The sequence below is a fragment of the Shewanella profunda genome (genome assembly GCF_023283765.1).
In the GTDB taxonomy this organism is placed as follows: Bacteria; Pseudomonadota; Gammaproteobacteria; order Enterobacterales; family Shewanellaceae; genus Shewanella; species Shewanella profunda.
Map to the genome: position 1 here is coordinate 170,472 of NZ_JAKILG010000001.1, position 51,264 is coordinate 221,735.

Below are 51,264 nucleotides of genomic sequence, written 5' to 3' on the forward strand. Positions count from 1 at the left end.
TAAAGTGGACGATTAATCTGCTGATCCTATCCGCATTGATTGCGGCCTGTGGTGTGATTTACCTGCAATCAGTCTCGAATAAAGCGGTGATCTTTAACTGCAGTTCAGAACTGTATGATCGCAACGATAATGCCCAAGATGATGGAAAGTTTTATTTATTAGTCGATGTGCTCATTTCTGCGAGTAATGCGCAAATTAACTACCGTTACTTTCATCTTGATGGCACTAGCGCAGGTATGCTTTTAATGCAGGGTGAAGTACAGAGTATGAAACCCAACAGCATGACCTATAATGTGTCGGTCAAAACCAAAACAGAATCCGAGGATGTGGCAAAAAAAGATTGGCCAGAACACATGAAATATCTTTCATACATCAGCAGCTTACATTTTAGTGAATCCGGCACGCATAATCTCAGTATTCAGATACTCGACAGCGATGCTAGCCAAGACTACGCTGTGGTGTTGTTTCAACCTAGCAATACTGTTTGTGGCTGCCGAATCGTCAATAGCCGAATTTAATCAGTGTATTTGGTTGGGTTTCAGTTTAGATTATGTTTTATCCCCATTGGTTTACAACTGCTTAGCCCCACACAGTGAGGGCATTAAAGGTCTTTGTGTCTAAGATTCGTGTCAAACAAGAAGAATCCCTCTCCATTAAGTTCAGCCACCAGATGGAAAAAGGGGATAGCCGTCAGCTCGATCTCTATTTCTTTCTACCAAAGGAGATGGGTATAGGTTCGCGCACGTTAGATGAAGAAGAGTACTATTACAGTTCGATAGTTGGCCGTCGCTCCTATTACTCTGAAGGCCTGCATTTACCTTTAGTACAAGGTCGTTTTGCCAGTTTAAATCGGCGAACTGTGGAAGAGTTCAGGTTGTATCTCAACCTGTTTGCCTATCAATTTGCTGTCGCAGTTGAAAATGATGTGAAAGAACTTCATCAGATTACCGATGTGGCGCATTTTTACCTCGCCCTCGAAGAGCTATGTGAGCAAATTGGTTTGTTATTGAAGAAGTTTCGCCGTAATGAGCCAGGGGATCCTAAGTGGAAATCCTACTTTGAAAATGCCGATAACTACCTTTCTTGGTTCTGTGAGCAGCAACTGCTTAAAGTGCTTGCCCATGCGACTCGAACGAGCGATTTTTCCGATATCCAAGAACGAGTCTTAACACTTTGCCGCAATGAGTGTGCATACCGTGATGCGAATAATTACAACTCGGCGCAAACTAAACAGGATCCTAATCGTATTTCAAACAAGATGTTGTTATTGCGTCGTTTGATCCAACAAGGGGTTGTGCTTAAGGAAGAGCTAAAGCCACTAGGCATTGGCCTTAAAAAGTTTACCACCGGTTTAGCAACTGCCTTAGTGATGTTAGTGGTATCGGCATTAATCATTAAAGCCCAGGGGGCTTTTAGTGGTTTTACTATTGCGTTAGTACTGACGTTAGCGGTGATTTATGGCTTTAGGGAAATCTTTAAGGATGATGTGCGTAATGCCATGTGGCGATTTATTCAACGTGGACGACCCCGTTGGAGCAGGATTTTGCGGGACACCACAAGTCAGGCCGTCATCGCGAAACAGTTAGTATGGCTAGAATTTATGCGTCAGCAGGATTTACCTGAGAAGGTGAGTGAAATCCTAAAACATAGGCGTAGCCAAAATAAAATCGATGCCGAAATCCTGCATTATAAAATTGCCACTAAGGTTAACCAGAGTGAATTTCAGGCCGGTTATTCGACCATTCAGGAACAGGTCAATTTCAGTTTTGTACCCTTTGCCCGTTACTTAGAACGGGGCAAGGCAAAAATTTACAAGGAAGTCGAAGGTAAGGTTAGCCATGGATCTGTCGAACGCCGCTATCAAGTTAACTTAATTTTAGTGTTGCGTGAGGGCCGCGAGGAGCCACAATATACCCGTTATAAGATCACCATGAATCGCTCTGCCATTATTGAAATTACGCAGAGCCAACTTTCTGATGCTATTAACTCACCAGCAATCAAGGCTGATGACGAGTAAAGGCTTGGCCAATGTTTTGATCATTATTTTGCTTTGCGCGTTTGAGTGCGATTTCAGCATTGCTGAGATATTGTTCTAAAGTTTGGCCTTCCTTATAACCTGCAATGCCGATAGTGATCCCTTCACCTAGTCCGTTACTATTTAACTTTTCCATAGTGTTAAGCGCAAAATGATGGGCTTGGGTCGCATCGGTATTGGGTAAGATGACAATAATCTTACCGAGTTGCCAGTGTAGAATTTGGTAACTTGCTGGTATTTCAAGTAATAGCTGTACTTCTACTTCCTGTTGGCGGGTTTCGAGCTGATCGATATCGCTCATATGGCTCAGCATTCCCTCTGGATTGATATCCATCAGCAACAGGCTGGAAAGATTACGGCTCTGTGGTGCTAAAGAAGTAAAATAGCGTTCTAAATCAGATAGATTGAGTAAAATAGTACTGCGGTGAGGCACATAGTTTCGTGGCTCAGCACCGTGAATACGATCCGCAGCTTGCTCTAACGTGCAGATAATAAAGTTAATTTCGCCATCGGCGGCGACATGACCCTTAAGTGTTGCTTGCAAGCAATTTGAGTGACGCAGATTAGGTGAGCAAAGAATTTGACCTTGCCACTGGCCTTGCATGCTGATTTGTGCCGTGATCCGTTGCCACTGATTACCTATATCATTGGCAAGCAGTGTCGCTAGATCATGGTTGAGTTCACCATTAAGCTGCATAAGACTATCGAATACAGGATTGACCTTAATGAGTTTTCCATTGGCATCCGTCAGCGCAGTTGCAACCGTATTATCACAGAGCAAATCACTTAAGAAGGCTTGTTGCTTAGTGGTAATAAGCTCACTAATGTCAGTGAGCGTCACCAATAAATGGGGTAAACCTCTGCCAACACGCGGCGCTTGGCGTATTTGAGCTCGTAGCGTTGGGCCTCCAATGCTTTCGAGTGAGAGCTCACCCGACCATTCTCCTTGTCTATACACTTGGTCCATCATTTGGGCGTGGGTGACATCATCTAGGCAAAGGGTTCTTTGTAAGCTACGGTCAGTCATCTCATCGAGGGGCACTAAGGTCCATTCAGATGCTCTGGCATTGGCGCTAATGATCCTCGCTTGGTCGTTGGCGAGTATAAAACCTATATCACTGTTAAATAAACCATTAGCAACATCGATACTGTACTGGCGTGACCGTTGTTGAAGGCGATACATATGACTCAGTAATATAACCCACGCGGCCAGTAAGGTGAGTATTAATGCAGCGACTATCACAATGTTTTGCCATTGCGCAAAGCGTGCCGCGATATCAGCATGACGAATATAGGAAAGTAAAAAGTATTGACGGCGAGTCTCCTGCTGCGCCGTTAATTCAACTTTAAGATAGACAAAGGTTGCCTCATCACCATGGAATTGACCAAAGTTATTCATGGACATTTCCCGCCACAGAGCAGGATTACTCTGGCGTAGGCTAGCGCCTAGGGTTTCTGGCATATTAGCAAGTGGAGCGAGATTGCTCATACCCGCATAAAGTAACCCTTGGGTATCAAGCACTAACATCGGAGATTTGTCACTCGAAAATGCAGGTTTTATTGTCTCAAGCATTTGCACCATTGAATCATAGGCAATGAGGTATCCCATCGAACCCTGATCGGGTTTTTCGAGCCAAGCCATTTGATACATATAAGGTTCTAACATTCCGTCCAGGGGAACAAATTCGAGCGGTGAAGTATAAACCGCTCTTCCCCCCATGCTACGGCTAGTTTCAAGTAGTGAGGGGGGTAATGCATCTCTACTGAAGTTCGATTGTGTTGAAAATTTATAATTGCCTTGGGGATCAAACAAGCTAATGCCGAGTAACTCCGGAATATGCTGTACGAGTTCTTGCCAGCTTTCCTGTAATTTTTTTTGCTGCGCTGTAGTGGGATTTTTTAGGTACTGTTTAAGTAACTCATCTTTGGCAAACAATTGGGTTCTAAATTGTTGAAAGGCGACTTTATCTGTAATTAAGGTGCCAATGGTTTGCAGCTCACTATATCGCTGGGTTGCCCATTCTTCTTGGAGGCGACGCTCACCTAAAGTAATAATAAGGTTAGTTATTATAAGCATGCAAATCAATAACATGGATAATTGGCTTGCAACGGCCAATAGGCGTTGATGGGACCAATGCTGTCCTTGAGTCAATGTGAGTCGCGGTGCTAGGTTGTGTATGCTTGGGGTTTGCTTCAGCATGGGCCGATTATGTGTTTATGAGCCATTAATTCGGCTATGTTAACACGAAAGAGTTAACACGAAAGAATTGTTCCGCCGTGTAAATGGATGGAGAGTCATGCCTAAAACAGTCGGATTTCTACAACCGACTCACTTGCGAGCCTTGGCACAGTATTGTCTTCTATTGATTTAACCAAGTTTAGTTAAATTAACCAAGCGCACCTAAGATCCTGTGTTTAAAATCGCAACCATTTGCAAGCACTTGTTCACGGCAGAGATCAATATCGACGCCTTCTAACCCCTCAATAGCAGATACTTGTACTGTTTCAATATAATGTGGCGCTAGGGCGATAAAGGCATTTACGGCGGTATAGGAATCGGCCAATTTGGGGCGGCAATGTTGGTTATAGGCAGCCTCATTATCCGCATTGAGCGAAATCGATAGGCTGTCTACACACTCGGCTAATTCGGGCAAAATATTACGGCGATGGACAAGATTACCTAGGCCGTCGGTATTGACTCGTACTCGACCACCCCTTTGTTTGATCTCTTTGGCTACGGCTATTAGGGTCGGTAGATTTAATGTAGGTTCACCGTAACCACAGAAGACATATTCCTCAAAATCATGGACATTGCCTAGCAATGGGATAATTTCTTCTGGTTTTGGCTGGTGGCTTAAGGCCAGTTGATATTCATGGATCTGCTTACTGCCATTATGTTTTGGGCAGAAAACACAGCGTAGGGTGCAGCGTCCCGTGATATTGAGATAGCGGCTTTTACGGATATCGTAGACTAAGGTTTCAGTCGCACAGGTTTCATTTGTGCACACTTCTTGGGTGACATTACCATTGGGTAATGTTTCAGTGGCTTTTATATGAGCCTCGTTCCTGATCTTGGGAGGGATTGAATTCGGCATAATATAAATTCTATTTGCTTGCTACGATGACTTGCAGCGAGTTTAACTAAAGCCCTTAAGGATAACTGCCACTTAGATCGCAACTTTGGTTTTCATAAAACACAGTCAATACGATTGGTATAAGTTGAATAGAATCAAGCGTAAAAAAAGAGAGCTTAGGCTCTCTTTTATCGAGGTTCGTCCAGTTTATAGCTTTTCGCTTATGGACTTAAACTCCATGGCGTGGGTGTCTGCCGTATCTAAATGCATATCTTCGGCTTTTTTAGGGCGCCACCACCAGTGGAAAAACCGACTACCGGTGCGTTTAGCATCATCCAGAATGATGTAGAGCAGCGGCACTAATATCAGTGTTACCACAGTTGAAAACAGGATACCAAAGGCGAGGGAGGTCGCCATCGGGATCACTATTTGTGCCTGTAAACTGCGTTCGAGAATAATAGGCACAAGTCCAACAAAGGTGGTGAGTGAGGTAAGGATAATTGCCCTAAAGCGATAGCAACCTGAGTCAATTGCCGCCTGTCTGACAGAAAGTCCTTGTTGGCGCGCTCTGTTAACAAAGTCGACCAAAATCAATGAGTCGTTTACCACTACCCCCGCTAATGCCACTATGCCGCAAAGACTTAAGACGCTCATCGCGAGTCCTTGGACTAAGTGACCAAACAGGGCTCCGATAATTCCAAAAGGGATAACAGACATGATGATCAGCGGTTGGCTATAGGATTTGAGCGGCACCGCCATCAGGGCATAAATGGTGAACAGGGCAAAGAAGAAGCCTTGTACTAAACCGACCATAGCATTCTGCTCATCCAAACTGCCACCATCTAATGCGGTTTGAATTTTAGGATACTTAGCCTGTAATTGGGGTAGATAATCTTTTTGTATTTCCTGTACCACCTTTGAAGGTTCAACTATGTTTTTATTGGCATTTGCTGTGATAGTAATGGCTCGTTTACCATCGACACGAGTGATAGAAGCGTAGGAATCACCTTTTTCAATTTGTGCCACCGTCGAGAAGGGGACTGACGTTCCCTGCGGGGTGCGGATCAACATATTTTCAAGATAACCCACTGTTCGACGCTGTTCTAATGGATAGCGCACCATGACTTTAATTTCTTCTTTATTACGCAAAATACGCTGGGCTTCATAGCCATAGAAACCATAACGCACCTGACGGGCTAAATCGGAAAGTGTCAAGCCAAGGGCTTCGGCTTCAGGACGGATTTTCAAGCGAATTTCGTGGCTGCCAGAGGAGAAATTGTCAGCAATATCGTATACGCCCTCATAGGTTGCCAGCTTTTGTTTTAGCTCCAGCGATGCTGCAGATAACTCTTGGAGATCCGCTGAGGTTAATCTAAAGGAGATATCGCCCCCTCCGCCACCGTTGGTACTGGCATCAAAACTAAGTTTTTTAACGGATAGCAGTTCAGGGAGTTGTTCACGCCAAGCGCTAGCAATGGTGACCCCGTCAACTTCCCTATCTTCACCCTTGGTGAGTTCGGCAAAAATAAATGCTGAAGTGCGAGAGCTCATATTGATAAAGCTATGTTTGACAACTGGATAGCCATTCTCTTTCTCCATATTTGCATTCATTTGGTATAGCGCTTCTTCAATGCTCTGCACCGCTTTGAGGGTATTTTGCTCCGAGCTGCCTTCATCCATCTCAAGCTGAACCTGAATAAAATCAGATGGAATATCAGGGAAAAATACCCAACGCACTTTACCACTCGCCACTAGGGCAATGGATACAATCAACACTCCAATAAAGGCGGCGACGACGTTGTAGCGGTGTTGGATACAACGCTCGAGGAAATTGCGGTAATGGTGGTGAATAAAGTGTTGCACACCATTGTTCAATCTTGCCTTGAAACGACCAAAGAACCCCGAAGGTTTACCCGGTTTTTTGAACTTCATATGCGCTAAATGCGCGGGAAGAATGAACTTAGATTCGACCAAGGAGAATGCGAGGCACATGATCACCACCATGCCGATAGATTTCCAAATGATCCCCATTGGGCCGGAAACCATCAGCATAGGAATAAAGGCGGCAATCGTTGTTAATACCCCGAAGGTGGCGGGCATAGCAACCTTTTGCGCGCCGCGGATCACATGATCGATTGAGTGGCCGTGGCGTTCCACTTCACTGTATGCGCTCTCTCCAATAACAATGGCATCATCCACCACAATCCCGAGTACAAGGATAAAGGCGAACAGGGTCAGCATATTGATCGTCATAGAGAAAGGTTCTAATGGCATGATCAACATAGTGCCAAGGAAGCATACAGGCAGACCCATCATTACCCAGAATGCCAATTTTAAATCGAGGAACAAGGCCAAGATAAGAAATACCAGCAAAGCACCGTAGAACATGTTGGACATCATCATATTTAAACGGCCTTGGAGGTAATGGGTCATATCCCCCCAAGTATCGAGTTGTGCATTCGCGGGTAGTGTGGCGCGTCGTTTCTCGACGTATTCTTTGACTTGGGCGGCAATATCTAAGGCGTTTTGGTCATCAATACTGATGACTTCAATGATCGCTGCGGGTTTACCATTAAAGCGAGTGTATTCTAGGCGTTCTTCAAAATCGTCTTTGATCGTCGCGACTTGGGGCAACATTACTCTACTGCCATCGGCGCGTGTGGTCAGCACTATATTGGCAAAGTCATCGCCCGTGTAGGCTTGGCCTTTGGTACGTAGCAGGATATCGCCATCTTGGGCACGAATTGAACCGCCGGGTAAATCGATGGAGGAGTTTTGCACTGCTAATGCGACCTGCGAGAAGGTTAGGCCGTATTCACGTAACTTATCCTCAGAAACTTCGATGCTGATTTCATAATCTCGCACCCCAGTGACCTTCGCGCGGGTCACTGCAGGCAGTTGGGTTAAATCATCACGAACAGTTTTAGCTAACTCCTTCATATCATGCAGTGTCATATCGCCATAAACTGACACCCAAATAACATTGTTCTCGGGTTTTATCTGATAGATATTGGGTTTTTCGATATTCACAGGGAAGGTGGCGATAGCATCTAACCTGATCTTGGCTTCGTCTAATACGTTTTGTACATCGTAGCCATCTTCTACTTCAATGGTAATTGAACCAACACCTTCACTGGCGACTGAAGTGACCTTCTTGATACCGTTGATATCTTGGATAGCCTCTTCAATCTTAATGTTGATGCCTTCTTCGATCTCCTGCGGCGCCGCGCCCGGATAGGCAACGGAAATATTTAGCAAATTGAGTTCGAAAGAAGGAAATACCTCTTTATTGATCAAGACAGTGCTGAATAAGCCGCCGACGAGCAATGCCCACATTAACAGGTTCGCTGCCACACTGTTACGGGCGAACCAAGCTATGATCCCTTTTTGAGTATCCATTATTTCACTCCAGATGCCGCAAGACTGGACTCTGGAGTCTCTCCTTTAGGCACATTAACGGGTAATGCCGCCTCGCCTAGCACCTTCACCAATTGGCCATTAGCCATATTGTTGGAGTGGTTTGTTGCAACTCGTTCGCCTGTTTTTAAACTGTCCTTGATATAGACATTCTCTAAATCGCTGCGGACTACATTCACGTGGCGCATTTCAACGATATTCTTATCATCAATAATGACTACTTGCTCGTTGCGAACCACATGGCGGGGCAGTTTGACTATGCCATCGACGGTGCGACCTTTAATAACAGCATTGACAAAACTGCCGTATTTTAACGGTAAACTGCCGGCGATTTTCTGTTCACGTAGGTAAGGATCTTTAATCTCGGCAACCAAGTAAACCATACGATTTTCTTCATCAATCACGCCTTCACTACGGATAATATTACCTGACCAAGTGTTTTCTTTACCCGCGAGCGATGCACTTAAGGTGACTTCAGTATCGGGATTATCTACCGACTCTAGATAGGCAAGATCGTCATTGGAAATCGGTAAGCGGATTTCGGCAATGCGAGTGTCATAGAGTTCACCTAGGTTAGTGCCTAGGCTAACGTATTGACCTAAATCGACATTTCTTGCTTTGATTATGCCGTCAAAGGGGGCCCGAATGACTGTGCGTTCAAGATTACGTTGTGCGCGAGCCAATGCGGCCTGCGTATATTTAACATTGGCTTGTTCTTTTTTGAGTTGGGGAATACGCAAACCTAACTCGGGTGGCAAACCTTTGTCATAGCCTTTGAATTCGATTTTAGCGACTTCACCACGGGCAATTTCTTCGTTAAGTGCGGCTATGGATTGTGCCAGAGTCGCTTCTGCTTGCATTAAGTCGGCCTCATAATCTGAGGGTTCGATTTGTGCTAATTGTTCCCCTTTTTTGACTATACCGCCTGCGACAAACTGAGGCGAAATCGTCAACATTCTACCTTGAACCTCAGTGACCAGTTGCGTCTTATATTTAGGGGTCACAACCCCATAGGAGGGCAGGTTTAGTGATACTGTTTGTTGCTCAACCTTTATAACATCGACGATAGGAATAGGCATTTCTTCCGGTTTTTGTTCTGGTGCCTCCTTCGTTTTCATTAACAAGGCCGCACCTAAAACAAATAGCAGCAGAATAAAAAGAGGAGATAATCTCCTCAGTATAGTTTTTATCATATTGTGGCTACATCCATGCTAATCGCGTAATGGGCATAAAGTATCAGAGTCTGACGTACCAATAAATTTATTTTTGTAAATAAAATGTGTCTAAAGATGATGTTAAAAACGGTATTACCTTTTTCTGTAGACACTTTGGTGAAAATTAGAGCAAAGCATTGAGCGAGAGTTCCATTATTGGCTTAAAATAGATTAAGTTAGGTCAACTATATGAAATTTAATCGTGTTTTATTTAGGCAGTATTTCATACTCTTAATAAATATAAGCAGACACTAAGTTAAATTTGAGTAATAAAAAAGCCGCAATTGCGGCTTGTTATATTTAGCGGTAAAGAATGAATTACTTTTTCTTTCTGGCTATTTTACTGGCTTTTTTTGCCGCTTCTTTCTTGCTCGTTTTCTTCGCCGCTTCTTTCGCCTTCACTTTGGCTTTTTTCTTACCCGGTGTGCGCGCTTCTTTATTCTTTGGACGTAGCTCTTCAATCACCCGACGTTTTAACGGTTGTTCGATATAACGTTCAATCTTACCGACGATACGCATATCGTGGGCCTCGGCCAACGAAATCGCGGTACCTTTTGCGCCAGCGCGGCCAGTACGACCAATCCGGTGAATATACGTATCGGCAGAGCGAGGCATATCGAAGTTGATCACATGGGTGATATCGTCGATATCAATACCGCGGGCGGCAACATCGGTTGCCAGCAATACGTTGACTTCACCCTTAGTAAAGCGGCTTAAGGCTTGGAAGCGTTTCTTCTGTTCCATATCGCCACGCATAAAGGCGCAGGGAATGCCAACTTTGAGTAACTGGCCCTCTAGGCTAGAAACTATGTCGCGGGTTTTCACAAATACGATAGTACGTTTGACATCTTCTTGGCGCAGCAAATGGCAGAGTAGGGCAAGTTTATGATCTTTATCGTCGGCTAAATGGATCCATTGGTGGATCTTTGCCTTTTCGCTACGGGGTGCATCGACATCGATTTCGATAGGATCTTTTAGCACTTCACGGGCAAATCGCTGCACACCGCCGCCTTCTAAGGTAGCTGAGAACAGCATGTTTTGTTTACGACCTTGGGCTTCGAGCGCTATGGCTTGGACGACTGATGAAAAGCCCATATCGAGCATACGATCGGCTTCATCGATGATCAGTATGTCGACTTCTTCAGCGCTGAATTTGCCTTTATCTAGGTATTCCATCAAGCGACCTGGCGTTGCAACCAGAATATCCACGTTGCCAGCAAGCGCCTCTTCCTGCGGAGCATAGGGAACACCGCCAGTAATGATGACGATATCTAACCCTTGGTCCGTGGCTAAATGGCAAGCATAGCGATGAATTTGGCTCGCTAACTCACGGGTGGGGGTGAGAATTAAAATACGTGCTTGGCCCGAGAATCGACGGGGAAAGTCGATTAAATGTTGTAGTGCGGGCAGCAAAAAGCTTGCGGTTTTACCTGTGCCTGTCGGGGCGCGTGCCAGAATATCCCTTTGCTCTAGCGCGTAGGGGATGGTTTCTTGCTGAATTGTGGTGGGCGAATGATGCCCCATGGCTTTAAGTGACTCGAGTAAACTTGGGTCAAGGTGGAAATCTTCAAATTGCATGCACGGCGTCTCGACGGATAATAGCCGAGCATTATAAAGGTTATGTTGGTTAACTTAAATAACTTATCTATCTCTCCGGTGTTTATCTTCTGTACAAACACAGTTCTATGATAGCGCTAACAATGCAATACATTATTGATCAATATGTTAGCGTTTTTGTTAGACATTGGCCTTTCATTGGCTTAGTGAAACGGAGCAGCGTTTATCTTAGCTGTTAGTGTGGGTTGCAATATCAGAGCTTAAGGTAAAAATCTTGGGTCAATTGCACCATAGCTTGGCTGTATTGCCCTGAAATTTCGCGAAGGGTGAGTTCGCTCACCTTAGGTTCAACTGCACAGTTAGTTTGTGCAGTCAGTAGGCATAACACCCGATTAGCACTTTTGCCTTCAACACTTTTGATATCGACTCTCTCTATCCATCTCAGCGCAGATTGTGCAAGTAAACGATTAAAATTATTTAGGCTTTGTATCGGCAGGATCAGGCTGGCGAATCCTTTTGGCGCGAGGCATTGCTCAATTGCTGCGAGTAACTCGCTAAAGCTTAATTGATCTGTGTGGCGTGCCATCGCCCTTTGGGATAATTGCGCCTGAGGACCATGCTCAAAATAGGGGGGATTACAGATAATATGATCAAAATAGCCTTGATTTTCTTCTGCTTGGCTAAGTTGTTGAATATTCCCCTGTACTAAGCGTATCCGAGATTCCCAAGGACTTTGAGCGATATTGTGTTGGCAAGCGAGGGCGGCACTATCGTCTAATTCGATACAAGTGATCTCTGCTTGGCTGCGCTGAGCCGCCATTAAACTCAATATTCCGCTGCCGGCACCTATATCTAAGATCCGCTTAGCACTTGTCAGCGGTGCCCAAGCCCCCAAGATTACCGCATCGGTACTGACGGCCATACCGCAGTTAAGGTCATCGATATGAAATTGTTTGAAAGTAAATGCCATGGGTGATCAGTGTTATGTAGGACTTGGGATTAAAGTGTAATTGATTGGCGCGTATTCTAAATCTGACTTCGAGTTTTTGGCTAACGCTTTTAAACAGTGTTTATTATGCTTTTTGTATGAATCTCCGCGAAACTTCATCGGTTATTTACCGCTTTTTAGTTCAGATTTCACTTAATTGGCCGTTAAATTTATTAGCTTTGTAACCCTCAATTAGCAGTTAATTAGCATTATTTTACTTTTTTAAGCGAATCTACCTTGTAAACTTGCATTGATTTTTCAAGTCTGGTATTAGTTTCGCCCCCATTTTTAATCACTTTTATGGTTAACGGATAGGTAAACGGGTTTTTTGAGGTAAAAATAGCCATTGATGCTATTTTTTATCCCATCTTTGTTTATAAACTCGGCTGATATCAGCCATATTTACCACGGAATTGTGTAAACATAGATTTGCACTCCGGATGGGCTTTGTTTTAGCTATAGCTAATCGACACATAATCACTTAAGTTTGTAAAAAAACAATAAGACAAGATGGGGCTTCCAGTGCAAGACAATCAGATGAGTATCGGGGATACATTAGGCTTAGGTTTCATGACCTTCGCGTTTTTTTTAGGGGCGGGCAATTTAATCTTTCCTCCTTTTGCGGGTATGTTAGCTGGCGATAATATGCCCCTTGCTATGCTGGGTTTTTTGATTACCGCCGTAGGTTTACCTTTAGTTGGACTGATTGCTGTCGCTAAGGCTCAAGGTAAGGTTATGGCTATGCTGCCAGTATTTGCAGCAACGGCATTGGCTATCGCGATTTATATGATTATTGGTCCTGCATTTGCAGCACCACGTACAGGTTTAGTGGCCTACGAGATTGGCGCTAAACCTTTTATCGATAACACTAGCACGACGATGTTACTCGGTAGTTTAGAACTAAACCTATCGCAACTTATCTACACTCTGTGTTTCTTTACTATCACTATGTTACTTGCGTTGTTTCCGGGTAAGTTGCTCGATAGCGTAGGTAAAGTTTTGACCCCCATTCTACTGTTATTACTGGTTGGTCTTGCAGCATCTGTACTCTTTTTGCCTGCATCAGACGTGGGGCAAGCCGTGGGTGATTACCAACAACATCCGCTGACAAAAGGTATTCTGGAAGGCTACAACACCATGGATACTTTGGCCTCACTAATGTTTGGTATGTTGATTATTGATATCTTGCGTAAAAAGGGCATTGAACAGCCGAGTGCGCAGACTAAGTATCTTATTCGCGCCGCCTTTATCGCTGCAGCAGGATTAGCTTTTGTTTACGTTTCACTGTTCTTTTTAGGTGCTACCGCAGGCGATATCGCCGCTGGCGCTAAAAATGGGGGTGAGATATTAACTAATTACGTGACTCACGAATTTGGCAGCTTAGGTTCTGTCTTATTATCAAGCGTAGTGACCTTAGCCTGTTTAACGACAGCGGTGGGATTGGTGAGCGCATGCTCTGAGTTTTTCAATGAATTGTTGCCCAAGCTATCTTATCGTTTCTTGGTGGTATTACTCAGCGTGATCTGCGCGGTAGTGGCAAACGTTGGTTTAACACAGCTTATCGCGATTAGTATCCCAGTATTAATGACCATTTATCCTGTTGCCATTGCCTTAGTTGCCGTGACCTTTTTGACCGATTACTTTGCTAATCCGCAGTTTGCCCACCGTGTGACCCTGTCGGTGGCACTATTTTTCGGGATCTTTGATGGTTTGAAGGTTGCTGCGAGTAGTTTAATCGGTGCCGATGGGCAAGGGATTAATGCCCTTGCGCAGGGATTTATTGATTTAGTGAATGGTATGGCTCCCGCTTTATCTATGTTGCCTCTTTACGACGAGGGCATGGCATGGTTGCTGCCTACACTCATTGCCATTGTTTTATGTTTAGTGTTTGGCCGTGGCCGCTCTAAAACATTAACCGCAGCCTGACAGCGGCTGCGATAGTCTGCCTGTGGCGGGCCAATTAGGTTAATATCAACGGCGTATCATTCGATTACGCCGTTTTTTATGGAGTATGTGTGCCTAAGACATATCAGAGCGATCCGCTTATCGATGCTTTTCTTGATGATCTTTGGTCTAGTAAAGGACTGAGTGACAATACCCTGTCTGCTTACCGTACTGATTTGCGCCATTTTGATCGCCATCAACGTCGCCATGGTGTCACCTTGATTGAGGCTAGTGTGGCAGATGTTCGGTCCTACTTAGCATTTAGATTGGAGCAAAATTTTGCTCGTAGCAGCAGCGCAAGATTACTCAGTAGTTTACGGCGTTTCTATACCTATTTAGTGCTGACTAAACAGATTACTGCCGATCCTATGGCTTTGATAGAGTCGCCCAAGTTAACGCGTCATTTACCCCATTCTTTAAGCGAATCTCAGGTAGATAGATTGCTCACCGAGCCCAATGTTGATGATCCCGTAGAATGTCGCGATAAGGCTATGCTCGAACTGTTATATGCGACGGGGCTGAGGGTGAGTGAACTCGTTGGCCTAACTATGGATCAAATGAGCCTTAGACAAGGTTTAGTGCGAATCGTGGGAAAGGGGGGGAAAGAGCGTTTAGTGCCGCTGGGTGAACTGGCGATTACCGAGGTGGAAGCCTATTTAAAATTTGCGCGGCAGGAATTACTCGGTCATAAACAATCCGATGTAGTGTTTCCTTCTAAGCGCGGGCAGATGATGACGCGGCAGACCTTTTGGCACCGCATTAAACTCTATGCGCTGCGGGCGGGGATTGAAACTGCGCTTTCACCCCACACATTACGCCATGCTTTTGCCACACATTTATTAAACCATGGCGCGGATCTGCGGGTGGTGCAATTACTTCTGGGCCACAGTGATTTATCAACCACCCAGATTTATACCCATGTGGCACGGGCAAGATTACAGGAGTTGCACCAACAGCATCACCCGAGAGGTTGAATTTAGTTACAGTATAAATTTGCATTCTGCATGGCTTGTCTGTAACTTTTTGCCACCATACAGGGTCTATTGAGTATATCGAGTTAGAATGGCCCCAATATCTCGTTGTCGCGACACAATTTATAGGATGTCCCATGAAGTTGACCCCAGCATTATCCTTAGTTTTTGCCCTCCTAGTTGCACCACTTGCCAGCGCTGCGACCACTACCTCTCCCGATACCGCTGCGATTAAGCAAAAACTCAGTGAGGTGTTAGATGTTGAAGTGATTTCAATGCAGGACTCACCGATTGAAGGTTTGTATCAAGCGATGACTAATCGCGGCGTGCTCTATATCAGTCGTGATGGCTCAAAGCTGTTCCACGGTAATCTATATGATATCGATAAAGGCATGAAAAACCTGACCGAGGCCGCATTAGCTGGCCCACGTATCGCGATGATGAAACCGCTTGAAGATCTGATGTTGGTCTACAAATCCAAGAATGAAAAACATGTTGTTACCGTATTTACCGATGTGAGCTGTGGTTATTGCCGCAAGTTACATAGCCAAATGGATGAATACAATAAGCTTGGTATTACAGTACGTTATTTAGCTTTTCCCCGTGCAGGAGTGCCTTCGGCTAATGCCGATGAAATGCAGGCTATCTGGTGTGCTAAAGATCCATTAAAAGCCATGACAGATGCTAAAGCCGGCAGCAAAGTTGCTGCAGCAACATGTGATGCTAAAATTGCCGAGCAATATGAGTTAGGTACAAGCTTTGGCGTTAATGGCACACCAGCCATGGTCCTTGAAGATGGCAGTATGATCCCTGGTTATCAACCACCAGAAGATTTATTACGCACCCTAGATATGCGTCAATAATTCGAATCACGGTAAAATTTATCCTATTAAAGGTGAGCTTAGGGCTCACCTTTTTGTTATCTTATTGCCACGATTTCATGAGAGTTTGAGTCCCTTGATCCATAAGATAGTCCGTCGCCCAACCGTTGATGACAGCCATTTACCCGTCCATCTTCCGCCCCTATTAAAACAGCTTTATGCTCGCCGAGGCGTGATGCCCCATGAGTGCGAGCTTGTGCTTCAAGGGCTTTTGCGCCCTGAAACCATGAAAGGCTTGGCCGAAGCCGCAGCCATTATTGCTGATGCCATGCAGGCGGATAAGTCGATTTTAATCGTCGGTGACTTTGATGCCGACGGCGCAACATCGACGAGTGTCTGTATGTTGGCGCTACGGATGGTAGGTGCAGTGAAAGTGGATTATTTGATCCCTAATCGCTTTGATTATGGTTATGGACTCAGCCCTGAAATTGTCGCTGTTGCCGCTTCGAAACAGGCTGAACTATTAATCACAGTTGATAATGGTATTTCATCGATTGACGGCGTTGCCGCAGCCAAAGCCTTTGGTATGCAAGTGGTGATTACCGACCATCATTTGCCTGGCCATGAGTTACCCGCTGCCGATGCGATAGTGAACCCTAACCAACCGGGTTGTCCATTTGCCAGCAAATCGATTGCCGGTGTTGGCGTTGCCTTTTATTTGATGACGGCGCTAAGGGCAGAATTGCGGACGCGAAACTGGTATCAATCCCGCGGCATCGCTGAGCCCAATTTAGGTACATTGCTCGATATCGTCGCCCTTGGCACAGTCGCCGATGTGGTGTCACTCGATGCCAATAATCGTATTTTAGTCGAAGCGGGTTTACAGCGTGTGCGAGCGGGTCGTTGCCGTGTGGGTATTACCGCGCTGCTTGAAGTGGCGAAGCGAAATCCGGCGCGTATCGTCGCATCCGACTTTGGTTTTGCCGTCGGTCCAAGGCTTAATGCTGCGGGTCGCCTCGATGAAATGGCCTTAGGGGTCGAAACGCTACTCTGCGAAGATATTATGCATGCGCGGCGAATGGCGGCCGAACTCGATGGTTTAAACCAAGAGCGCCGTGAGCTTGAAGTCGGTATGCAGCAGGAAGCCTTAAAAAGCCTAGAGCATTTAAAGCTCAACGAAGCCGAGTTACCTTGGGGTATCGCCTTATTTCAAGAGGATTGGCACCAAGGTGTGATCGGGATTTTGGCCTCGCGCATTAAGGATAAATACCACAGACCCGTGATTGCCTTTGCCGATGCAGGCAATGGTGACATTAAAGGTTCGGCGCGCTCCATCAAAGGGCTGCATATGCGCGACTTGTTGGAGTTAGTGAACACTCGCCATCCAGGATTGATTATCAAATTTGGCGGTCATGCGATGGCGGCCGGTTTATCGCTCAAGGCGGGCAGTTTTGCCACGTTTGCTAAGGCCTACGATGATGCGGTGCGTGAACTGCTGAAACCTGAGCTGCTAACGGGTGAACTTTGGTCCGATGGGGAACTCACTCCTACAGAGTTAAATCTCGACATTGCCCAGTTGCTGCGAAGTGCAGGGCCTTGGGGACAAGCCTTCGAGGAGCCGTTATTCGATGGTTACTTTAGGATAGTTCAGCAGCGAATTGTCGGTGAGCGTCATTTAAAGTTAGTGCTCGAAACCCAATGCGGCACAGTGATGCTCGATGCCATCGCCTTCAATGTGGATTTGCACACTTGGCCCGATGCGACCATTAATCATGCCCGTATTGTGTATAAACTCGATGTGAATGAGTATCGCGGCAATTTCTCGCTGCAGTTAATGGTTGAGCAAATCGAAGCTATGTAGTTAAAGCAATATAACTGCAGGCTATGCAAAAGCAAATATGACGTTGTTCACGGGGCGCGATGCAATTTTGATGGAGTCAACAGACAAGGAGCTAAGTTGAAGCCAATAAATGACAAGACAATAAGACAGTTACTTAAACGCTTTGCTTGGATATATGTTGCTTGTCTTTTGATCCCACTCATATCGACCCTGCTGACCGATAAGGCGCAGGGGCAAGTGCTCATTGTTGGCATTTGGCCTGCTGCCTCATTGTTTTACTTTCTCACTTACCGTCATTTAGCTAAGTCTTTTAAAACTGAACTCAATCGCCATTTGGCCTTTAGTTACCACGGCGGCGGTACTCTAGCGGGGGCTTTGTATTCATTAGCTAAAGTGGTGTTATTAGCTGTGGTATTTATGATATTTATCAGTGCGAGTAAAACCTGAACTGGCGCTAACGCAAAATCACGGAGAAAGGGAAAATGCAGCAGGAAATGGGATACAGAGTCAGTAGAGATCAAACTGAAATGAATCTTGAGGTTATCCATGGTTTTATCAGTAACAGCTATTGGGCGCAGGGAATACCAAGGGCGCTGCTACAAAAAGCGTTAGCCAATAGTCTTTGTTTTGGGGTATTTGATAAGGATAATCAGCAAGTGGCCTTTGCCCGCTTAATCACAGATAAAGCCACTTTTGCTTACCTTGCCGATGTGTTTGTGCTTGAGTCGCACCGCGGCTTAGGCTTAAGTAAGTTGATGATGACAGCGATTCTCGAACATCCTGAATTACAAGGCTTAAGACGCATAATGCTCGCCACCCGCGATGCCCATGGACTCTACGCCCAGTTTGGTTTTAAAGCGGTCGATACCCCTGAAATGTTAATGCAAATTCGGTTAGAAAATCCCTATCAATGCCTTAGTTAACATCAAAAAATAGCCAGCAAATGCTGGCTATTTTGATGTCCGTTGACGAAGCCTTAAGCTGCTTTGGTCGCGGCGGTCTCTTCATCGCTGTGGCGAATTAAGTAATCAAATGCGCCCAGTGATGCGGTTGCGCCGCTGCCCATGGCAATGATAATTTGCTTGAAAGGTGAGTTAGTGACATCACCTGCGGCAAAAATACCTGGGACTGAGGTTTGTCCGCGCTCATCGACTATGATTTCGCTCCTTGGGGTTAAATCGATAGTGCCCTTCAACCATTCCGCATTCGGTACTAGCCCAATCTGCACGAAGATACCCGCAAGTGCTACATGGTGACCCTCGCCAGTGACTCTGTCTGTGTAGTTCAGGCCATTAACCCGAGTACCATCGCCCGTCACTTCAGTCGTCATTGCTTGGGTAATTATTTTAATGTTACCCATAGAAGCCGCTTTACGTTGCAGTACATCGTCGGCGCGCAGGGTTTTATCAAACTCCAGCACAGTCACATGTTCTACTATGTTCGCAAGATCGATAGCCGCTTCGATACCTGAGTTACCGCCGCCGATCACCGCCACACGTTTGCCTTTAAATAACGGGCCATCACAATGTGGGCAGTATGCTACGCCTTTGCCGCGGTATTCTTTTTCGCCTGGGACGTTCATTTCACGCCAGCGCGCACCTGTGGCTAACAATATGGTACGGCTACGTAGCTTAGCGCCACTTGCCAGTTCAAGTTCGAACAAGCCATCTGTGTTTAGCGATACGGCTTTTTGGTTGTCCATGATGTCGACTTCGTAGTCTCGTACATGGGCTTCAAGGTTTGCCACTAGTTTTGGACCTTCGGTCGCTTTGACCGAAATAAAGTTCTCGATACCGACAGTTTCAGCGACTTGTCCGCCAAACTTGTCGGCAACAATACCGGTGCGAAGTCCTTTACGTGCGGCATAAATAGCGGCTGCTGCGCCGGCTGGGCCGCCGCCAACCACTAAGACTTCGAAGGGCGCTTTTTCATTAATTTCATCGGCCTTACGGCTTGCGGCATTGGTATCCAACTTATTTAAAATCTCGCCAATGCTGATACGACCGGCTGCAAATACTTCGCCATTTAAGTAGACAGAAGGCACGGCCATAATATTACGGCTCGCCACTTCGTCTTGGAACAGGGCGCCGTCGATCATCACGTTAGTGATATTCGGGTTAATGGCCGCCATCATGTTCAATGCCTGTACTACATCAGGGCAGTTTTGGCAGGTCAGTGATACATAGGTTTCAAAGGCATATTTGCCTGGCAGATTGCGGATCTGCTCGATAATGTCATCGCTGAGTTTGATTGGGTGTCCACCCGTGTGCAGTAAGGCCAGCACGAGTGAGGTAAATTCGTGACCCATAGGCAGACCAGCAAAGCTGATTTGCGTATTAAGCTGTGGATTAATCACTGTCATCGCAGGGGTGCGTTCGCCCTGAGTTTCCTTCAGGCTCACCAGAGAAGATAGGCTGACAATGTCATTGGCTAAGCTTTTTAATTCTTGAGACTTTTTGCTCTCATCTGCAGACACGACAAGTTCAACTGGTCTCTTGAGGTTTTGCAGATAGGTTTGCAGTTGATTTTTTAAATTCGTATCTAACATGTGATGACTCCAAAATCGCTTAAAAGGGAGATATAAAGGGGTGCCAATCTAGACCCTTGCAGGGGGCGGGACTAGATTGGCGGGGTGATGCTTTGTGGACGAAATTAGATTTTGCCAACTAGGTCTAAAGACGGTGCTAATGTTTCGTCACCTGGTTGCCATTTAGCTGGGCAAACTTCGCCATCGTGAGTTGCAACATATTGAGCTGCTTGAATTTTACGAACAAGCTCTTGAGCGCTACGGCCGATACCTAAATCGTGCACTTCGCTGACCTTGATTTGGCCTTCTGGGTTAATCACGAAAGTACCACGCAGTGCTAAACCGTCTTCTTCAATCATCACGCCGAAGTTACGGCTGATAGTGCCTGTTGGGTCAGCCAGCATTGGGAAGTTGATCTTCTTGATGGTGTCTGACGTGTCATGCCACGCTTTGTGAGTAAAGTGTGTGTCAGTTGATACTGAGTAAACTTCAACGCCCATACCTTGCAGTTTTTCGTAGTGATCTGCCATGTCGCCTAATTCTGTTGGGCAAACAAAGGTGAAGTCAGCAGGGTAGAAGAATACAACTGACCACTTACCTAACAGGTCTTGTTCAGTTACTGGAACGAACTCACCATTGTGGAATGCAGTGGCTTTGAATGGTTTGATTGTGCTGTTGATAATTGATTGAGTCATTTTATGCTTCCATTGAGTTGATGATTGCTTAAGTTCATAACGAGGACGTTTGCCTGTGCCCCGTCGATGTAAAGCATATTACCGATTCGATACTTAATAAGATAACGGATAAAAGCTATCATCCTAATCGATTTACTAGAATCAGGATAAGCTCGGACTGAAATCAATTGGGTTATCCACGACTGGCGCGGGTTTGGTGCTGGTAGGTTGTTTTACTGAACATGGGGCGAGACAAATTACGGGCATAAAAAAAGGGATATCAGTGATATCCCTTAAAACATAAATTCAATTAAAACAAGATACTGCTGTTCTAGATTCTAGTTCTGCGCTTTTGGCTGAGTTAACCAAGTGCTGAGTAAACGCACACCGTAGCCTGTCGCCCCCGCGGGCACAACCGCGGTATCGGTCGCGGTTAAGGCATTGCCCGCGATATCGAGGTGCGCCCAAGGCTGTTCGCCCGCAAAGCGTTTTAAAAACATAGCGGCAGAGGATGCACCTGCGCTGCCTTCTTTGCCTGTGTTTTTCAAATCTGCAATGGTAGATTTTAGTTCTTCATCGTAGGCTTGATCTAAGGGTAAGCGCCAAACCTTCTCACCAACCTGTTGACCTGCATAGGTAAGTTGCTGCACCAAAGGCTCTGAATCCGTAAATAAGCCAGAGTAAACGCTACCTAACGCACTCACTTTTGACCCCGTCAGTGTTGCAACATCGATAATCACCGATGGCTTATAATTTTCACGGGCATACCAGAGGCCATCGGCCAGCACTAAGCGACCTTCGCCGTCGGTATTGAGCACTTCAACCGTTAAACCTTGGGCAGTTTTAATCACATCTCCTGGAATCATCGCATGGCCCGATACCATGTTTTCTGCCATGGGCATAATGGCAACGACGTTTACAGGGGCTTTTTGAATTGCCATCGCTTTAACCGTGCCAAGTACAGTGGCTGCACCCGCCATATCCGACTTCATGCGGGCGATTGAAGTGCCCGTAGCTTTAATATTGTAACCGCCAGAGTCAAAGGTGATACCTTTGCCGACTAGTGCAATCGGGGCGTCTTTACTGCCTGGCCAATGGGCGACCACTAACTTAGGTGGACGTTCACTCCCTTTGCCTACCGCCGCTAATGCACCAAGGTTTAACCGCTCGATATCTTTAGCTTCTAATACCGTGACTTTAACCCCGAGGGATTTAAGTTTTCTCGCCTCATTGGCAAAGCTTTCGGGGTACATAATCCCCGCAGGGGCATTGGTGAGATCGCGCGCTAAAAACACACCCGCTTCAACCGCCTGTAGATTTTTATGGTGTTTTTGGTTGGCACTTAAATCATCGACTGCAATTTGATAGTTCTTTTCGGCATGGGTGCTTGCCTTGAATTGGGTATAACGGTAACTGCGTAGCTCAATACCGTGGGCAAGCTCAGAGGCAAATAGCGGCATAGCACTTAAGCCTTTGCTGAGTACGCGAACACTGGTTTGCGGAACAGTTTCGAGCTTAGCTGCCAGATTACCTCCGATAGTATTAATATCACCGGGGGTTAATGATGTTGCATCACCAATCCCCACCAATAATACCCGTTTAGCACCAATTTCGCTCGGTACTAAAATCTCTAAAATTTCCCCTTGTTTGCCCGCAAAACTGTTATCAGCCGTGGCAAGGTTTAACTGATCTTGGGTCGACTGAGGTAAAAAATCGATACCATAGGTGGTGGAATCAGCACTTTGGAATAGCACTAATGTATCTGAGCTGAGTGAACTACGAGTGTCAAAACTAAAAATTTCTGCGTTCGCATTGACAGTGTTAAGGCAGGCCAGCGTAATAAGGCTTAACATCAATTTATTATTATTTTTCATGGTGACAGCTCATATCATGGGAGTGTGAGAAGAATATCAAAGCTCAGCCTTAGGGTTAACTAATTTAAGCTATTTTGCTGATATTAATCTTAAATCCAAGGTCCAAAGCGTGTCAGTGATCGCTCAAGGGCAAAGCCCAATGGTTGCGATAGCGATTGAGCACTATTCTTGAGGGCCGAGGTACCTAAAAGTTGTGGCGATTGACTGGCAAAAATCACCCAATTGCCGCCGCCCGTCAGGCAAGCGTTCACATGGGCAAAGTGTTGTTGTAAGTCGGCTAATAATTCGCGATTTTGGCTATGCTCTTTCCAGCAATTGAGCACTAAATACCCATTGGGTTTAATGAGCTGCGTGCATTGTCCGAGAAACACTGGAGAGAACTGCCCAGTTTCAACCCCTTTAGCACTGTAGATATCGGCAAAAATCACATCGACTTTTTTATGATCACCCTCGGCCAAAAAGGCAATAGCATCACCGTTGATAAGATTAAGTTTTTTACCTATCGGTAATTGGAAATAACGCTTGGCTAACTCGATAACTGCAGGACGCAATTCTACCGCAGTGAGTTTTATCGCCGCATCGAAATGGCGCAGGGCGTGAATAATTGCGCCACCGCCTAAACCGAGTACGATAGCGCTTTTAGGTTTACAAAACAGCAGCACTAACAACATGGCCTGCACATAGGTGTGTTGTGGAATATGCGGCGCAGCCTTGAGAATTTTACTCTGCTCGTCATTATCCCCAAAGGACAGTATTCGTGAGTCGTCGTAATCGAGCACGCGAATTGGGCCAAACGAATCTTGGGTTTCATGTAAGAGGGTAGAATCGACCATAGTGTGTTGTTACTCTGTTTGCTGCTTGGCTTGTTTGCGGGTGGTATAACTGGTTACGCAAAAAAGTTAGAATTCAGACGGTTTCAAAATTGAGTGGCTATTATGACAAATCAAATCCTGCTTGCCTGTATTTATATTGCAGTGTTTATCTTTTTACAGCGCGCCTTGACCCATTGGGTAAGAAAACTTGCACAGTTGAAGCAGGTAAGCGTGGCACGTACCAGTTTAGTCACACGGTTTATCTCCTATGTGATGTTTTTTATTACGCTTTCACTGATGGCTGTCTCGCTCGGTCTTGGTTATCAGGATGTATCGCTATTCGTGTCCTCTGCCTTTGCGGTTATGGGCGTTGCTTTAGTCGCCCAGTGGTCGATTTTGAGTAACTTAACGTCTGGCGTATTGATCTTCTTCGTGTTTCCCTATCGCATTGGTGAACGTATTCGAGTGGTCGATAAGGATGAAGATATCAGTGGTGTGATTATCGAAATCGCGCTGTTCCATGTGCTAATTCACCGTGATAACGGCGATACCATCACTTACCCCAATAACTTAATGTTGCAAAAAGCAGTATTAAAGCTGTCCGATCAGAGCTCACTTGCCGAGCGTCAGGCTTTACTTGAGGGGAAGAAGAAGTTTGATCTTGAGTAATTGGAGTTGTTATTTTGTAATGGGTTGGGTGGGATTTTGATGCTGACATCCGGCTTCGTTCTACCTAAATGCATTTAGTCAGTGACACTCCGAGTAGTGGTCAACTAAATTTAGCCACGGCTTTAGAATCTAACTAAAACCTTAATCATGCTTAAGGTTTTAGTCTTAGTTGAAAGCTGTACTATTTTAACGATGCAATATAGGCTTCTGACTTTTGGCGGTAAGATTCTTCGAAGGCAATGATAGCAGCTATGATACCGGAGCCCAAAAGCACTTGTAGGGAGGGGATAAGCGTTGCTATGCCCACAGTCGACCAAAAGTTAAGGCCAAGTCCGCGTGTCATCCAAAACTGACTTGCTAGGCCAATCAATGAAAGCGCGACGGCTAACAGCGAAATAACGGTTGTTACTCGGGTAATCATTAACAGTAACGCTAAGTTTTTTGAGGATAAATTTTTATAGGGTTTCATTTCTTCGACTCTTTCCTTAAGTATTTAATATCGTATATGGTTAATTTCTGACCTAGCGAAGCACTCTTTGAAAAAACGCCACAGCTTGCAGGTACATTTGCAGTGCCAATGCGGGATCATAGCGTTCACCTTCATCGCGCATAAAGGCGTGTTGGGCGTTGACTTCAAGCCAAGTGAAATTGCGATTCAGCGCCATTAATTGCTGGTGGATTAATACTCGACCCTCTGGCGATACATGGGGGTCTTGCTTGCCAAACACTATCACTAATTCCCCTTGAATATCACCGCTGCGGCTCAGAGAATCATTACCGTAGGCGCACGGCAGAGTATTGGAATGAATATCGGTTGGGTAAAGGCAAAATGCCCCGAGAATCGAAGGGTTGAGCGCGGCGCGGTAGGCTAGGTGACCGCCGATACACACTCCCATGCTGCCAACTTTGCCGTTGCAATAGCTTTGCTGAGTGGCAAAATCGATCAGTGCTTGGGTGTCGCTATCATGGTGTTCTAAAGGCTTGGCAAATTTATCGGCGTTGCCCTTGTCTTTACCCGGATCATCGTAGGCCAGCACGGTGCCTATGGGATTGAGTTCATGAAATACTTCAGGCACTAATACGGCAAAACCATGGCCTGCAAGAATAGTGGCGGTGCGGGCGATGGGTGCGGTTTGCTGAAATATCTCGGAGTAGAAGATGATGCAAGGGAACTGCCCTTGTGCATCAGGGCGGTAGACATAGGTTCGCATCAGCCCTGATGGCGTGGAGATATCCTGAGTTTCCTGAGTGACTAGCATATTAAGATCCCTCTGTGAGGCTGCAAACATTGAAGCCTCACTTTAGCAGTCAGGAATTTATCTGTCAGTTAAAACAATTCATTACCTGAGAGTTCACCAGCGCAGAGCGCTTTTAGGTTGCTCAAGGTCGTTTTGGCAATAGCGCTTAAGGCTTCTTCGGTAAGGAAGGCTTGGTGCCCAGTGAAAATCACATTATGGCAAGCAGATAAACGGCGGAATACATCGTCTTGGATGATTTCATTCGACTTATCTTCAAAGAATAAACCTTTTTCGTTTTCATACACATCCAGCCCCAATGAACCGATTTGGCCAAGTTTTAAGGCTTCCATTGCATCAAAGGCATTGAGTAAGCCACCGCGGCTAGTGTTAATCACCATCACGCCGGGTTTCATCTTGGCAAAGCTTTCCTTGTTGAGTAAGTGATGATTATCCGCGGTCAGCGGGCAATGTAAGCTGATGATATCGCTGTTGGCATAAAGGGAATCGAGATCCTGATATTCCACATTTAGGGCTAATACTGCTGGGTTGATAAAAGGATCGAAGGCGATCACCTTACAACCAAAACCGAGCAGCACTTTAATGGTCGCCACACCGATTTTCCCTGTACCAATCACACCGACTGTTTTGCCGAACATATTAAAGCCAACCAAACCTTCGAGGGAGAAGTTAGCATCACGGGTGCGTTGGTAAGCCTTATGAATTTTGCGATTCAGGGTTAACATGAGCGCGACAGTGTGTTCGGCCACGGATTCGGGGGAATAGGCGGGCACGTTAACCACTTGCATTCCCAAGCGTTTAGCGGCGACTAAATCGACATTGTTAAAGCCTGCGCAGCGCATGGCGATAATTTTTGTACCGCCCTTGGCGAGTTCTACTAGCACTTCTTCACAGAGTGAGTCGTTCACAAAGGCACAAATGATGTCAAAACCTTCGGCTAGTTTGACCGTTTGCATGCACATGCGATAATCGAAATACTCTATTTGCGCACCAAATGCGACATTGGTACGGTTAAAATATTCCATGTCGTACTGTTTTGCGCTAAAAAATCCAATTCTCATTTCAATCACCTATCCAGTTTCCTGATATTGTTATCTGTTAATGAGTGTAAGTGAGTTAGTACTTTTTGTCCTTAGCCTTAGGGGGTTACCCCGCGAAAAGAGTGACCGTCATCATCAATTTGACATAAAAAAAAGCGAACCCTGACGGCTCGCTTATTGGTTTATTGAATTCTGCTTGAACGTTCAGCAATGGCTCTCATATCAAAAATCCTGCTATATGAGCCTAGGGTTAGTCCTTTAACCCTCATTGCTGCATTTTACTTTTTATCTTTAGCGTATTTAGCGGCAGAGGCACCCGCGATACGGCCGTAAGTTACGATATCGGAGATAGCGTTACCACCTAAGCGGTTAGCACCGTGAACACCACCAGTGACTTCACCTGCTGCATATAAACCATCGATAGGCTTACCCGTTTTTTCACTCTTCACTTCGGCCTTAGTATCAATCACGACACCACCCATAGTGTGGTGAACCGCTGGTGCGATTTCGAGAGCGTAGAAAGGTGCAACAACTAATTCACGTGGTAAATCAGGACGTTCAAATTGAGCATCTTTACCTGATTTTACGAAGCCGTTGTATGCAGTGATGGTTTTAGCCAATTCAGCTGCTGGGATATCTAACTGCTTAGCCAGATCTTCAACAGTTTTGCCTTCTTTCACAATTTTCAGGTGCACATAACCTTCGATTGCTTTTAAGCTCTTACGGATTGAATCATCAAATACCAGATAAGCACTTTCACCTTTTTGTTGCAGAATCGCCGCAGATGCTTTGTCGCGGGTGGTGATTTCGTTCATAAAGCGGTTACCTTCACGGTTAACCACGATAGCACCGTTACCACGTACAGCTTCGGTGATCATCACGCCGCCTGCTGGGGAGTAGGTTGGGTGAGCTTGGATAAATTCTAGGTCACGGACCGCTGCACCAGCTTGCTGAGCAACGTCTAAGCCGTCACCTGTAGCGCCTGGGTGGTTAGTTGCTTTAAAGCCTTTTAACTTAGGATCGTACTTAGCTACTCGGTCATTGTTTTTAGCAAAACCACCGGCAGCGATAACGACAGCATCGGCATTGATCACGTAGTAACCCGTGTATTCACCTTTCACTAATACGCCGGTAATTTTACCGCTCTTATCTTCAAGAATACGTACTACACGACTGTTTAAGCGAATATCAGTACCGCGTTTAACTGCATTATCCCAAAGGACTTGTGCTACATGGGCACCCACACCAGCGCCGCCTGTTGGACGGTGGCTACGGTTAACACTTGCGCCACCCATACGGCCAACGTCTGTCATATCGGCACCCATAGAGGTTAACCAATCGATAGAGTCTGATGAGTTGTTGGCTAAGGTTTTGACCAATTCAGGATCGTTAATATTACGGCCACCTTTCATGGTGTCGTCGATCATGATTTGTTTCTTGTCTTCGATACCTAACTTAGCCTGTGGCTTAGTTTCAGCAGCGTTCATACCGCCCGCAGCAAGTTTAGTGTTACCGCCTGGGACAGGTTCTTTTTCAAGTAGGATGACGTTTGCGCCAGCATCACGGGCGGAAACGGCTGCGGCAAGACCTGCACCACCTGAACCGATAATTACGACATCAGTAGTTTCTTTTGCGCCAGCGGCAATGGCTTTATCTTGGGCCGCTTTGTCAGCATCAACAGGTACAAACTTACGTTCCCACTTACCACCGTATGGCATATCGAAGCCAAAGCTATGGCAAGCATCACAATAAGTAACTGATTTTTCATGGCCTTTATGGCAGCTTGTACAAGCGATTTCACCAATTAAGTGAGATTTATGGGGGGATACTTTGTCTTTAGGTGCGGCGGCGGCTAATTCTTTTAAATCACCGTGGCAGCTAACACACTGGGCATTTTCATGGGTAAGGTTGTCGTTGGTGACGCCACCTTTTTCTGAAACGTGGCAGCTATCGCAGCTACCCATTTCACCGTGAAAATCGGCTAGCACTTCTGGCGCAGCATAGGCAGTACCTGCCATTGCGCCAGAGATCAGCATGGCTAGTGCTGTTTTTTGAATCTTTCTTGTGAACATGATAGTTCCTCCGCCGTACATTCATCTACTTAATAAGGGTTATTCATCGTGGCGTGATATTGATATTTTTCATAGCTCACGCACTTTAGAGCATTCTCCACTAACAAAGTTAGCACTATCTAAAGAGGTATATGTGTATTTGCGTCACATAATGATTGTTATATCGAAAATAACATATCTAAATTGTGCAATATGGCGAAAAATAGAAGTCAAACCGAGAGGAATCACTTATTAGAAATAGTAAAACTTGCTGTAGATAGCATATTTACACAGGTTAGATTGTGGTCAGTTTAATTAAACTTTTAGTTTTGTTTGCTTGGCGTGTTTAATTTGTACTTTATTGTATTTATTGTGTATTTTTATGTGAAATCTCTCTAGTGTAAATACGTAAATATTTACCGGATTAAGTATTATATAATAAGTGACATTCCGCCAGTTTTTGAGTGAAAAATTTATTATTATTTTACTTATATGTTACCTGTGTGATTTTTAAAGGTTAAATCTATGCATAAAGATCATGTGTCAGAAAAACGTTTTTGGGTACAGCGACTGAGTAAAACGAGCTTAAGAGCTTTGCATATACTCGGGGTAGTCGGTGCGGGTGGCGGAATATTACTCGGTGTCGAAAAGTCCCTGTGGTTGAACTACTGGTATATCGCGATGTCGACAGGGAGCATATTAATGTGTTGGGAAATTGTGCGGGATTGGCGCTGGCTTATTCAGCTCAAGGGGGCGTTAACAGTAGTAAAAATAGGTCTACTCTGCTTGTTTGTACCGCTGGCGAGCTATAAACCTGAGCTGCTTATACTGGTGTTGTTTTTATCTGTTATAGTCTCCCATGGTCCTGCTGGACTTCGGCATTACTCTATTGTGCACCGTCGACAAATTGAAACTAAAAAAGAGATTAAAGGCTAATGCTTCAAAATGATTGCACACTTTTAAAGCCTTCGGCATTAATAACCCAATTCCCTTGGCCATCTTTAGTGGGCTTGAAAGTGCTTGATTTAGCCTGTGGTTCTGGCCGTAATGGCCTGTGGTTCTTAGCGCAAGGCGCCGACGTTACTTTTATCGATAGGGAGCTGTCTGCTTTACATATTGAACATTCGAATGCTCATAAACTTCAATGGGATTTAGAGGCCAATTCGGCCCCCCTTTTGCCTGTAGAAGCATTTGATATTGTGCTGGTGTTCAATTATTTGCATCGTCCATTGCTGACGCAGATAACGGCGAGTGTTAAATCCAAGGGGTTCATTGTCTATGAAACCTTTACATGGCGCCAAGCTGAAATAGGACGACCACGCAACCCTGATTTTTTATTGACTGAAAATGAACTCAAATCAGCATTTGCTAACTGGCAACCTTTGCATTACTTTGAAGGGCAATTGAGTGAACCTCACTTGGAACATGTGAGTTTTAAAGCGCAGCTGATTGCCCAAAAGTGGTAGTACGGCTACCCATCCGATCTTAAGTCTATTCATGCAGAAAATAGAGGCCACAGGATGTTTCCCTATCCAGAGCAATATCGCATTGCCACTCCGCCCATAACGACAGCCATTATGGTGGCTTGGGCGCTGTTCAGTCATAGTGTGTTGGCGGATGCCAGTCCCGTGGCTTTATATCCATTACTTGCACTATTTCCGCTTATTATTGCGCTACATCTGTACTTGATTTGGTTGGCAAAAGGCATGGGGCGACTCGATCAGTTTTTCTATGCTTTAGTGCATATACCATTGGCGTTTGTGGTGTGGACTTTTACCATTATGCATGTCAATGGCAATGCGTTTTCCTAGTTTATTTCCCCCTATTTGGCCTAACTTATTTACTTAAGCTGTTCTCAAGGATGATTTACGCGTGGATCTAGAGTTAAAAAAACGCCAACTGCTTTACTTTCCCGTTCTATATCTCAGTGGGTTATTTATATTAGGCTACAGCCTTATCCACTGGTTTTTACTGCAACTATTTAATGTGAACGAAGACATAGGTTATTTTTGGTTACCTCTGTTACTTCCTTGGTTGCTGCTTTTCTTCCTTAGGCCTAGGCTTAAACTGCTTAAGTTTACGGGAAGTCACTCGCGCTTTATGTATCTTCTTATTGCTTCTATTTATATCGCAGTACCCACGATTATTACGCAGGAATACCTAAAGACGGCAACGGGCAAGTTGACTCTGCTCGATTCGATACAAGAGTTTTCCCTACATCCACCGACTCAGTTTTACCAACTAAAGCAGTCTTATATCGATATATTCCACTCAGACCAAGGCTGCCATTATACCAGCTTGAAATACCGTCAACGGTTGTGGAAATATCAAATAACCCAGAGCATGAGCCGTCGCGGTAACTGCTGGGATAATGCTCCAATGGAGCGATTTTTCAGGAGTTTAAAAACGGAATGGATCCCGACACAAGGCTACAAGAGTTTTAGCGAAGCTAAACAAGATGTGACTGATTACATCATTGGTTATTACTGTGAAGTCAGGCCACATCATTACAATGCAGGATTGAGCCCAAATGAATCAGAGCGACGATTTTGGTTAGATTCTAAAGCTGTGGCCAAATTTAGTTGACCACTACAAAGTGGTGACTCGTTGTATCGGTTGGCTGGGATTGCTTTCTGTGTTCGTCATTTTAGCAATGTTTAAAATGTTTATATGGTAGTGGAGATCCCTACTGGGCTGTGCACTCAATGCAGTGCACAGCGGTTCGGTTTTTATTACTGGATTAACTCAGCGGTTTAGGCTAAAAGCCTCACACTCAAAAACCGTAGGCTAAAAAATGGGGAAAACATCGTCCGAGGTAATCGCTGGAGGCGGTATTTCCTGATTTAAAAACTCGCCATGATGGTAGCTATTAATCACTTGTATCCAGCCATCATCCCTGAACTCGTATTGTTTACCATGAAACCTGCTTTGCTCGTCATAATTAGCTATTTCAAGCACATAGTCTTCAGTATTACGCAGTTCCCAATGGCCGACTTGTTTACCTTGGTCGAAGCGTCCGTACCAATAACGTCTCTCAGGATTTGGCCTTGGGTTGAAACCGAACTCACCATGGGTGTACACCCAGTCGCCATCCTGCTGCCCATTGCGGTATTCGCCCTTTTCATACAATTGGCCGTTAGTGGCGTAACGTTGCACTAATCCTTCGGGGTTGCCATGGTTAAAGCTTATTAATTCAAGCAATTGCCCTGAACTTGTCTCATTACGGAACTCGCCATGGAGTTCGCCTTGGGCATCATAGCTAAAGGTGAGGGTGGCATCTTCTTGTTGTTTCTTCCAGGCACCAACGGGCTTGTCGTTGGCATATTGGCCTTGTTCGGCCAGCCACTGTTCCCCTGTTTCATGCTTAATTTTCAGCATTTCGTAGGGGCCTTCGCGCTTGCCCTCTTTAAAATACTCGCGGGTAATAACTTTTACGCTTTGAGTGCGGTTCAGGGTTTGCAGATATAACCCGGTCAATTTGTTATCGATATGCTCGCTGCGGCTAATTAACTCACCTTGTGCAAATGTTTCGTTGAGGACCCATTTTTTAAGCTTGTCCTCCTCAGTATTTACGATCAATTGACCTTCACTAAAGCGTTGATGTTTACGGTAAACCCAACTGTTGTTTTGGTGTTTTTCTTCGGTTGAACTGAGCATTTCGCCCTTTTCATCATACTGAACCGATAAGGTCACATTCCATGGTGCCTCTATAATTTCCTTTTGTGCTATCTGGCCATTTTCATAGTAATCCAACTGTTCCCCGACTTTATAGTCATTGTGGTAGCGGTAGTGGCGCTTTACCTTGCCATCGTCGAAATATTCGAAGTAATCCCCGTGTTTCTTACCTTTAACATAAGCTTGGGTCGAGATAATTTTACCAAACGCCCAGTTTGTTTCGTTGCCATGTGTGAGCCCGTCCACCATAGGGATTTCGAGGTGTAAGTTGCCATTGTCATAGTACTGGGTAACACAGGTGCCGCTATTACAGACCTTGCCCCTAAGCTTTCCCTCGCTATCAAAGAGCTCGCTTATGCCGACCTCTTTACCATCTTTATAGATGGTTTTGTAACGGATCTTCCCACCTTCCCAGTAACCCGTTTCAAGGCCTTGTTTCACACCATTTTCATAGTGTGATTCAACATACAATTGGCCCGTTGAAATATATTTTTTGAGCAAACCATGAAGTTGGCCTTGCTCGTTGCGAAAGCCTTGTTCATAGGGCTTGCCATCCTCAAAGTAACATTGATAAGCACCGCGGAATTGTTCACTGGTGAGTGTTTTACCGATATTGTTATCGGCGAGGGAACTGGCGCAGAAAAGCATATCGTTGTCTTTGTAATAAATCTCGGCCTTATAATTTCCGTCGATAACTTCAGTCGATTGCTTTAAATAGTAGCGAGCCAACTTTTTATTTTTGACGATCTTCCAATGTTCATCGAGTAGCACGTTTTCTGCATTGGCATTGGTGCTGATAGTGATACTGACAAGTACCAGTGCTCCAAGGAACCGTTTTACTGTAAATAGACGCATAACCGCTCCTTATGGCAAAGGTTTAAAGGTGAATTCATAGGGGATGTCGACGGGATTTTGAGAGAGAGTCATATAACTCACCTTCGCGGCAGGGCCCGCTACACTCAAATCGCGGCCATCGACCAGCGCCTCTTTAATCCGCAGTTCGGGGGTTTCGGGCAGTCGAATCGTTAGGGATTTGCCTTGGGCATCCTCGACTTTAAAGTAGTTCTTAAGATCTTTACTCGGCTCATTGTCATAACCGGTTTTTGTTAGCCAAGCTTGTAAATCGATTAACCAAGGACGTGGACTAGCGGCCTGATCTAAGGGTTGCCAACTGATATCACCTTGGCAATGGATTTTACCTTGGATGTGTTTATCGTAGAAAAACTGCCGCTCGCGGTCGGGCGTCATCAGGGTATAGGCTGGTCCGTTTGGGGCATTGGGCTCAAACAGCCAAGTGACGGCGTGTTTCCCTTCATTAAAACCTTGTTCTATTTCAGGTTTACAGGCACTCGCTAATGCGGCTGACATAGGAATATACAGATTATGGCCATTGTCAGTCTCAGGTTTTATCCCTTGGATCGCACTGATTTCAGCTTTTGATGACTCAAGATCCTGATAGAGGAAGCTATCAAGGCTTGAATTGCCAAACTCGCTTAGGGGATTCGCCAGATTTTGGTTGTAGTCGGTAAAGGTCACAAAGCGGATGTTCTTGGTTTGGGTTAACTCCGACTGTGGCTGGCTCTCCACGATTACAACGGTTTTAGGGATCTCATCTAACTTAAGTAGCAGGGCGCGGGTGCTAAGGTGATGAGGCTCATCGACACCGATTAATTCCCCCAGCAGTTCCTTATCCGTCACCGTTAACCATTTGGGATAATCACTATCGCGACGGGCTTCGGCCATCTTCCCTTTAAATTGCTGAAAAGGAAGGTTAATGTTTTTAGTCTTACTCTGCTTTGTTACGACTTTAAATAGCTTTGCCTCGGCGTCGAGCACCTGAATTGTGAGGCTCGCATCGCCAAAGACGTAAGGATTCGCGACCAGTTCATCCCACGACTTTTCGACTATCTTATTGCTTTCAGGGATAAGGGTCAGCTTGGCGGTGATATGGTCTATCTGCTTGAGTTTATTGGCGGTGTTGTCCCAGCCTGTGGCGATAAGATCCACCGAAGATTCAATCGAGCGGTTGAAATTCATCGCCAAACCTCTGCTGTGCTGCCAGAAGTGAATGTCTATCGGATTTCCGCTGGCATCAAAGGCGGCTAAGTCTTCATAATGCACATTGGCAACCACATATCGCGGGCTCATATTATGGACAAAGCGCAATTGCAGCACTTCTGGTGTATTAGTGCCCCATGGGCCAATATTATCAAGAATGCCTTGCTGATCAGGTAATAAGGATTTTATAAAGTCCTTATCATGGGCTTTATATTCCCGCGGCACATCGCTAATGGGGTATAGCTCTTTTTGCAGATCATCTATATCACGCTCGGCATCGTAGCGAGCGTCGGCATGCCAAAGCATGTTCATGATATAAGGGCTATCTTTGGGCGCCATGGCGATGCGGCGAGTGAGAGTACTGCCTTGGTGCGCTTCCTGTTGAAAAAACGCCATGCTCTCTAACCAACCAGTTTTGCGGTTAAGCTCGAACTTGCCATAGGCCTTAAAGTTGTCTTTCTCTCCTTGTACTACCGCAAATAACTTATCTTCGGTCACTTGCTCAACCGTCCAAGTTAAGCGCGCGTCCATGGGGGCGCTAATGCTATAGCCAACCCTAGGCTCTAGCACTACGGGCAAGGTTGGAGCCTGTTCAAACAGTGATTTAAGATTAATCCAGTGCTCAAATAACTCGATGATCTCTTTTTGATCCACCTTCGCGATGGGGGTTAGCTGCCGCGCTTCACCCTTGTTGAACTCCACATTAAAGCCGTCTTTAACCAATTGCACGATTTCATTGGACTGGCTTTGGGGGGCGATATTACTCACCGGAATAGGCATGCCATAGTCGCTTATTTGCAACAGGTTAGGTTGGAGAAAAAAGCGGGCGTTATGGGTTAACGGCGTCGTTAAGCTGGCCGCTTTACCTTCTGCATCTTGCAATTGGTAATCCAGCAGCAATCGCGCCTGCATCACTTTGCGGGTTTCAAAGCCATCATCAAGGCTTACGGTGGAAATAATCTGATATTCACTTTGAGTGGGGATGCTAGCTGACTTGTTTGAAAGCGAATTATCGCAAGCCGTTAACCCAAGAGTGAGCGTGATTGTGGTACAAATTACCCTGCATATCCCTATAGCCATTAGAACTCCATCTGCAACTTATGTTGTTGAAATGTAAAATTATTAATTTGTGAATTGATGGCATTATACACAAAAATATCTAAGGGGAATAAAGTAGACGTCAGCCATGAAAAATATCTTAGTACTCTAGGCAAAGTCGAGGAACATCGGATTAGCCGCTTGAATGGGATAGACCAGATTAATGCTGAACTGGCCTATCCTATAGGGAATTTAGGGCATTAAAACAGCAGTGTTGCTACACCTAATAGGGCGAATAATACAGCGCAGCCTCTATGGATCCAGTGCATAGGTAATTTTTCAGCGCTAAAGTGCCCCGCAATAACCACAGGGACGTTGGCGATCAACATGCCTAAGGTTGTACCAGCAACAACCATGGCGAGGGCATCGTATTTTGCGGCCAATACCACAGTGGCTATCTGAGTTTTATCTCCCATTTCGGCAATGAAGAACAGGATAAATGTTGCCCAAAATGGCCCCATTTTATAGAAGCGACTTTCTTCTGCATCCACTTTGTCAGGAATTAATACCCAGAGTGCAATGGCAAAGAAGGAGGCGGCAACCAAATAGCGGGCAAGATCGGGGTTCACCCAAGTGATGGCCCATTGACCAACCCAAGCTGCGGCAAAATGGTTAAATAGGGTTGATAGCAAAATACCTAAAATAATCGCGGTTTTATTTTTAAATCTTGCGGCGAGTAATAGTGCAAGCAATTGAGTTTTATCACCAATTTCGGCGATAGCGACCGTAAAGGTTGAGGCAAGTAATGCTTCCAAGTGTGATCCTTTAGGGGTGGTTTAGACATAAGCACAATAGACCGTCCACCCCTAGGTGCGGTTATCGTGCTCAGGTCTTGCTTGGCAAATCAATGACTTGCTGTGAATACCATGGCCTGTTGCCAAGTATGTTGATATTCACCCTAGATAACGATAGTTCGAAATCCAGTTAGCTACTCCCCCGAAGCGAGGCGTGCATTATAGCTAAGTGAAGCAGAGTTTCAAGGGCGAGATGTTAATGTGGCAGCTTAGCTCTCTTTAGGGTGACTTATGGCGTTTAGTTTAAGGTTTGGTGAGTAGGAGCATAAATAATGACGATGATTTGATACCTTGTATTTTTTGTTTGCTGAGCCGCTATTAAGTTGTTGCTATATAAAAATCCATTCAGCTTTATTGATAACTGGCTTGCCCACTGGGTTTTGCTCTGTTAATGTCCCAAGCTATCTCTTTATCGATGCGTTTTATCGGTACTTTATTAGGGCCATCACCATTGAAAGTCACGTCACTTTTCTTCAATCGATTTAGTTAGCCTCAATGGCAACTGAGTTGAAATATTCAAAAGCTATTGGGGCCAATTGATCTGTTATATCAAGATCTGATTGGATGCTTTAAGTTTTATGACGCTTTTAGTTTAATGACGACATAGTGACGCAGGGCTTTATCCTTCAAATCGACTCAAAAATATTGATAAAAATAATAAGTAAAACTTGAACAGGATTATTGTGTGAATTCAAAAATACTAGGCTCGATCGCCATTGTTGCTGGTACGGCAATTGGCGCAGGCATGTTAGCTTTGCCTTTAGCTACCGCGGCTTTAGGGATTATTCCGGCAATTCTATTACTGGTGGTTATTTGGGGCATTTCCGCTTATACCTCGTTGTTAATGCTAGAAATTAATTTGCGCTCTGGCGTCGGTGACAATGTGCATGCTATTACCGGTAAGCTACTCGGTAAAAAGGGCCAGATTATCCAAGGTGCGTCATTTTTAAGTTTATTGTTTGCTCTAACAGCAGCTTATCTTACGGGCGGCTCATCGCTGTTAGTATTAAAAGCGCAAAACATGTTCGATATAGTGTTAGATAATCAAGTCGCAGTACTGTTGTTTACACTGGTTCTGGGTGGATTCGCTGCGCTAGGTGTGGCTTGGGTGGATAAGATTTCACGTTTCCTGTTTTCCTTGATGATTTTATTGCTAGTAATTGTGGTGCTGTTTTTATTGCCAGAAGTGAGTCTTGCTAGCATGGCAACCGGTGCAATTGCCGAGTCAATGACCAGCAGCTGGATGGCGGCGATCCCTGTGGTATTCACCTCCTTTGGTTTCCATGTGTGTATTGCAACCTTAGTGCGCTATTTGGATGGCGATGTGGTTTCACTGCGCAAGGTATTGTTAATTGGTTCGACGATTCCATTGGCTTGCTATGTTTTTTGGTTACTGGTGACCTTAGGTACTGTGGGTGGTGCAGAGGTAAGCGGCTTTAACGGATCGTTACCCGCCCTAGTCACCGCCTTGCAAGAAATCGCAAATACTCCTTGGATAAGTAAATGTATTTCACTATTTGCTGATTTAGCCTTAATTACCTCTTTCCTCGGCGTAACCCTAAGTTTGTATGACTTTGTCGCCGAGCTGACTCGTGCCAAAAATACCGCTGTTGGCCGTATTCAAACTTGGTTATTAACCTTCGTACCACCCTTATTGTGCGCGCTATATGTGCCCGAAGGCTTTGTGGCGGTACTCGGTTTTGCAGCTGTACCTTTAGTGGTGATGATTATCTTTTTGCCGATTGCTATGGCCCTTCGCCAGCGTCAACCTCAAGCGATAGGTTACCAAGTTGCAGGTGGTTCGATTGCATTAGTTTTAGCGGGTCTTATAGGTGCGATTATTATTGGCGCACAGCTATTTGTGGCGCTTTAATCGAGCGTGATTATCTGAGCCGTTTTAAAAGCAAGTTTAGCCTGTACTATTACTCAGATGTATTTGCTTTGTAAGCGAGTTTGTCAAAGTCTGTTGGAAGCTGTGTATCATGTGATAAAGTCAGGCCGGTGCCTGACTTTTTGCTTTTTAGGTTTTAAGGCAATCAGGTTTAGGGCATTTAGCCCTACTATTGACGATGAATGACAACAAATAGCCTTGCTTGCGCGCGGCTTTATTCACATAAAACGGACTTAACATAATGAAAAAATGGTTACTTACAGTTGCCGTTGCCGCTAGTTTTGGCGCTCAGGCGGACGAAGGTATGTGGCAGCCCCACCAGTTACCCGCTATGGCCGATGAGCTAAAAGCAAAGGGATTAGAAATTGATGCTAAATCAATTTCTAAACTTACCGAATTTCCGATGAATGCCGTGATAAGCCTTGGCGGTTGCACTGCATCATTCGTATCGCCAAAGGGCTTGGTGGTCACGAATCATCACTGTGCCTATGGTGCGATTCAATATAATTCCACCCCTGAAAAAAACCTGCTGCAAGATGGTTTTTTAGCTAAGACGTTTGCCGATGAATTACCTGCGACACCGGGTTCACGGATCTATGTGACTGAAGATGTCTCCAATGTGACCGAGCGTGTTAAAGCAGGGCTTGAGTCAAAGGTGGGTAATGAATTTTACCAAGGTGTTGAGCGACAAGAAAAAGCCTTAGTCGCTGAATGTGAAAAGGAAGATGGCTATCGCTGTCAGGTTTATAGCTTCCACGGCGGCCTCGAATATTATCTAGTAAAACAACTCGAAATTCGTGACGTGCGCTTAGTTTATAACCCAGCCGGAAGCGTAGGTAAATACGGTGGTGATGTGGATAACTGGATGTGGCCACGTCACACTGGCGATTTTTCTTTCTACCGTGCCTATGTCTCTAAAGCGGGAAAACCGGCGGAATTTAGCGCGGAAAACGTGCCCTATGAGCCCAAAAGTTTCCTAAAAGTATCGGCTAAAGGCGTGAGTGATGGCGACTTTGTGATGGTTGCAGGCTACCCAGGTCGCACCAACAGATACCGCACCGCCAACGAAGTGCAAAATCAATTCGAGTGGGCTTACCCTCAAGGTAAGATACTGCGCGAGCGTTTTATCGAGATCATTAAAGATACCGCCCCCGAGGGCAGTGACGAGCGTATCAAGTATGAGAGCCAAATTGCAGGCCTTGCCAACTATGCGAAAAACTTCACTTCAATGATCGAGTTTTACGGTAAATCAACCATGCTAGCTGACCGTCAAGCCCGTGAGGCTGAGCTTGCTGCATGGGTTGCCAAAGACAGCAATCGTGAAGCTAAATACGGCAAAACCTTAGCAGAATTAGATACGCTAATTGTGAAAGGTAATGAGCATCAAGAGCGTGACATGATACTCAGTTATATTGGCAATACGACTATGGTTCCTACGGCGCGTGATTTATACCGTTTAGCCAATGAGAAGCAACTGCCCGATATGGAACGTGAGCCTGGTTTCCAAGAACGTGATATGACGCGCTTTAAAGCGAGTATGGAGCGAATCGATCGCCGTTATGCGCCAAGCGTCGATAAAGCCGTGTTGCTCGATATGCTTAAACGCTATGCCGCCCTTCCTGAGAATAAGCGCTTACCCGCATTGGATAAAGCCTTTGGTATCGACAGCAAATTCAGCGAAGCTAAGTTAGCTAAAACACTCGATAAAATGTACGCCAAAACCGAGCTAGGCAACAAAGATGTACGTTTAGCATGGATGGATAAATCGGTTGCTGATTTTAAAGCGTCTAAAGATCCTTTTATTCAATTTGCTGTCGCTATGTATGACACAGATATGAGCGAGGAGAAGAAAGAAAAAGAATTAGCGGGTGAGCTGATGAAGGTGCGTCCGCAATATATGGATGCCATTATTGCCTACAACCTCGAGCAAGGTAAGCCCGTTTATGCCGATGCGAACTCAAGCCTACGTGTCACAGTGGGACATGTGAAAGGTTATGAACCAAAAGATGGTTTGGTCGCACTGCCATTCACTCGTTTAGAGGGAATAGTGCAAAAAGACACCGGCATTGATCCTTTCGATGCCCCTAAAAAGCAGTTAGATCTGATCAAACAGAAGCAATATGGTGATTTCTATGTGAAATCAATTGATTCTGTACCAGTGAACTTTTTATCGACTCTCGATACTACCGGCGGTAACTCTGGCTCACCTACCTTAAACGGCCGCGCCGAATTAGTGGGCCTGCTGTTCGATGGCGTCTATGAAAGCATTATCGGTGACTGGGCCTATGACGATAATATCAACCGCTCAATCCAAGTGGATAGCCGTTATATGCTGTGGGTAATGAAGTATTTAGATCATGCCGACAATCTATTAGCCGAGATGGAAATCGTTAAATAATCCATTGCCGCATCAACAATGCTCTGGCCTGTAGTGGCTGGATTATTAGCATTCAAGTGCGATGTAGTGCTTTAAAAATACTGCAATAACAACACAACAAAATAGCGATAAACTTACTGAGTTTATCGCTATTTTTTATTTGGAGATTAGAAACTGTCCTGAGTCATCTGATGGTGAGAAAGCCGTTTTATATAAATTTTTAATTGGTTGGGTTTGAGCGAATTGCGGGGATTCATCGTAACTCGATTTGCGGTTGGAACATGTTGGTCAGTGCTGGGTAGTCATCTAGTGAGACCTATAACTTCAGTTATTAGGAGCTTTGTGCTCGCTGCTTGCCACTCATACAGGCATGCCATGACATTGACTCGTCGACGCGCAGCCAGTCCATCCTTGGATGCTCGACCGCCCCGTCCATGGGGCGGACGGTCGTCTCGCAAATCACCATGGCGCACCTTTTTAGCATTAGCGTAACCTGTAGATTTAAAAGATTATGTAACATATTTTTTGATAAAAGCGCTTTAGATTCAATGGACTAATGGTTGGTGGCATTGGGAAAGTTTTGGTGGCCAGATTAGTTTACACTGCCCCCACATATTCCCCATGACCCTACATATTCACTGACCTCGTATATTCCACATATTTTGTTAGATTTTTGGCGCTTTGAACTCAAGGCAGTGAATCTACTATGCTATCTGCAGTATTTATTGTCGCCTGTATCTCAGCGATCACTTCGTCAAGAGACTTGACAACGCGGCGCTTTGCCCGGTTGAGGTCCGTCGTCAGGCGAGGTAACCCACCAACCGTTGTTTTAAAACTCTGCATGCCAACTAATGAGCCGCCAGCAGCTTCAACCATAGAGCGAAGAGACTGCCCAAGTTGATCAATTGGTGACGTATCTTCACTGTCAAAGTCTTCGTATAAAGATAAAGCCTTACTTATTGCCTCAAAAGCCTCCTTGCGTGATCGGGCAAGGAGAGGTAACTGGCCATCCATGATATCCGCATATCTGTTCATATCTTCAGCCGAAGCTTTGACTGCCCTCCGAGCATCTTTCATGCGTTGAGGCTCGTTAATCTCTCCAACTTCCTGGATTTCAGTCGTTCGGCGAGTCATTTGCTCTCCTATCGAGACTGTTGCATCTGTAATTGCATGAAGTCCAGCACTCATCTGCTCCATAGACATCCCGAAGCGATCAAGATACTCAAGAAATCCTAAATCATCGTCAGATATGTCGACAACGGTGCCAGGCAGTACGACAGGTGGTGACATTGAGCTTTGTAAGAAAGAAGATTGCCCTCTGCTCCACTTTTGAGCCACGGCACTCAAATGTGTTCGTACCAATGACTCAAAATTATCAATTCCCTCAAATGTGCGGTGAAGAACCCCCTCATCGCCCAAGGAATGTTTGAATTTTTGAACGCGGTTATTTTGATCTCCATCGATCTCTGAAGGCCTAATTGCTTTGTCTTTGAAGTAAACCATTATTTCAACGGAGCTAGGATCAGCACCCCACCTAGCATGCGCCCGTTCAAATTCTTCCAAAGTGCCTGATGCAGCCCTAGAAGTTGGAGTACCAATTCGCCCCCACAGAATCCCGATGAATACGTCGTACTCATCTCCAATTTGCGAGTTGATGACATCTTGAGGCTCGCTGCCAATACCGGGACGGGTAGAGGTTTCCCAGCGCAGTAACTCTAGACGTACCCCTAGCGATTTTGACCAAGTGCGATTAAGTTCGGCTACTACCGACTCAAGAACCTCTCGCTCTTCGGTGACATCCCCCGGTGATGCAACAAATATTTGTAATACTGTCTCTGACCTAGGCATTTTGTCTCCTCCGAAAAACTAATGTCTTAGTATTGATGCGCTGCATTGTTTGCTGGGCATAAATCGCTTGTTGACTAAATCTGAAATATGGCCGCTGCCATATCCATGTCAATTGGTATAAATGATGCTATAGGAATTTGCTTTTTGGCGGTAGCTGTTTTTTATACAGCTTTGAAGCTAATCACTTGATATCGTTTTAGCTTTATCATTCTTTGCGCTTATTTTTTGCTGATGAATCGCTATCTAACGACTCAAAACTCCAAGGAATACACCTCCCCTCGGAGTTGCCGCAGGGCGAATAGAGCTCTTGATTTAATAAAGAGTGCGTGAGTTCGGTCATATATGACCGACTCGCTTTCGCAGGTGCAGGGGCGAATGAAAATCGATGATTTTCGCGCTTATGAGCGAGAGGCAAGGATTGCCGAACTGGGGTGCTTTACATGGATGTAAAGCGGTGACTTCGGAAGCGATAGCAAATTTGGCAATGAGCACAAGGGGCTTTCAACTCCGTTGGGGGCGTCTTGGAGCATCCAAGGGCGAAGGCCAACGGCCGTTTTGAGCGCGAGATAGGGATATCGAGCAGGTAGTTTAACATGGACGTTTTTGATAGGACGAGCAGTCATCCTTGGTCGACTCTTGATTAAACATCAGGGGGGGAAGCCCCACGACTTTGATTTTGATTAAAGCATTCAAATGAAGTTTAGAAAACTCCAAGGTCTTACTTTGGGGCAGACGATTAACAGATATTGGCTTAATGTAAAATTCCAACCATCAATTTATATTATTGCCAGCGCTGCTTTTAGCTCTGCAATTTCCGATTTTGTCAGTGGCCGCATTTGCCCTTCTTGTAACTCACCCAATGCTAATTCGCGTAAATTCAGCGTCATTATGGCGACGCGCTCAAGATCGATAACGCGATATCCGAGCGCCTTGGACATACGCCGAATTTGTCGATTCAGTCCTTGAGTCAGCACGATTTCAAAGCTGTCCGAACTCAGACGGCTGACTTGGCAGGGTAAGGTTTGCACCTCTTTATACTTTACGCGTTCCGCCATATTGGTAAGAAAAATATCATCAAAAGGCCTATCAAGCTGCACATGGTAGGTTTTGCTGTGGGCAAAGCTTGGGTGCATTAGTTTGTGTGTCAAAGCGCCATCATTGGTAAGCAGCAACAGGCCACGTGAGTCTTTGTCGAGCCTGCCTACAGGATAGAGTCTTGGCGTTTTGGGCAGTAGATGCAATAGGCTGGTTTTATCTTGTTCAAGCAGGCGGCAATCTGTGCCTACGGCTTTATTGAACATCCAATAGACTAATTTTTCTGCCGATGAGATTGGAATACCGTCTAACTCTATCCTATCCAGACAGTGAAAAGTCTCGTCTAAACTGACGGGATCTGTGTGGCTAGCGGTACGACCATTGAGTGTAATTCGTCCCGCTGCAATTAAACGACATGCTTCACGGCGTGAGCCAATGCCACATTGGGCGAGGTATTTTGCTAAGCGCATGGTTTATCTTAAAGTATTTGGCGTACTTGGGTGCGATGATACAGTATTTTCGATAGGCGCTGCATCGCAAAGGCGAGACTTAAGCACCAAATGGTTGTTCGGCGTAAAAGAGCGTACTCATAAATAACAAGGAACGCTTAGCGCGTTCCTTGTTATAACCTTTAGCCTAGCCGATTAGATGCATTAGTGTCGTTTGCGGAAAATAACAATCACAACGGCAACTACAGCTAAAATCATGCAGTACCAAGCGTGTGAAACGGCTGCTAGAGGCGTGATGCTAAAGGTGGATGCGATAAGCAACGCTTGGGCGCCATAGGGGATTAGTCCTTGGATAATACAGGCAAAAATATCCAGTACACTGGCGGCACGTTTTGGACTGACGCCATGTTTTTCGGCCAAATCCTTGGCAATATCACCAGTAACAACGATAGAGACTGTGTTATTGGCAACACAAGAGTTAGTCACTGCAACTATGCCCGCCATGCCCAGTTCAGCGGCGCGGCATGAGGCTTCACCCTGTGCCTTTGAGAAACGGACAATCAGCTTTTCAATTTGCTGACTAACAAAGGCGAGGCCACCTTGTTGTTGCATCAGCGCCGCTAAACCACCGACCAGCATAGACAGAATAAAAATTTCCTGCATATTGCTAAAACCCGCGTAAATATCCTTACCAAACTGGATAACGCCGTAATCCATAGTCAATAAACCTGTCATACCCGCAAGCAAAATACCGAGGGTCAAGACGACAAACACGTTCAAACCCGCTACCGCTAAGATCAAAATGGTCATATAGGGGAGCACTTTAATCAAATCGATATCTTGTGTTGCTAAGTCTGCTTGGCCTTGGCCAGCAAACACAAAGGCAATTAAGGTCAGTAATGATGCTGGGATAGCAAAAATCAAATTCTCGCGGAATTTATCTTTCATATCACAGCCTTGAGTGCGGGTTGCTGCAATAGTGGTATCTGAGATGATCGAAAGGTTATCGCCAAAGAGTGCACCGGACATCACAGCACCCGCCATTAGGGCATAGTCGATTTGTGCTTGGTCGGCAACACCTAATGCAATCGGGGCGACTGCCGCAATAGTCCCCATTGAGGTTCCCATGGCCGTTGCAATAAAGGCTGCGATCACGAAGAAACCGGGTAATAGCAGGTTTGATGGAATTAAGGATAAACCCAAGGCGACAGTGGCATCGACACCTCCAGTGGCTTTGGCAACGGCAGCAAAGGCACCTGCAAGTAGATAAATCAAACACATAGCAATAATATTGCTGTGGCCGATACCAGAAATAAAGGTATCAATTGATTGGTTTAATTTCTGTTTTGATAAAATCAACGCCAGAATGATGGCGGGTAAAATGGCGATAACACTCGGTAATTGGTAGAAGGCAAAATCAACCCCCTGACTTTGAAAATAGACGCCAGCGCCAATAAAAAGACCGAGGAAAACAAATAGCGGCAGCAGGGCAATAAAAGATGCAGGGCTATTTGGTGAAGATGTTTGTGCTGAATGGCTCAATGTTGTCTCTCTTTTTTCTCAGAGTTTTATCCGCGGGATCCTTGGCAGTCAAACTCGCTTAAATTTCGTGCCGCATCGGCATCATATCCTAGCAACTTGAGGCGAAGCATATTTGATCCCTGTTAAGCTGTCAATTTGGACGTCTAGATGTTTTTACTTCCATTGTGAACTGTTGGTTATTAGCAGGTTGTTTAAAATCATTGGATTTACTTTTTTGCTTTTTAAATTAGGGACATTTTTACTGTTTGGAGAGACTGGAATATGAGAGGTACATACCCCTGAGTATGGGGGTTTTGTGAACTTTTACTGATGTGTCCAAGGGGAAACCCCAAGGACACACCAGGGATAAACTTAAGCAACTTTAAATCGCGCCACTTCTTTTTGTAGATTGCTGCAAATAGCTTTAGTGTTAACCACTATTTGCTGCGTTTCTTGGATCACTAAGTTGCAGTATCTTGTTTTATCAGATAATTCAGTCAAGTTACGATTAATTTCTTCGGTCACATGGGTTTGCTCTTCGGTCGCAGTAGCCGTTTGGGTGGACATTTCACTGACTTTGGAGGTGGAGTTAAGGATTTCGTCCAATGCATCTTGAGTTTGACTGGCAAGGGTCACTGTCGATGTAGTAAGAGTAGCGCCCGACTCAATGCTTTTAACCGCATCATTTACCCCACGTTGTAACTCTTCAATCATGCGCTGAATATCTTGGGTAGATGTTTCAGTGCGACTCGCCAGCGTTCGCACTTCATCGGCGACCACGGCAAAGCCTCGCCCCTGTTCGCCAGCGCGAGCGGCTTCAATGGCAGCGTTAAGCGCGAGTAGGTTGGTTTGTTCTGCAATAGAGCGGATCACATCAAGTACGGAAGCAATATTGGCCGAATTTACTGAAAGTTTTTCAATCACAGTAACTGCATTTTTAACGGATTCAGAGAGTTGTTGGATATGGCTAACTGACTGTGACAGAATATTTTTGCCTTCAATTGTCTGGTCATTGACCTTAGTGATCTCAGTTGCGGTATGCAGTGCATTACTTGCCACTTCTCTTACGGCCGCACTCATTTCATTCACTGCGGTGACAATAGTCTCGACAAATTGCTCTTGCTCATGACTGATATTTATCGTTGTTGTAGATTTAGTCGCTAGGCTTTCAACGGTTTCGCTTACATCCTTGGTTTGGCTAATAATGGCGATGATCATTTGTTGTAGCTGCGCGACAAACTGATTAAAAGCAGTCGCAAGCTCACCGATTTCATCCTGGCGTTTGATGGGGATCCTTTGGGTGAGGTTACCATCACCATCCACAATATCATTGATCCTGTCAGTAATATCCTGAATGGCATTAACGATGATTTTGGGGCCAAAGTAAGCCAATAGAAGAGCGACAATGGCAACTAAGCTGGCGATAGTAACCGATATTTGAATTTGCGTTGTCGCCTGTTCGGATGTCTGTAAATCCAGCTCTTTTACCCTATTATCCGCAGCCTCGCCTGCGGCATTGTAGATATTTCTTAAGGACTTAAATTCTTTTTGTGCTTTGCTTGCTTGTATTTGTCTTGCAAGTTCAACATTGTTATTTCTCACGGCATTAATGACTTCAGATGAAGCTTGATACCAGAGAGAGAATTGTGCTTCAAAACCATTGGTTGATTGCATTACTTGGGAGTGGTTTTGGAGAATTTGTTTAAACTCCGCCATTCGATCCCTTGCTTGGTCGACATTTTCCTGCCAGTTGTCGATCTCGCTTTTGCGGTCATCGGCGCTTAGGCTTTCTGTGAGTAACATTTCTTGACTGAGTTGAGCCTGATATAGATCGCGATCCGCATTCAAAATTGCTGAAATGGCAGGGTTAAACTGTTGGCTAAATTCCTGCATTTGTTTAAGAGTGGCTCTATTTTGCATGGCTCCCGTAATCGCCATAACAATGAGTGCCGTCGCCATAATGATAAACATGAGGGAAAACTTAACGCGAATACTGTTGAACATAGAGATATCTCCATTGATAACTTACTCAATAGTTTAGTTGTTATTTAGAGATTTGCTTCCACAGCGGCAGATTGTATTTATGGTGGATATAGAGCAGAAAGCCTCGACTAAAAGCATCGAGGCCTATTATCTGGGATGGCGTTATTCTGGACAGGCTAAGGTTGAAACAGCCTTAGTTTTAGGTTTTATTTGTACTAACATCACCCCAAAAATGACCATAGATCCACCAATGTAGTGATAAATCGCTAAGGTCTCATTGAGGATTATGGCCGCGAGTATGGCTGCCAAAATCGGCATTAGGTTAAAAAACACGCTAGTACGGTCCGCTCCGAGCCGAGCAATACCATTGATCCAAGCCCATGGTGCTAACAGTGAGGCTCCGATAGCGGCATACATAATAAGCGGTGCCGATTGGTTGGTAATTGCTATGCTAGGGCTACTAAAGAGTAGCGGTGTGAGCATAATTACCGCGATTAGCCCTTGAATATAAACCGATTCCCAAGTCGATAATGGCAGTTGCCAGCGTTTAAGTAACACACCATAGAGTGCATAAACAAAGGCACTAAAGAGCAATAATAAGTCACCCTCGGTTATCCCTATGGCAATATCCAATATATTGCCGTGACTGAGCATAAAAATTAACCCAAACAGTGAGACTAACATTCCACTAAAAGCCAATGGCGAGAGTCTTTGTTTTAGCAGTGGTACGGCTAAAAACAGGCTGATCATAGGGACAAGTGAGGTAATTAACGCCATATTTGTGGCTGTTGTAGTGGCAGCGGCAAAATAGGCCAAACTCTGATTGAGCACCATACCAAGCAGTGCCAAGGTGACGAACTTGGGCAATAGGGGTTTTATCTGTTGGCGTTTTTGCCATACAGAAGTCACCACAAAGGGAGTTAAGAGTAGCATCGCAAAAAACCAGCGGTAGAAAGCAATCGCTTCTGGATCAATAATCCCAAATGAAAGTTTGTTGACGATAGCGTTACCTGCCCAAATCACTACAGCTAGCAGGGGAAATAGATACAGCATGGCCTTACCTTAGTGTATTGACTTTAGGGTCGACAAAATCAAAGTGGTCGCTATTATCGCTGGTCAGTTATGATACAAATATCGCTTATAAGACAAGGTCAGTTCCTATACGGACAGAGTTGCTATTTTACTGTCTTATTTTCCGTATTGGTTTGTGGTTATCGCTAGAGGTAAAAATATAAGATGCAAACGGTTTTCCATCCCTTACAGCTTGAGCAAGAGCCGCTTGCCGATATTTTCTTCAACTATGAAGCTTTTGTGCCAAATACTGTGACGCCTAAACATCAACATACATGGGGGCAACTACAGTTAATTAGCGGTGGAATTATGGAGTTGTATGCTGCAGGACAGCGATTTTTATCCCCTTCGCAATATGCGATTTGGGTACCCGCCGAGATTGAGCATGAAAGTTATACTCGCCGCAGCATCCATTATTGCTCAATGAATATCACGGTGAAAAGATCACAAAATCTCCCCCTTGAGCCCTGTCTTTTGGCTTTAACTGCCATAGCTCAATCGATAGTAAATGACTTGCGTGAGCGGCAAGTCAAAGTGGCAGAAACCTTAACAGATAAGCGCTTAGTTGAGGTCTTGCTCGATCAACTGACTTTAGGCCAAGTGTTATCGCAATTTATTCCAACGGCGACCGATAAGCTACTACAGCCACTCTTGCAGGCGCTTGAAGCCGATCCTGCGAGTCCAAAGACCTTTAAAGCTTGGGCGGGTGAGTTACATACCACGGAGCGCACCTTAGCCCGTCGCTGCCAAGAGGTTCTGGGCATGAGTTTTACCGAGTTAAGGCAAAGGCATAAGTTTATCTATTCATTACAATTATTGCGTCAGGGGCTCGCGATCAAAGAGGTGGCGTTGACGCTCGGCTACAACCAAACTTCGCCTTATATCGTGATGTTTAAAAAATATGCCCAGTGCTCACCTGAACAGTATCGCCGCCGCGTGAGTTAGTACAGTTGCGCAGTTAGTACATAAGTAGGTTAGTACATAAAGAGAGGATATTGAGATAGTGCAGTAAAACGTGAAATAAAATAGGGTACCAATTTGATTTGGCACCCTATTTTTGGCCTATTTAAAGAGATAATTTAAGGGTTTTTACATTGTTGGATAAATTAGTCAGATGCTTTTTGGCGGTTCCGTTTATCCTGACGTTTCTCTTTTAAGGTCTTCATTGGCGGTTTTTTTACTTTTTCTTTACTCATGGTTTTTGACTCCAAAGTGAAGTAACTATTCAAATCCGCGCCGCAATTCGGTTTCAATAGTTGAACTCAATTTTTATTTCAGGCTTAAATTGAGATGTTCCATTTAGCAAGATAAATAATCTATTTAACACCAGAAGCTTTAAATGTACTCCTTAGCAATTTTTACCTCTTACACTAAAGCGCTGCCATGACTTTTGAGAGTGAGATTTTGGTAAAAATGGTTAAATGAAAATTAAGTTACCTTGAGTAAATGTCGCGGCTGGTTAATGACTTCAAAATAATATCTCCTTTTATTTTTCATGTTAAATTATACCGCTATTAAGTATCACCAATAGCGAGTTAATAGTATGTTGCCACTGAGTTGAACATACTGGGTCCATAAAATAAAATGCTATAAATACTTTGTCACTACATGGTTTTACTTGATACTTTTTGGGGGAAACCCACATCCTTAATCATAAAAAGTACAGGTTTACCTAAAATATTCACCTGTGCCAGTTCCCCTTGGGTTCGTCCAAGTAGGCTCGCACCTAGGTCCGATATCACCGAGAAGCGACCCGCACTGGGTTTATGTTTCTGCGGATATACCAGTTCTACTTGGTATTCCTGCTGATCCTGCAGATTAATCAAACATATCTGGCGTCCAACAGTGATCTTATTGCTTGAAGTGTCATTCTTTAAGTATTCGAGTTTAGCTATCACTCCTGCCAATGTCGTTGGACGTAGTGAGGCATTAAAACTGTTCTGTAGATAATAGGTTTTGGTTTTTAGCATAAAAGATTGAAAAAGATCGCTAAAAAAAGAATAAGCCATTACTGCCTCTAAATAACGAAGTTAAAATATAAATAGAATGATCTTTAAATATTATTCTATGTGTTTAAATTGGTTTTAGATATTCTGCCGAGCGCTAGTTGCGCTCGGCTTAGACTGGGCATTTAAGCAGGGCGGGATCATACTTTGTTAACTAACGGAAACTTTTAGGCTTAAACAGGATCAGAGCAAGCATGTTATGCTAACGACCTATTCCCTATGTCACTGTTTGAACACTTGAAACTCATCGAAGACCCTCGCTCTCACATCAACCTAGACCATGATTTAGTTGATATTATTTTTCTTGTTTTAGCCTCAATCGCTTCAGGCTGTGATGGCTGGCAAGCTATCGAAGAATTCGGCAAAGAGAACCTATCTTGGCTACGTAAACATCGAGATTTTGACAACGGGATCCCGACTCGGCATTCCATTGCTCGGATCATTAAAGTTATCGATACCGAAATACTGGTGTTAACGCTCTTTTGTTGGGCAAATAGCTTAAGAGAGGCCTCATCCAAGCCATTAATCGCTATCGACGGCAAAACGTTGCGGGGTGCAGTTAATCAACATGGCGCTAAAAATGCGCTACACCTCGTTTCGGCCTTTGATACCGAACAAGGAATTGTGCTGTATCAGCAAGATACACAGACCAAAGGTAACGAAATCGCAACGGTTCAAGCGCTGTTGCACATGT

The 51,264-nt window shown here is 44.9% G+C and carries 39 protein-coding genes and 1 pseudogene (1 of these 40 cut by a window edge); 17 read left to right on the top strand and 23 right to left on the bottom strand.

Features of this window, described 5'->3' with window-relative positions; genetic code table 11:
- Both L2744_RS00880 and L2744_RS00885 read left to right on the top strand, forming a co-directional pair.
- A protein-coding gene (locus L2744_RS00880) for a hypothetical protein (protein WP_248990274.1) crosses the window boundary here: on the top strand, positions 1-518 show its 3' portion. 13 nt of this gene lie to the left of the window's left edge; only the last 518 of its 531 coding nucleotides appear in the window; its start codon lies beyond the left edge, outside the window; the stop codon is at positions 516-518.
- A 95-nt stretch (positions 519-613) separates the two neighbouring features.
- Positions 614-2,017, top strand: a complete 1,404-nt coding sequence (locus tag L2744_RS00885) for a hypothetical protein (RefSeq protein ID WP_248990275.1) — start codon at positions 614-616, stop codon at positions 2,015-2,017.
- Here L2744_RS00885 and L2744_RS00890 read toward each other — a convergent pair.
- The 6 genes from L2744_RS00890 to L2744_RS00915 form a co-directional block, all read right to left on the bottom strand.
- Positions 1,998-4,235 (bottom strand): PAS domain-containing protein, encoded by a 2,238-nt coding sequence (locus L2744_RS00890; protein WP_248990276.1) that lies wholly within the window; start codon positions 4,233-4,235, stop codon positions 1,998-2,000. The genes L2744_RS00885 and L2744_RS00890 overlap by 20 nt on opposite strands.
- A gap of 187 nt (positions 4,236-4,422) precedes the next feature.
- Positions 4,423-5,130 carry a TatD family nuclease-associated radical SAM protein gene (locus L2744_RS00895; protein WP_248990277.1) on the bottom strand — a complete coding sequence of 236 codons (708 nt, stop codon included), beginning with the start codon at positions 5,128-5,130 and terminating at the stop codon, positions 4,423-4,425.
- A gap of 186 nt (positions 5,131-5,316) precedes the next feature.
- Positions 5,317-8,508: an efflux RND transporter permease subunit gene (locus tag L2744_RS00900; RefSeq protein WP_248990278.1), complete on the bottom strand. Its 3,192-nt coding sequence runs from the start codon at positions 8,506-8,508 to the stop codon at positions 5,317-5,319.
- On the bottom strand, positions 8,508-9,719 hold the full coding sequence (locus tag L2744_RS00905; RefSeq protein WP_248990279.1) for an efflux RND transporter periplasmic adaptor subunit: 1,212 nt from the start codon (positions 9,717-9,719) through the stop codon (positions 8,508-8,510). Before L2744_RS00905 ends, L2744_RS00900 begins: the two co-directional genes overlap by 1 nt.
- A gap of 339 nt (positions 9,720-10,058) precedes the next feature.
- Entirely contained in the window at positions 10,059-11,318 is a 1,260-nt protein-coding gene (srmB, locus tag L2744_RS00910) for an ATP-dependent RNA helicase SrmB (protein WP_248990280.1), read from the bottom strand.
- A 232-nt stretch (positions 11,319-11,550) separates the two neighbouring features.
- Entirely contained in the window at positions 11,551-12,267 is a 717-nt protein-coding gene (locus tag L2744_RS00915; protein ID WP_248990281.1) for a tRNA1(Val) (adenine(37)-N6)-methyltransferase, read from the bottom strand.
- A gap of 528 nt (positions 12,268-12,795) precedes the next feature.
- Between L2744_RS00915 and brnQ the strand changes: the two genes are divergently transcribed.
- The 6 genes from brnQ to L2744_RS00945 all read left to right on the top strand — a co-directional run bounded on the left by brnQ (position 12,796) and on the right by L2744_RS00945 (position 18,784).
- Entirely contained in the window at positions 12,796-14,211 is a 1,416-nt protein-coding gene (brnQ, locus tag L2744_RS00920) for a branched-chain amino acid transport system II carrier protein (protein ID WP_248990282.1), read from the top strand.
- 89 nt (positions 14,212-14,300) lie between these two features.
- Positions 14,301-15,203, top strand: coding sequence for a site-specific tyrosine recombinase XerD (gene xerD / locus L2744_RS00925; RefSeq protein WP_248990283.1), 903 nt, complete (start codon positions 14,301-14,303; stop codon positions 15,201-15,203).
- A gap of 134 nt (positions 15,204-15,337) precedes the next feature.
- The gene (gene dsbC / locus L2744_RS00930; RefSeq protein ID WP_248990284.1) at positions 15,338-16,063 is read left to right on the top strand and encodes a bifunctional protein-disulfide isomerase/oxidoreductase DsbC; all 726 of its coding nucleotides are present in this window, start codon (positions 15,338-15,340) and stop codon (positions 16,061-16,063) included.
- 94 nt (positions 16,064-16,157) lie between these two features.
- Complete coding sequence (gene recJ / locus L2744_RS00935; RefSeq protein WP_248990285.1) at positions 16,158-17,882, top strand: single-stranded-DNA-specific exonuclease RecJ; 1,725 nt, start codon at positions 16,158-16,160, stop codon at positions 17,880-17,882.
- Between the two features lie 96 nt (positions 17,883-17,978).
- Positions 17,979-18,308 carry a hypothetical protein gene (locus L2744_RS00940; RefSeq protein WP_248990286.1) on the top strand — a complete coding sequence of 110 codons (330 nt, stop codon included), beginning with the start codon at positions 17,979-17,981 and terminating at the stop codon, positions 18,306-18,308.
- A gap of 47 nt (positions 18,309-18,355) precedes the next feature.
- The gene (locus tag L2744_RS00945; protein WP_248990313.1) at positions 18,356-18,784 is read left to right on the top strand and encodes a GNAT family N-acetyltransferase; all 429 of its coding nucleotides are present in this window, start codon (positions 18,356-18,358) and stop codon (positions 18,782-18,784) included.
- A 53-nt stretch (positions 18,785-18,837) separates the two neighbouring features.
- Here L2744_RS00945 and ahpF read toward each other — a convergent pair whose 3' ends face one another.
- From ahpF to L2744_RS00965, 4 genes are all read right to left on the bottom strand, one after another.
- Positions 18,838-20,409: an alkyl hydroperoxide reductase subunit F gene (gene ahpF / locus L2744_RS00950; protein ID WP_248990287.1), complete on the bottom strand. Its 1,572-nt coding sequence runs from the start codon at positions 20,407-20,409 to the stop codon at positions 18,838-18,840.
- A gap of 104 nt (positions 20,410-20,513) precedes the next feature.
- The gene (gene ahpC / locus L2744_RS00955) at positions 20,514-21,083 is read right to left on the bottom strand and encodes an alkyl hydroperoxide reductase subunit C (RefSeq protein WP_105250080.1); all 570 of its coding nucleotides are present in this window, start codon (positions 21,081-21,083) and stop codon (positions 20,514-20,516) included.
- A gap of 317 nt (positions 21,084-21,400) precedes the next feature.
- Positions 21,401-22,936, bottom strand: a complete 1,536-nt coding sequence (locus L2744_RS00960) for a leucyl aminopeptidase (protein WP_248990288.1) — start codon at positions 22,934-22,936, stop codon at positions 21,401-21,403.
- Between the two features lie 89 nt (positions 22,937-23,025).
- Positions 23,026-23,769 (bottom strand): spermidine synthase, encoded by a 744-nt coding sequence (locus L2744_RS00965; protein ID WP_248990289.1) that lies wholly within the window; start codon positions 23,767-23,769, stop codon positions 23,026-23,028.
- A gap of 102 nt (positions 23,770-23,871) precedes the next feature.
- Here L2744_RS00965 and L2744_RS00970 point away from each other — a divergent pair, with 102 nt between their 5' ends.
- Positions 23,872-24,417, top strand: a complete 546-nt coding sequence (locus tag L2744_RS00970; RefSeq protein WP_248990290.1) for a mechanosensitive ion channel family protein — start codon at positions 23,872-23,874, stop codon at positions 24,415-24,417.
- 181 nt (positions 24,418-24,598) lie between these two features.
- Here the strand turns inward: L2744_RS00970 and L2744_RS00975 are convergent, their stop codons facing one another.
- The 4 genes from L2744_RS00975 to fccA all read right to left on the bottom strand — a co-directional run bounded on the left by L2744_RS00975 (position 24,599) and on the right by fccA (position 28,785).
- A complete protein-coding gene (locus L2744_RS00975; RefSeq protein ID WP_248990291.1) occupies positions 24,599-24,886 on the bottom strand; it encodes a hypothetical protein in 288 nt (95 codons plus the stop codon).
- Between the two features lie 52 nt (positions 24,887-24,938).
- Complete coding sequence (locus L2744_RS00980) at positions 24,939-25,676, bottom strand: dienelactone hydrolase family protein (RefSeq protein WP_248990292.1); 738 nt, start codon at positions 25,674-25,676, stop codon at positions 24,939-24,941.
- A gap of 68 nt (positions 25,677-25,744) precedes the next feature.
- On the bottom strand, positions 25,745-26,734 hold the full coding sequence (locus L2744_RS00985) for a 2-hydroxyacid dehydrogenase (RefSeq protein ID WP_248990293.1): 990 nt from the start codon (positions 26,732-26,734) through the stop codon (positions 25,745-25,747).
- A gap of 257 nt (positions 26,735-26,991) precedes the next feature.
- Complete coding sequence (gene fccA / locus L2744_RS00990; protein WP_248990294.1) at positions 26,992-28,785, bottom strand: fumarate reductase flavoprotein subunit FccA; 1,794 nt, start codon at positions 28,783-28,785, stop codon at positions 26,992-26,994.
- Positions 28,786-29,289: 504 nt separating this feature from the next.
- On the opposite strand from fccA, the gene L2744_RS00995 reads away from it, so the two are divergent.
- From L2744_RS00995 to L2744_RS01010, 4 genes and pseudogenes are all read left to right on the top strand, one after another.
- Complete coding sequence (locus tag L2744_RS00995) at positions 29,290-29,700, top strand: hypothetical protein (protein ID WP_248990295.1); 411 nt, start codon at positions 29,290-29,292, stop codon at positions 29,698-29,700.
- Entirely contained in the window at positions 29,700-30,230 is a 531-nt protein-coding gene (locus tag L2744_RS01000; RefSeq protein ID WP_248990296.1) for a class I SAM-dependent methyltransferase, read from the top strand. Before L2744_RS00995 ends, L2744_RS01000 begins: the two co-directional genes overlap by 1 nt.
- 54 nt (positions 30,231-30,284) lie before the next feature.
- A complete protein-coding gene (locus tag L2744_RS01005; protein WP_248990297.1) occupies positions 30,285-30,575 on the top strand; it encodes a hypothetical protein in 291 nt (96 codons plus the stop codon).
- Between the two features lie 451 nt (positions 30,576-31,026).
- Positions 31,027-31,350 (top strand): annotated as a pseudogene (locus L2744_RS01010) (integrase core domain-containing protein); the annotation flags it as partial.
- A 201-nt stretch (positions 31,351-31,551) separates the two neighbouring features.
- Here L2744_RS01010 and L2744_RS01015 read toward each other — a convergent pair.
- The 3 genes from L2744_RS01015 to L2744_RS01025 form a co-directional block, all read right to left on the bottom strand.
- Positions 31,552-33,294 (bottom strand): toxin-antitoxin system YwqK family antitoxin, encoded by a 1,743-nt coding sequence (locus L2744_RS01015; protein WP_248990298.1) that lies wholly within the window; start codon positions 33,292-33,294, stop codon positions 31,552-31,554.
- Positions 33,295-33,303: 9 nt separating this feature from the next.
- A complete protein-coding gene (locus L2744_RS01020; RefSeq protein ID WP_248990299.1) occupies positions 33,304-35,577 on the bottom strand; it encodes a hypothetical protein in 2,274 nt (757 codons plus the stop codon).
- Positions 35,578-35,795: 218 nt separating this feature from the next.
- Positions 35,796-36,350 (bottom strand): TMEM165/GDT1 family protein, encoded by a 555-nt coding sequence (locus tag L2744_RS01025; protein ID WP_248990300.1) that lies wholly within the window; start codon positions 36,348-36,350, stop codon positions 35,796-35,798.
- A gap of 724 nt (positions 36,351-37,074) precedes the next feature.
- Here L2744_RS01025 and L2744_RS01030 point away from each other — a divergent pair.
- Complete coding sequence (locus tag L2744_RS01030; protein WP_248990301.1) at positions 37,075-38,262, top strand: aromatic amino acid transport family protein; 1,188 nt, start codon at positions 37,075-37,077, stop codon at positions 38,260-38,262.
- A gap of 259 nt (positions 38,263-38,521) precedes the next feature.
- Entirely contained in the window at positions 38,522-40,678 is a 2,157-nt protein-coding gene (locus L2744_RS01035) for a S46 family peptidase (RefSeq protein WP_248990302.1), read from the top strand.
- Between the two features lie 666 nt (positions 40,679-41,344).
- Here L2744_RS01035 and L2744_RS01040 read toward each other — a convergent pair.
- The 5 genes from L2744_RS01040 to L2744_RS01060 form a co-directional block, all read right to left on the bottom strand.
- Complete coding sequence (locus L2744_RS01040) at positions 41,345-42,505, bottom strand: DUF4062 domain-containing protein (protein WP_248990303.1); 1,161 nt, start codon at positions 42,503-42,505, stop codon at positions 41,345-41,347.
- A gap of 776 nt (positions 42,506-43,281) precedes the next feature.
- Positions 43,282-44,010, bottom strand: a complete 729-nt coding sequence (locus L2744_RS01045) for a 23S rRNA pseudouridine(2604) synthase RluF (RefSeq protein WP_248990304.1) — start codon at positions 44,008-44,010, stop codon at positions 43,282-43,284.
- A 183-nt stretch (positions 44,011-44,193) separates the two neighbouring features.
- Positions 44,194-45,531, bottom strand: a complete 1,338-nt coding sequence (locus L2744_RS01050; protein WP_248990305.1) for a Na+/H+ antiporter NhaC family protein — start codon at positions 45,529-45,531, stop codon at positions 44,194-44,196.
- A 351-nt stretch (positions 45,532-45,882) separates the two neighbouring features.
- The gene (locus L2744_RS01055; protein ID WP_248990306.1) at positions 45,883-47,514 is read right to left on the bottom strand and encodes a methyl-accepting chemotaxis protein; all 1,632 of its coding nucleotides are present in this window, start codon (positions 47,512-47,514) and stop codon (positions 45,883-45,885) included.
- A gap of 141 nt (positions 47,515-47,655) precedes the next feature.
- The gene (locus L2744_RS01060) at positions 47,656-48,546 is read right to left on the bottom strand and encodes a DMT family transporter (RefSeq protein ID WP_248990307.1); all 891 of its coding nucleotides are present in this window, start codon (positions 48,544-48,546) and stop codon (positions 47,656-47,658) included.
- Positions 48,547-48,729: 183 nt separating this feature from the next.
- Here L2744_RS01060 and L2744_RS01065 point away from each other — a divergent pair, with 183 nt between their 5' ends.
- Positions 48,730-49,509, top strand: a complete 780-nt coding sequence (locus L2744_RS01065) for an AraC family transcriptional regulator (protein WP_248990308.1) — start codon at positions 48,730-48,732, stop codon at positions 49,507-49,509.
- Between the two features lie 659 nt (positions 49,510-50,168).
- Here L2744_RS01065 and L2744_RS01070 read toward each other — a convergent pair.
- Entirely contained in the window at positions 50,169-50,573 is a 405-nt protein-coding gene (locus L2744_RS01070) for a GreA/GreB family elongation factor (protein WP_248990309.1), read from the bottom strand.
- Between the two features lie 216 nt (positions 50,574-50,789).
- On the opposite strand from L2744_RS01070, the gene L2744_RS01075 reads away from it, so the two are divergent.
- A partial coding sequence (locus tag L2744_RS01075) for an ISAs1 family transposase (RefSeq protein ID WP_248990310.1) occupies positions 50,790-51,264 on the top strand: 475 nt, incomplete at its 3' end.

Bases quoted from the DNA above. Each gene is read 5' to 3' on its own strand.
- L2744_RS01005 (WP_248990297.1), top strand. From the start codon at position 30,285: ATGTTTCCCTATCCAGAGCAATATCGCATTGCCACTCCGCCCATAACG.
- L2744_RS01040 (WP_248990303.1), bottom strand. From the start codon at position 42,505: ATGCCTAGGTCAGAGACAGTATTACAAATATTTGTTGCATCACCGGGG.
- L2744_RS00980 (WP_248990292.1), bottom strand. From the start codon at position 25,676: ATGCTAGTCACTCAGGAAACTCAGGATATCTCCACGCCATCAGGGCTG.
- L2744_RS00995 (WP_248990295.1), top strand. From the start codon at position 29,290: ATGCATAAAGATCATGTGTCAGAAAAACGTTTTTGGGTACAGCGACTG.
- ahpF (WP_248990287.1), bottom strand. From the start codon at position 20,409: ATGTTAGATACGAATTTAAAAAATCAACTGCAAACCTATCTGCAAAAC.
- L2744_RS01070 (WP_248990309.1), bottom strand. From the start codon at position 50,573: ATGGCTTATTCTTTTTTTAGCGATCTTTTTCAATCTTTTATGCTAAAA.
- L2744_RS00970 (WP_248990290.1), top strand. From the start codon at position 23,872: ATGACAAATCAAATCCTGCTTGCCTGTATTTATATTGCAGTGTTTATC.
- L2744_RS00900 (WP_248990278.1), bottom strand. From the start codon at position 8,508: ATGGATACTCAAAAAGGGATCATAGCTTGGTTCGCCCGTAACAGTGTG.
- L2744_RS01055 (WP_248990306.1), bottom strand. From the start codon at position 47,514: ATGTTCAACAGTATTCGCGTTAAGTTTTCCCTCATGTTTATCATTATG.
- brnQ (WP_248990282.1), top strand. From the start codon at position 12,796: ATGGGGCTTCCAGTGCAAGACAATCAGATGAGTATCGGGGATACATTA.
- L2744_RS01045 (WP_248990304.1), bottom strand. From the start codon at position 44,010: ATGCGCTTAGCAAAATACCTCGCCCAATGTGGCATTGGCTCACGCCGT.
- L2744_RS01015 (WP_248990298.1), bottom strand. From the start codon at position 33,294: ATGCGTCTATTTACAGTAAAACGGTTCCTTGGAGCACTGGTACTTGTC.
- L2744_RS01000 (WP_248990296.1), top strand. From the start codon at position 29,700: ATGCTTCAAAATGATTGCACACTTTTAAAGCCTTCGGCATTAATAACC.
- L2744_RS01065 (WP_248990308.1), top strand. From the start codon at position 48,730: ATGCAAACGGTTTTCCATCCCTTACAGCTTGAGCAAGAGCCGCTTGCC.
- L2744_RS01060 (WP_248990307.1), bottom strand. From the start codon at position 48,546: ATGCTGTATCTATTTCCCCTGCTAGCTGTAGTGATTTGGGCAGGTAAC.
- L2744_RS00890 (WP_248990276.1), bottom strand. From the start codon at position 4,235: ATGCTGAAGCAAACCCCAAGCATACACAACCTAGCACCGCGACTCACA.
- L2744_RS01035 (WP_248990302.1), top strand. From the start codon at position 38,522: ATGAAAAAATGGTTACTTACAGTTGCCGTTGCCGCTAGTTTTGGCGCT.
- L2744_RS00895 (WP_248990277.1), bottom strand. From the start codon at position 5,130: ATGCCGAATTCAATCCCTCCCAAGATCAGGAACGAGGCTCATATAAAA.
- ahpC (WP_105250080.1), bottom strand. From the start codon at position 21,083: ATGACTCAATCAATTATCAACAGCACAATCAAACCATTCAAAGCCACT.
- L2744_RS00945 (WP_248990313.1), top strand. From the start codon at position 18,356: ATGGGATACAGAGTCAGTAGAGATCAAACTGAAATGAATCTTGAGGTT.
- L2744_RS00985 (WP_248990293.1), bottom strand. From the start codon at position 26,734: ATGAGAATTGGATTTTTTAGCGCAAAACAGTACGACATGGAATATTTT.
- srmB (WP_248990280.1), bottom strand. From the start codon at position 11,318: ATGCAATTTGAAGATTTCCACCTTGACCCAAGTTTACTCGAGTCACTT.
- L2744_RS01020 (WP_248990299.1), bottom strand. From the start codon at position 35,577: ATGGCTATAGGGATATGCAGGGTAATTTGTACCACAATCACGCTCACT.
- L2744_RS00965 (WP_248990289.1), bottom strand. From the start codon at position 23,769: ATGGTCGATTCTACCCTCTTACATGAAACCCAAGATTCGTTTGGCCCA.
- L2744_RS00905 (WP_248990279.1), bottom strand. From the start codon at position 9,719: ATGATAAAAACTATACTGAGGAGATTATCTCCTCTTTTTATTCTGCTG.
- L2744_RS00975 (WP_248990291.1), bottom strand. From the start codon at position 24,886: ATGAAACCCTATAAAAATTTATCCTCAAAAAACTTAGCGTTACTGTTA.
- fccA (WP_248990294.1), bottom strand. From the start codon at position 28,785: ATGTTCACAAGAAAGATTCAAAAAACAGCACTAGCCATGCTGATCTCT.
- L2744_RS00915 (WP_248990281.1), bottom strand. From the start codon at position 12,267: ATGGCATTTACTTTCAAACAATTTCATATCGATGACCTTAACTGCGGT.
- L2744_RS00960 (WP_248990288.1), bottom strand. From the start codon at position 22,936: ATGAAAAATAATAATAAATTGATGTTAAGCCTTATTACGCTGGCCTGC.
- dsbC (WP_248990284.1), top strand. From the start codon at position 15,338: ATGAAGTTGACCCCAGCATTATCCTTAGTTTTTGCCCTCCTAGTTGCA.